Origin of the sequence: Pseudomonas putida, from assembly GCF_001941965.1 — a bacterium.
In the GTDB taxonomy this organism is placed as follows: Bacteria; Pseudomonadota; Gammaproteobacteria; order Pseudomonadales; family Pseudomonadaceae; genus Aquipseudomonas; species Aquipseudomonas putida_L.
On the sequence record NZ_MKZO01000075.1, the window covers coordinates 1 to 55,701 of the forward strand.

The window sequence follows — 55,701 nt, forward strand, 5'->3', positions numbered from 1 at the left end:
CTGCTGTTCTGGCCGGAGCTGGCGGGGCAGGGGGCCAGTCATGAAACCTTGATGGGGTTGGGCCTGGGGCTGCTCGGGACCTTGTGCTTCTCGGCCGGGAACATGTTGTCCAGCGTGCAGCAGAAGTCCGGGCTGCGGCCGATGACCACCAATGCCTGGGGCATGCTGTATGGGGCGAGCATGCTCGGGGTGTATTGCCTGGTCAGCGGCGTGCCGTTCGGCATGGACTGGAGTGGGCAGTATGTGGGGTCGTTGCTGTACCTGGCGGTGCCGGGGTCGGTGATTGCTTTTACCGCGTACCTGACCCTGGTGGGCCGGATGGGGCCGGAGAGGGCGGCTTATTGCACCGTGCTGTTCCCGCTGGTGGCGCTGAATGTGTCGGCGGTGGTGGAAGGGTATCAGTGGACGGCGCCAGCGCTGGTGGGGCTGGTGCTGGTGATGATGGGGAATGTGCTGGTGTTCAGGAAGCCCAAGGCCAAGGTGGTGAATGCCGAGGCGGTGCTGAGGTAGATGGATTTCTGTTGGTCGTCAGGGCCTCATCGCTGGCAAGCCAGCTCCCACAGGGACCGCGTGCACCGCTGAACCTGTGGGAGCTGGCTTGTCGGACCGCCGCACCGCAGCGATAGGGCCCTGAAGGACTACTTCCAGACCTGCGGATTCACCAGGTCCCGAGGCCGCTCACCCAGCAGGGCAGCCCGCAGGTTGTCGATCGCCCGGTTGGCCATCGCCTCGCGGGTCTCGGCCGTAGCCGAGCCCACATGCGGCAAGGTCACCGCATTGCTCAGCGAGAACAGCGGCGACTCGCTCAGCGGTTCCTTCTCATACACATCCAGCCCGGCCCCGCGAATGGTACCGTTCTGCAGCGCTTCCACCAGCGCCGCCTCGTCCACCACCGGACCCCGGGAAATATTGATCAGGAACGCACTGCGCTTCATCAGCTTGAACTGCTCCGCACCGATCAGATGCTTGGTATGCGCACTCAACGGCACCACCAGGCAGACGAAATCGGCTTCCGCCAGCAACTGCTCCAGGCTCAGGTAACGCGCGCCCAGTTCCTGTTCCAGCTCCGGCTTGCGGCTGTTGCCGCTGTAGACGATCGGCATGTTGAAGCCGAAACGCCCGCGCCGCGCGACCGCCGCGCCGATATTGCCGAGGCCGACGATACCCAGGGTCTTGCCATGCACATCGGACCCGAAGTGCGACGGCGCCACCGTGGCCTTCCAGTTGCCGGCCTTGGTCCAGGCATCCAGCTCGGCGACGCGACGGGCGCTGCTCATGACCAGGCTGAACGCCAGGTCCGCCGTGCTTTCGGTCAGCACGTCCGGAGTGTTGGTCAGGGCGATGCCGCGTTCGGTCAGGTAGGCCACGTCGTAGTTGTCGTAACCCACCGAGACGCTGGACACCACTTCCAGCTTCAGCGCGCCGTCCAGCTGCGCGGCGCCCAGCTTGCGCCCGGCACCGATCAGGCCATGGGCCTCGGGCAGCGCTTCGTCGAACTGGGCGGCAATATCGCCGTTCTTGGGGTTGGGAACGATGACGTTGAAGTCCTGCTCCAGGCGCTCGGCCATGGGCGGGGTGATGCGGCTGAAGGCCAGTACCGTCTTTTTCATCGGGGCAAATCTCTGCTGGCGGGGGAGAATGGGTAGCAACCTATCATTCCCCGCCGCCGCTGTGCAGCAAGATTTCAGTTGGCCATGCGCAGTTCGTGGGTCTTCAGGTCGGCTTCATGGGCCGCGAGGATCTCCGGCAGCGAGTTGCGCAGGTACTCGACCCAGGTCTTGATCTTGGCGTCGAGGTACTGCCGCGACGGGTAGATCGCGTACAGGTTCAGTTCCTGCAGGCGGTACGCCGGCATCACCCGTACCAGGCTGCCGTCGCGCAAGCCGTCGATGGCCGAGTAGATCGGCAGCACGCCGACGCCCATGCCGCTGCGGATCGCCGCCTTCATGGCGTCGGCGGAGTTCACCTGGAACGGCGCCTGGGTGATGTTCACCACTTCCTGGCCTTCCGGGCCGTCGAACAGCCATTTCTCCAGCGGGATCACCGGGCTGACCATGCGCAGGCAGGCATGCTTGAGCAGGTCCGATGGCTTCTGCGCCACGCCGTGCTCGGCCACGTACTCAGGGGACGCGCAGACGATGCTGTAGGTGATGCCCAGGCGCTGCGAGACGAAGCCCGAGTCCGGCAGCTCGCTGGCGAGCACGATGGAGATGTCGTAGCCCTCGTCCAGCAGGTCCGGCACGCGGTTGGCCATGGTCAGGTCGAAGGTCACGTCGGGGTGGGTCTGGCGATAGCGGGCGATAGCGTCGATGACGAAGTGCTGGCCGACCCCGGTCATGGAGTGCACTTTCAGCTGCCCCGCCGGACGGGCGTGGGCGTCGCTGGCCTCGGCCTCGGCTTCCTCGACATAGGTGAGGATCTGCTCGCAGCGCATCAGGTAGCGCTTGCCCGCCTCGGTCAGCGCGATGCGCCGGGTAGTGCGGTTGAGCAGGCGGGTTTGCAGGTGCGCTTCAAGATTGGAAACCGCCCGCGAGACGTTCGCGGTGGTCGTATCCAGCTGCACGGCGGCGGCGGTAAAGCTGCCAACCTGGGCGACGCAGCTGAAAGCACGCATGTTTTGCAGGGTGTCCATGGGGCGCTCTCAAGGAAGACGACAGAATTGTGACATGAAGTAACTTGGCCGGTCTTCAGACTAAAGCCGGATTATCGCCGAATCGGTAACAAAGATTCACAGGAATGCGCGCTTATCGCCATCCCGGCGGCCTCATAGAATTGCGGCCTCTTGGCTTCATCCACCTACGTCGGGAATTTGCAGCAGTGCCGCGTCGCATCATCAGAGCGCTGAGTGCGCTCAGTGTCTGTGCCTTTTGCTTCACCTTGAGCGGCTGTATCGGAACCTGGGGCATTGCCCCGCAAAGCAAGACGCTGCAAGCCAATACTCTGACGACCGACGCGGCGATCGAAGCCGCCGCCCGCGATGCCCACTGGCCCGAACAGCAGTGGTGGCGGGCCTATGGCGACCCGCAACTGAACCGCTGGATGGACCTCGCCACGCACGGCAGTCCGACCCTGGCCATGGCCGCGGCGCGGGTGCGCGAGGCGAAGGCCATGGCCGGCGTGGTCGAGTCGGCGGAGAAGCTCCAGGTCAATGGCGACGCTACCCTGAAACGCCATAACTGGCCGGAAGACCAGTTCTACGGTCCCGGCGCCCTGTCCGGCGCCAACACCTGGGACAACAACGCCGCCCTGGGCTTTCGCTACGCCCTCGACCTCTGGGGCCGCGAGGAAAACGCCAGCGAACAGGCCGTAGACCGCGCCCATATGAGCGTGGCCCAGGCCCGCCAAGCCCAGCTCGAACTGCAGAACAACGTGGTGCGCGTGTATATCCAGTTGTCGCTGCACTTTGCCCAGCGTGATGTGGTCAAGGCCGAGCTGGCCCAGCAGGAGCAGATCCTCGGCCTCGCCGAACGGCGCCTGGCCGGCGGCATCGGCACCCATTTCGAAGTCAGCCAGGCGCAGGCGCCGCTGCCGGAAACCCATCGTCAGCTCGACGCGCTCAATGAAGAAATCGCCTTGGCCCGCAACCAGCTTGCCGCGCTCGCCGGCAAAGGTCCGGGGGAGGGCGCGCAGATCCAGCGTCCGCGACTGGCGCTTGGCGCACCACTGAAACTGCCGTCGGCGCTGCCGGCGGAACTGGTCGGGCAGCGTCCGGATGTGGTCGCCAGCCGCTGGCAGGTCGCGGCGCAGGCACGGGGGATCGATGTGGCCCATGCCGGCTTCTTCCCCAATGTCGATCTGGTCGGTGGCCTCGGCTTCATGGCTACCGGCGGCGGTCCGCTGGAATTCCTCACCGGACGCAAATTCAACTACAACGTCGGCCCGGCCATCAGCCTGCCGATCTTCGACGGCGGGCGCCTGCGCTCCGAGCTGGGCGTCGCTTCCGCCGGCTATGACATCGCCGTGGCGCACTACAACCAGACCGTGGTCGAGGCGCTCAAGGGCATCTCCGACCAACTGATCCGCCGCGAGTCGATGAAGGAACAGGCGCATTTCGCGGCCGAGTCCGTTGCTGCCGCGCAGAAGACCTACGACATCGCGACGATCGCCTTCCAGCGCGGCCTCACCGACTACCTCAATGTGCTCAATGCCCAGACCCTGTTGTTCAAGCAGCAGATGATCGAACAGCAGGTCCAGGCTGCGCGCCTGAGTGCCCATGCCGGGCTGGTCACCGCGCTCGGTGGCGGCCTCGGTGCTGGCGCCGATGTGCCCGATGCCGGGCGCGAGACGGCACCCGCGACCCCGAAAACCCTGGCGATCTTCGACAAACCCGGCCACGACCAATGAACGCACTGGCTTTGCCGTTCCGCTGGCTCGCCTCCCTGGAGTGGCGCCGCGGCTTTCTCGAGTGGGCGCGCACCGACGGGGTGACCTGGGTCTACATCTTCAAGGTCCTCACCGCCGCCTTCGTCACCCTGTGGCTGGCCATGCGCCTGGAACTGCCGCAGCCGCGCACGGCGATGATCACGGTGTTCATCGTGATGCAGCCGCAGAGCGGGCATGTGTTCGCCAAGAGCTTCTACCGGGTGCTCGGCACCCTGGCCGGCTCGGCAATGATGGTGGCGCTGATCGCGATCTTTCCGCAGAACACCGAGCTGTTCCTGCCCAGCCTGGCGCTGTGGGTCGGCCTGTGTTCGGCGGGGGCGATGCGTTATCGCACCTTCCGCGCCTATGGCTTCGTCCTCGCTGGCTATACGGCGGCGATGATCGGCCTGCCGGTGCTCGACCAGCCGCAGCAAGCCTTCATGGCGGCGGTATGGCGGGTGCTGGAGATCGGCCTGGGGATCTTCGTCTCCACCCTGGTCAGCGCCGCGATCCTCCCGCAATCGGCCAGTGCGGCGATGCGCAACGCCCTGTACCAGCGCTTCGGTGTATTCGCCGGGGTGGTGGTGGAAGGCCTGCGCGGCGACAGCCAGCGCGACCGCCTGGAAACCAGCAACGTGCGCTTTATCGCCGAGGCGGTGGGGCTGGAGAGCCTGCGCAGCGTCACCACCTTCGAAGACCCGCACATGCGCCGGCGCAGCGGGCGCTTGATGCGTATGAACAGCGAATTCATGGCCATTACCACGCGCTACAACGCCCTGCACCAGTTGCTCGAGCGCCTGCGCTTGCGCGGGCCGTTGCAGATCGTCAGCGCCATCGAACCGGGCCTGAAGACCCTCGCCGAATTGCTCGATCCCTATGTCGGTCGCGCCCTGACCGATGCCGACGCCTTGCGCCTGACCCTGGAACTTGCGGTCTACAAGGAAGGCTTGCCGGCGCAGGTCCGCGCCTTGCGTTCGGCTTACGAGGAAACCGGCCCGAGCGAATCCGACCTGCTGGATTTCCACACCGCCTACGAGCTGCTCTATCGCTTCGTCGACGATATGCACAACTACGCCGAGACCCACGCCTCCCTGGCCGCGCACAACCACGAGCGCGAGCAGTGGGACGAGCCCTATGTGGCGCAGACCAGCTGGGTGGTATCGGCGGCGGCCGGGGTGCGGGCGGCGGCGGTATTGCTGTTGCTGGGCAGCTACTGGCTGCTGAGCAACTGGCCCAGCGGCGGCATGATGACCCTGATCGCCACGGTCACCGTGGGCCTCTCGGCGGCCTCGCCGAATCCCAAGCGCATGTCCTTCCAGATGGCCTGCGGCACCTTGTTCGGCGCCTTCGTCGGCTTCTTCGAAACCTTCTTCGTCTTCCCCTGGATCGACGGCTTCCCGCTGCTGTGCCTGGTGCTGGCGCCGGTATTCGTGCTCGGCGCCTTCCTCGCTTCGCGCCCGGCCTATGCCGGTTACGGCCTGGGCTTGCTGGTGTTCTTCGCCATCGGCTCGGTGCCGAACAACCTCACCGTCTACAACCCCTACACCTTCATCAACGACTACATCGGCATGGTCATCGGCATGCTGGTGTGTGCCGCGGCCGGCGCGATCATCCTGCCGCCCAACAGCCGCTGGTTGTGGAGCCGCCTGGAGCAGGACCTGCGCGAGCAGGTGCTGTTCGCCATCAGCGGGCGTTTGCGCGGGCTGGGCTCGGGCTTCGAAAGCCGCACCCGCGACCTGCTGCACCAGGCCTATGGCCTGGCGGTCGGCCAGCCGCTGGTGCAAAGCCGCCTGCTGCGCTGGATGTTCGTGGTGCTGGAGGTCGGCCACGCGATCATCGAGCTGCGCAAGGAACAGGCAATCCTCCCGGTGCACCCGTCCTATGCCGAATCCCAGCCCTGGCGCCAGGCGATCCGCGTGATGGGCCGGGCGCTGGCGCGCTTGTTCCTGCAGCCGTCGGCGAGCAACCACGAGCGCGCCCTGGTGGCGGTGGAGCATGCGATCAGCCGCGTGCAGGCCACCGACGAACCGTTCGCCCGACACTTCGACACCTCGGCCTTGCGCCGGGTGCAGAGCTACCTGCACTTCATCCGTACTTCCCTGCTCGACCCTCAATCGCCGCTGGCCGCCCTCGGCCCGCAGCCAGGACAGCCGCATGCTTCGTGAAATCGCCTTCCATGGCCTGTACATGCCCACCGTGACCCTGATGTTCCTGTTCGCCGCGGGCCTGGCCTGGGGCCTGGACCGGTTTATCGCCAGCGTCGATGGCTACCGTTTTTTCTGGCACCCGGCCTTGCTGCGCCTGTGCCTGTTTCTTTGCCTGTTCGGCGCCATGGCGCTGACCGTCTACCGTTGAGAGCCCGTCGATGAAGAAGTTTTTCAGCCTGATCGCCACCTTGCTCGTACTGGCCGCCGCCGTGGCGATCGGCCGGCAGTTGTGGATCAACTACATGACCACGCCCTGGACCCGGGACGGCCGGGTGCGCGCCGACATCATCAACGTCGCCGCCGACGTGCCGGGTTATGTGGTGGACGTGCCGGTCAAGGACAACCAGTTGGTGAAGAAGGGTGATGTGCTGATGCGCATCGACCCCGAGCACTACGAGGTCGCGGTGCGCCAGGCGGAAGCGCTGGTGGCCTCGCGCAAGGCCACCTGGGAAATGCGCAAGGTCAACGCCAGCCGCCGCGCGGACATGGACAACCTGGTGATCTCGAAAGAGAACCGCGATGACGCCAGCAATATTGCCAACTCGGCGCAGGCGGATTACCAGCAGGCCCAGGCGCAACTGGCGGCGGCGCAGCTCGACCTGAAGCGCACCACCATTCTCGCGACGGTCGATGGCTACGTGACCAACCTCAATGTGCACCGGGGCGATTACGCGCGGACTGGCGAGGCGAAGATGGCGGTGGTCGACAAGGACTCGTTCTGGGTTTACGGCTTCTTCGAAGAGACCAAGCTGCCCCATGTGCGGGTGAGTGATCCTGCCGAACTGCAGATGATGAGCGGCGAGGTGTTGCAGGGGCATGTGGAGAGCATTTCCCGGGGCATCTATGACCGTGACAACCCTGAAAGCCGCGAGCTGATCGCCGATGTGAACCCGACTTTCAACTGGGTGCGGCTGGCGCAGCGGGTGCCGGTGCGGATTCATATCGATGACGTGCCGGACGGGTTTTTGCTGGCGGCGGGGACGACTTGTACGGTGATCGTGCGGCCTGAGAAGTGATCTGACAGACACTGCAAAACCCTGTGGGAGCTGGCTTGCCAGCGATTTGGCCATCAGTTGCACTGATGTTGTCCAGTCGGGCCTTATCGCTGGCAAGCCAGCTCCCACGGGTTTAGCGGTGCTTTTGGATCTGCTGTTATTGCCCGACCGCCACAGCCTCCACCTCAACCAGCATCCCCTCCAGCGCCAATCTTGGCACCGGAATCAAGGTACAGGCCGGCTTCATCCTATCCCCCCACACCTCATCCGCCACCTGCACCCAATCCCGCAGCCGCTCCGCCGAATGATCGACGATCAACAGCGTCAGCTTGAACACATCCCCGATCCCCGCCCCCCGCGCCGCTAGCGCCGTGCGCACATTCTCCAGCGCCTGCCGCGCCTGCTCGGCGAACACCGGCGAGAGGGCGCCGCCCAGGTCCTCGCCCCCTTGCCCGGCAAGAAACAGCAAGCGCGTCCCGGCCTTGACCTCGGCGATGTGGGAATAGGCATTGGCGCTTGGGTCGTAGAGGCCTTCGGGGTTGATCAGTTGGAAGGGGGCGGTCATGGGGGAGCTCCGTAGGACGAAAGAATCGAGGAGTTTCAGACCTCTAGTTAGGTTGAGGTCAAGCGGGTTATGCGGGCGACATATTCCGACTCGATTTGCCTGAGCGGAACTTGCTTTGGTGACCTAGATTTTTCTTTCCATCCATCAATACAAATAGTTTTTATGAGCAAAGACGAAACCAAGACTGACTGGGACCGACTCGCAAGCATGAAGGACGAGGACATCGATTTTTCCGACATCCCTGAATTGGATGATGATTTCTTTCGTAGTAGCCAACTCTTGCACCCGTGCATGGAAGCCCAGATCGCTTTGCAGGAAGAAAAAGAGCCTTCGAAATAATTCGCAAGGATGCCGCGGGGAGCAGTCCCGCGGTCCATTTCCTACAGCCCGTCAGCGCATCTCCCACATGACAATCCCGTCATGGATTCTCCCCGCCACTTCCCCTAATCTGACGCCCACCCCTTATCCCCGGCACCGGCTGCACATGATCCTCCACCTCGCCATCTTCCTCTGCACCCTGGTCGCCATGGAGTGTGTCGGTTTTCTTGCGCACAAGTACGTGATGCACGGGCCCGGCTGGTTCCTCCATCGTTCCCACCACGAGCCACACCTGGGCGTTGTCGAGACCAATGACGTCTACCTGCTGATCCTCGCCCTGGTCGCCATCACCCTGATCGTGCTGGGCAATGCCGGGCATGATCCGTTGCAGTGGGTGGGGGCGGGGGTGGCGGCGTTCGGGATCATCTATGTGTTTGTCCACGATGGCATCGTCCACCGCCACTGGCCGGTGCGACCGAAGCCGCGTCATCCCTATCTGCGCCGCCTGTACCAGGCGCATCTGATGCACCATGCGATAAAAGGGCGGCGCAATAGCGTGTCGTTCGGCTTCCTGTATGCGCCGCCTGTGCATGTGATCAAGCGGCAGTTGCGGGAGATGCGCGAGTCAGAAGCGCGGGTCGAGGATCGCCGGGAGGGTGATTTCCTTGACGAAGCTCGCGGCTGACAGGCTCAGGGCCATCCGTACCACCTGTACCACGTCGTGGACCGGGATGAGTTCGCCAGCGCCGCGTTGTTCGGCTTGTTCACGGGGCGTGGTCAAGGTGTCTTCGGTATTCAGGTAACCCAGATTCAGGCAGGTCACGCCAAGGCGCTGGTCGCGATAGCCCTCGCGCAGTGAGTCGGCGATGCCACGCAGGGCAAATTTGCTGGCGCCGAACGTCACTTCAGGTCGCCCGCTCTGTGGCAGGCCTGAGGTGGAGCCCGTGAGGATGATGCGGGGACGTTCGCTGCGCAGCAGGATCGGCAGCAGGCGCTTGATCAGCAGGATCGGTGCGGTGACGTTGCAATTGACGATGGCTTGTAATTGCTCGTCGCGATCTTCGAGGAAGTTGTAGGCGTCGTCGAAGGCCTGGTCTTCCCATATGCCGAGGTTGTAGATCAGCGTATCGAGGCCGGTTTCGCCGGCGCAGTGGGCGAGCAAGTCGGCGGCGTTTACCGGGTTTCCGAGGTCGGCTTCGATCCATTGCTGACTGACGCCTGGAAAGGGCTTCATCTCATGCGGGCGGGTGCGGGACACGCCGATCAACAGATCGCCGTTATTACCCAGACCTTCCATCAATGCTTTGCCCAGTCCCTTGCTGGCGCCGATCACCATCGTCTTCATCGCTGCACTCCTTGTGTGTGAAGAGGGCATGCAAGCAGATAGGGGAGGGTAGTAGCAAAGGGCTGGGTGTTTCTGGATGTGAATTGTATGATCTTCTCCCGCCAGCCTTTGGTGCTTCCCATGCACTTCATCAACATCCTCGACACATCCCTCGCCGTCCAGGCCCGGGTTCGCGACCTGCGCAACCACATTGATGTACGGCGGTTCATGTACAGCAGCCACGAGATCTCCATTGACGAGCATGGGCAGTGGCTGGCGTCGCTGGTGGGCAATCAGCGTCAGAGGGTCTTTGTCGTGATGCTCGACGATCAGGTCGCGGGCATCGTTTCGCTCAATGCCATCAATGCGGCGCACCGGACGGCGGACTGGGCGTTCTATCTCGATCCGGCGCTCCAGGGGCGCGGGGTGGGGAGCTTGGTGGAGTTCTGGCTGCTCGATCATGCGTTCAACGAAGCGGGGCTGGAAAAGCTCAACTGCGAAGTGCTGGAGAGCAACACGGCGGTGGTGAAGATGCACTGCAAGTTCGGTTTTTCTCAGGAAGGAGTCCGGCGCCAGAACATCCTGAAAGACGGTGCGCGTCTCGATGTCGTGTTGCTTGGCATCACTCGAGCGGAATGGCAGGCGCAGCGTCCAACGATGCGAGGCATAGTGGAGCGCTTGTCACGTAAATGAACCGGTGCCGAGAGCAGGCCTGCGGCACCCTAGTTGTTCGGTCTTGCCAGTGCGTCCTCCTCCTTACACCCTAGATTTTCTGAGCTGCCTACGCGGCAGTGAATGGGGGCTGATCGTGCTGCCGGATATCGAGGTTTTCTGAGCTGCCTTTACAGCAGTGAACGAACGGTGTCGGGATCAGCTGCATCCCCGATATTTCTGAGCTGCCTACACGGCAGTGAACATCGAGAAGCCAATCACGCCGACCAACATCCATTTCTGAGCTGCCTATACGGCAGTGAACAACCCGTGGCGTGCCGGACGGCTGGGTCGCCGTTTCTGAGCTGCCTATGCGGCAGTGAACTCTTCTCCAGCTTGGCAAGGATGTCGGTCATCTTTCTGAGCTGCCTATACGGCAGTGAACGTCACAAACGTACAGGACAAAACTCCCCTGCATTTCTGAGCTGCCTGTACGGCAGTGAACCGAATCGGCACGCTGGCGCCTGATTTTGCCCGTTTCTGAGCTGCCTATACGGCAGTGAACACCAGGATCAAGACCCTGACGCCGGAAGTGCATTTCTGAGCTGCCGTATAGGCAGCTCAGAAATACGTGGGTTACAAGGTATAGCCTCGCCCCGCTGTTCACTGCCGTATAGGCAGCCCAAAAACTAAAGATGGCACGGGGGTGAACGAATGAGCGGAAGCGTTGAAGAGCAGCGCAGTGCCGCGGGCGCGCCCGCGGCGAGATACCCTTTACTGCACAGGCACACTGAGTCCTGATTTCGCCCTAGCGACAGTCAACAATGTTCTGCTGATTTTCAGATTGACGATGGCACTGCTGATTTTCGTTTGGTCAGCGAGTAGCGGCTGTGAGGGCAACCGGGTCAGAGAGAAAAGGGCACTTTGGAGGTGCTTCTCAGCATTGTGTATTGCCTCCTCGGTGGACATGCCCGCGCGGATGCAGAGGACGGGTGGTGGATCGGGTACGAGTTTCTTCATGGCTACGCTCTGTGTTGTTTCAAGAGATCGCCACATTCCGCTGCTAGACGGAGGGTGGCGACTGTACGTGAGGTAGCAGACCGGCACACAGAGCAAACCCGGCGCACCCGAAGGTGCCCACACGCACAGCCGCCATTGACTGGTTGCTGGTGGTTGCTTCTGTGCGCGGACTGCTAATCCGATCGTTGATTTGGCAACGACCGGCGAAGCGTAGGCACGGTTTCCAGAGGACGCAACCGCCAGGTGGGGTGGGGGAGTATGCTTGGGAAATTGCCTACAAGAAAGTCGGAAATGGCAGGGTTTTCGTAGCTATATGCGACACCTTTTACTTCCCTCTTGAGCCGGTAGGATTTCCTGGGTGCCGGGAGCGAGCGTGTGCTGGAGCTGCTCCGCACGCTCATCGAGGAAAACCATGAATCGCGATCAAGACCTCAATCAGAGATGGCAGAACGCATCGCCTTGAGTCATGTTGGGGAGGGCGCTTGTCTGAATTGCTCAAGCTTAAACCGAATACTCTGGTGTCACACCCTGCTGGCGGGTTCAGTTTCGGCACGATTCCCGAGATGCCAAAGTTCGGTCTGCCCGGCGGCGAAGTTTATCTTCGTGTAGGGGCTCATCACCGGGTCAACAGCGGGTTTGGAGTGATTCATGTGTGGCAGGCGCACCAGGCTGATTTGCTTAGGCATGGTTGCATCAGCATTGATGGCGTCGCTGACCACATCGCCAAAATGATTGTGCCTGGGGCGCAGATCTATTGTGAGTTCAAGGAACAGCGAGGTGGCAACCGCATCGCAGTGCTTAGGACATCCACTGGCTGCCTGATTCTTGAGCCGCGCCACGAGCGGGCGTCAGGTTTTGGCTACTATGTCGTTACCTGGTATCCCCAGCGTCGAGCACACGGCACGCTGGTAGGACAAATTCCTCGACCACGAGCCGAGGAGGGGCCAGCAGATTTTGAGCGAGCTGAAAAATAAAAAAGGCGCCACATGGGCGCCTTTCAAATTTTTGAGGAGTAGTCGCAGCGATTCTTTAGCTCCCGGTCTCACGACCTTGGGTTCAGAATCCGACGGACAATGCCATCGTCACTACTTCAGAGAAACCAGCTTTCTCTGCTGCCAAAATTGCGGGGGGGGATGTTGCTGGTACCCAGTCCCGACGTATGCGCAGTTGCAGTCCTCAAATGCAAGGATATAGAAGGTGACACTCGTGTCAACCACATTGGATGAATGGGCCGGGGTTCCGGGGAGCCACAAGTCTATGTGGGGTGAGCCCTTCGCGAGCAAGCTCGCTCCCACAGAGAAAATGCAGCACCGCATCTCCAACTCCAAATCTCAGGCACAAAAAAGCCGACTAAAAAGTCGGCTTTCTCATCGATCTTGGTGCCCCGAGGGAGACTCGAACTCCCTCAAAATTACGCTTCAAACCAGTAGGGCCGCGTATTTAAAGGCTTACAGTGGCTTTGGCTAGAAATTTTGGATAGAATTTTGGGTAGAAATCACTAGCCAAGGGCTGCTGCTATGACCGATTTTTTAGTCCTGAAATCTGGCACCTACCACGTCCGTCTGGACGTTCCAGAAGCAGCACGGGAAGCCTTCGCCGGGCGTAAGGTTCTGACTAAAAGTCTTAAAACCGGCAACCGCTCGGAAGCTCACGTTCTCAAATTGAGGTGGTTGCACCAATGGAAGGCCGAAATTGAAAAAGCCCGAAGGGGTGAAATCGGTAATTTTCGTGATGATGTTCTTCAAATAGTTGAAAAGCACCAACGGGCTATAAATCTTGATAAAATTCAAGGAAAAGCTCCAACCAGTGAAGCAAAAATGGGTTTTGAAGTAATCCAGTATGCACATGATAAAAAATTAAGTATCGACCTTGTTAATGAAGCGATTGATATTGCTGCTGGTCGCTCGGATTATTCACCCAAGACTCCATTTTTTAAAAGTCGCCTTGATGCTTTTTATAGCTATGAATTAAATCAACGAAAGGTTGATTTGAATACCGTCGATAGACATATCAAGAGAATTAAGGCTCTTGATGCGTTTTTAAAGTCGGAAAATCTGCTTCTAGACTATGAAGCAGTAGCTTCATTCTTGATGTCAAAAAACCTTGAGCCGAAGACCAAGAAGCAATATTTGTTTTCGTTTAATGCTTTTTATAATTTCTTGATTAAGAAAGAGCCACCGTTCAAAGAGCATTATCCAATCAATCCTTTTAAAAGTCATGAATTGAGCCAAGTCAGACGTGGAACGCTCAAAGAGGACGAACGACGAGCGTTTACGGCTGATGAAGTCAATACCTTGCATAGTAAGGCAGTCGAGAAAGGTAAGCGTCAGCTAGCCGACTTGATTGAGATAGCAGCCTACACCGGGGCACGGATTGAAGAGATTTGCCGTTTGAAAACATCGTCAGTTGTTAAAGAAGATGGTGTTGATTGTTTTCATATCACAGAAGGTAAAACACAAGCATCTGTTCGTTTTGTTCCAATCCACCCGGCTCTTATGAAAACCGTAAACCGGCTTGTAAGTTCGTCGGACGATGGCTATTTGTTGAAAACAAGCAAAGGCGGCAAGTATGAAACAAAATCCAAGGGCTTAGGTAATCAGTTTTCGGTATTCAAAGCAGAGCTTGGATTTGATAAGCGATGTGTTTTCCATAGTATACGAAAGACTGTTATCACTACGCTAGAACGTGCTGACGTTAAGAACCTTGTCATCATATCTTTGGTTGGTCACAAAGCAGATGGGCTGCTAAGAATGACCTTTGATAGATACTCAGAAGGTCCGACGCCACCCGCCAAATTGAAAGCTGTTGAAAATTTGAAATACAAGTTTTCAGTCTAAATTTCACGCTGGAGTTAGAATCTTTCCTTGTGGTAGCATAGTGATGGCTTACCGATTTTCATTGAATGGCAAGGAAGAGAGATGAAGAAAACCATCGGATTTTATTTTTCATTAGTTCTGGCCGCATCATCCTTAGCATCTACCGTTCAGGCTTACGAAAGAGTAGAGCTTGACCACGATAGGACTAGCGTTGAATATTCCGGCCCTATTAAGTCAGTAGCTAAAGTCATTGAGGGCTACAAATGGCTTGGCCAGACCAAAGAAATGAATGGTGGCGTAGTCTTTGAAGCTTATGACAACAAATACTTTGGTAGAGCCGACACCTCTTTGGGCAACGCCATCATGGTTAAGGCCACTTTTTATACTTACGACAAAGTGAGTAAAGAAGCAGTCATGATTGCCAGACAGAGTGAGATTACCGGCTTTGTTGAACTCTATGGGATGGAAAGCCCCGAACTCCAGATTCATATCAAAACCGTAGGCGAAAACGAGTTTCAAGCTTTCTCTAGCAAATACGATGCGGATAGTCCCAAGAAGTTGATGACCTACAAGAAAGTCCAGCAGTTCAATAAAAGCCCTCACGGTGAACGTTTGAAGTCTGCCAGTGATAGCGGTATGGTTTTCTAATAAATCATTGGGCATATATAGGCATTATTCAGTCAGCTTGGTTTTGATTGCTATCAGTTGCTCAAAAGGCTACCTCATTGGGTGGCCTTTTTTATGCGGTCTAAAAATCAAACGCCAAAAAAGCACGCAAATAAGTCTAACCATCAAACGATTTAGAGGCTGCCCAAGTTATGGATGGCCTTTTTTTATGTTGTCTAAAAATCAAACGTTAGATAGCTCATCCTAAAGGTCTAACAATCAAACGGTTTATGTCGTACGTTTTGTCATACGTTTTCTAAAATGTCGGACGCTTTCTATGTCGTACAAAATTGTCGGACGATATTGAAAGCATTAAAATATATGATACAACATTTATATAGGTTGCTTTTAAATACAGGCAAGCAATGGAAACGTCCGACATTTTAACTTCGTTAAATTTGTCGGTCACAAAAAAACCTACGGTCTTTTTTGTTCCGTTTCCGCTTGATTTTCTGCACTTCGTTTGAAAATGGAGAAGCAAAAGCAAAGTCAAAAGCAAGCCTACTGTAACGCCTTCGGACGTTACAGAAAAAACCAATAATGAGCATGAGGAAAATTATGACAGACAAAAAAGACCAAGAAGAATTTGACGTTAGCAGTGAATTCGATTTTGAAGACAGCAATGATTTTGATTTTGGCGATGAAGTGAAAAGTGAACCCATACAAAAAACCGTTATCCACAAGAACGCCAGTATTGATGAAAAAGAAGTGGAAAGACGTGCTGCAGCTCGGGCCGTTTTCTTGAAAGAAATGGAAGCACGCAAAAAAGAAAAAGAAGATGAACGCCTAAAAGAATTAAAGCCAATAATAGATTTTGTCAGAGGCTATCACGAAAGAACAGGCCAAATTGATTGGTTTGAAAATGTAGTTATGAAAGACTTTCTAGATAGCTATCCAGACGGAAGCAAAAAACTAGGTGATATTATTTATCGACTTGCTGCCGACATACAATCAATTGCGTATAACGCCGCTGAAGACAACCATGATCATAAAATCCACGGGCAGGATATGCGAGACATCAAGACTTTTGCAATTTTCATCATAGAGCTTGCAGAAGGCAGATTGTAAACATGAGCAAAAGGCCCCGGCCTTTGTTCACCAAATAAAACACATCGATCAGGAGATACATGGCACAAGACAAAATATCAATAAGAGCTAGCAAAGAAGACATTGCAAAAATCAATAAACTCGCTTCTAGTCTTTCAATGACTAAAACAGCATTGATCAAAAAAATCGTCAATGATGGATTTGATCAAATCATCGAAATCAATAACCCTACCTTGCTCGCCTCTTTCGAGAAAATCGAAAAAATGCTTGGCTCAATCGGTAACAACCTTAACCAGATGGCTAGGAAGGTGAACGCCGGGGAGGCATTCACAGAGCAAGACATAAAAACCCTCGAACAAGTCATCACCAAGTTTGACGCTCTTGAAACCGTTGTGGTTGAAAAAAACACAAAAGCGGTGATTAAAAAGAGGGTTGCAAAATGATTAGGAAAGAATTAAGCAAATTACCTGATAGCGGCTCGATGGGTCGTGCGATGAATTATGCACTTGAAAAAGCTGCGTTGGTCGGCGGTAGCCAAGCGAAATTTGAAAAAACCAGCATTGCGGACTTCGTGAGGCTCGGCGTAAAAAAGTGCGATCAGGTCAACAACAAATATGAAAATAAATCAGGTAGAAAACAAGAAAATGTAGGCATGCACGAAATGATCAGCTTTGACGCTGCCGACAACATCACACCCGAGCAAGCCGCTGAATTAGCCTTGGGCGTGTGGCGTGACGTGCTCGACATAGACAACCACCAGCACCGCTGGGGCGTGCATACTGACACCGATCAAATCCACGTCCATTTGGTCTGGAACAAACGCGACAACGCCGGGAAAATCTACAACCAAAAAAACGACTACGAGCTATTTGAAAAAGCCCTGCACAAGACAGAAATGGCGAATGGCTTAAAGGTCGTTGAAAACAGAAAATTCCTAAAACCGGATATGCCGACAAATCCCCAATCGTCTAACGAATGGCGTTACGAGAAAAAAGGCAAAAAATCCGAAAAAACCTTGTTCAAGGAAGCCGTGGCCGCAGCTACTGACAAGGCTATGACCGCTGGCGAGTTCCTCGAATTCCTTGACCGCGATGGCTACACGTTGATCACCAACGGCAACAACGCCTATTCGCTGGAAAAGGACGGGAAGATCTTCAAGGCGTCCGATGTGGGTGGCTCCTACAAGGCCCTAAAAGCCCGTTTTGGCGACGATCCCCAGTTCAGTGACACCCTTGCACGTCTCGGCGTGAAAAAGGCCCCAGAACGCGAAATGGGCGGCATCAGCTTTGACATGTATGTCACCCAAGCAGACCTTGACCAGTACGAAGCTAAGAAAAAGAAATCCAACCGCGTTTTAGACACACGTTTCGATAGTCATGATGGGCATGAGTTCTACTTTAAGAACTCTACCAAGAAAGCCTTTGAATACGACGCTCAGCGTGGCCGTGTAGAGTTCAACAGCAATAGCCCGACCGCTATCAAAGCTGGCTTGCAAAAACTGATGGAAAACACCCACAAGCCTGACAATTTTAGGCTTGATGGTAGTGACTATGCGAAAAGTCAAATATGGCTTCAATTCCACCTAATGGGGTTGGATAAAAAAGGCCATACATTGTCAGGCTATTCACCGACGCAAGCTGATAAATTTAAGCTTGAACAAGAACAAAACAAGTTCAATCCAGATCTAACCAATGCTGAAAATACGTTGAGTAAAAATGCCCATCACGTTCATAAATCTACATCAGACATGAGAACAGAGAATAACAGTGCATTTAAGCTTGAAAGCTTCACACACTTCAAAGTTTCCGAAACACGAAGACAAGCAGAAACCCCAGCAGAAAGAGCAGCTAATAGCGGTGCGGCTGGAATTATTGAAGGATTTGTCACGGCTCTATGCGACATGACAAATAGCTTCACTGCAAATATGATTGAAGATAAATTTTCAGAAATGCGTGTTCTTGATAAAGAAATAAAAGACAAAAATGATGAAGCTGAAAGCCAGTACCATCAAAATAAAAAACGTAAAAAGAACATGCCAAAACCTCAATAAAAAAACGCCTTTTGGCGTTTTCTTGTTACTGACATGCCCCATAGTGTTCGAATGCAACCTCGTCAATACCTCGATCAAAAAGCTTATTCGACGCACTCAAAGTATATTCATTACTGCTTATACACTTAAACGATTTTGAAAACGGTGCATTCAAAACTATTCTGCAACCCATAATCATGGGTTCATCTTCAGGCATAGTCAATTTTTGATAAGCATGCGACATGTAATAAATGTCAGGATAGTTCATAGCTAAGAAATTGATCGTTGGTTGCACTCTGTCATCACACAATTCAGCCCCTGTTTTTTCTGCTGGTGTTTCTGATCCATCAGGGTTTTCCGCTGGATTTTCTGGCGTTGTTGGGGTTTCTGGATTAGACGGATTGGAAGGGTTTGAACCTGAATCACCCGGCTTTACGAAAGCAATGCTGCTGGCAGGTAACGAACCGCCCGCATTAGCTTCGAGCGGAATAGCGATTTTAAAGGCTGCGTTTGCAGTCATTGAAGCAAATAGAACGGTTAGTAAGAATAATGGCTTTTTCATTGTATTTCCTCGTTATTGTTTTTTTTGGTTTTCTCCTTGCGGATTATTGAGTTCATCAAGAAAAGATTGAAAATAGCAAATAATTCCAAACTGATTAGAAAAACCAGATTAGGATTTGAAATTGCTTCTGGATATTGAACGGCGACAGAAATTAGAAACGCACACGACGCTATGACAGCGAGTGTTGAAATAAAAAATAATCTTGATTGGTGCATGGCGTAAAATGATGTTGTTAATATTATTATATATAATAATATTAAAAAATCAAATCACGCGAAAATAGCCGTCACTTTGTTACTTCTTTAGCTTTTTCTTGCTCTTGTAGTTTGCGAACTCTATCAACGTGTTTTTCTGTAACTGGCTTTAACGCCGCTCTATATTTTTTATCAATTGCGGTTGTCCAAGCTGGTGTATACATCACATCTGCAAAATCCTTTGTAGCTTCCCATTTTTCCTTTTCAAATCTGCATTCTTCTTCACCATAAACCCCCGGCGTAAATTTTGCGATACCAGACAATGCGGCTAAGTTGTCGCAAGCTTTCCCATCAGGATAAAACTGTTTAACAGTAAATACGCATTTATCAATGGTTTCACCAATGCTTACAGAAATATGTTCTCTCGCATCATCACCTAAAATAGCCGTGGCTTTTTCATAAGTCCCAGCTACACACGTCCAATAGGGCGGCTTTGCAACGTATTTGGCTTTGGGCAAGGCGTCAGCTCGGGCCTGTGCTTCGTTGTGCTCTTTGAGCCATTCCTCATACATTAAACGCTCTGTTTCCTCGGCTTCACGAATTATTTGCTCAGTGGATTTATAGTTTGCTTTGTTGAACGCTTTGATCTGATCGATTGTGCAACCATTGGCACAAGGATTCTCAAAAGCAAAAGCCCCCGCTGGTGATAAAAGCGTTAAAAGCATGATCATTTTTTTCATAAATTCTCCGTAGTTTTTTAAAAGTTAATTCCTATCCTTTCCAACGTATCAATGGCCATCTGAGCAGTGTGCGGAATATCCACAATCAATGCAGATGCAAACATGGTGATTATGGGTTTACCGTAGCCATTTTCTTTTGATGATCCATTGGCGACCTGTGCTAATCCATACGCTCCAATCGCAAAATAAATGAACCCGATGATCTGGAAAATACCGATAATTATTTGAATATTTTGCATGAATTGTTTAGCAGTGCTACCACTCGACAGCTTTTCAACCCTGCTTTGGAGTTCCCCGGTAAGACCTGATACCTCTGTATTCATACAAGCGTTATCTATTGATCCTTCTGCGACAACAAAACAGAAATCCCCGGCCTTGAATAATGTGTTGCCAAAAACGCTGATAGACGTTGTAAGGCTCATAAGAATGGTGCCAACAAGGATATAGACAAGGGGCACGCTTTTGCCCATTTTTCCACCCTGCTCTGTAAGCAATATGAGCTTGTACCCACCTGAGACAAAGGTGATAAAACCGATAAGAAATACCACGAGTTTAATCAAGCCAATATTAGCTGAAATTAGCTCGACGCGGGCTTGCGTAGCGTCATCAGCGAATGCGATGACTGGAAGGAAAAGCAGCGTTAAAAATGTGATGAAATTTCTTACATTCATTGTTCTCCTGATCGATGTTCAATTATTTCTTTTATTTTTACATGAAACACGCAATGTTCTTGAAGACGTTGATCGCGTCCCTTCTCAAACTTACAAAAACTTTCTGGCGAAAAATAGTTGAATACAATTTTTTCTGTAACGCCGGGGCTGATTAATAGAAGCAGACCAACGGCCATCAAGATCCAAGTAATTTTAATTTCTTTTGATGTGAAATTGTTTTTGCTTTCGGATTCAATTAATAAATGCACGGAAACAAGAAGGCAGCAAATACCTAAAACTACAGCGACCGGGATCAGATCATGTAGCACATAAAACACAGAAAATTCGTCGCTCATTGGTCTCCTGATTGTTGTGGGTTGTTAGGTTTTTGCGTTGCCTTTGGCGGTGTTTTTTCTTTAACTTCTTTCATGACCTTGATCACTGAATCAACAGCAGGAATGACGTTTAACTCACTCATGATCTCACCAGTTATGGGATTAAATTCAAGATCATTGGTCGCTATCTTGTGCTCTATCAGCTTACTTTTTTCTATGGCTGTAACCGCCAATAGAAGGATCTGACGCAGCAATTTTTCATTCCCCCCCTGAGATATAGCGGCACCTAATCTAGCGGCTATGACCTGCCTAACGATGTCGCTCGGGATCTTACTCAATATGCTTTCAATGTGTTGAATTAAAGCAGTAGCAGCAACACTGACGTGCTTCAAGTCGATTTCTCTAATTTCTTTTATATCCATTCTTCGTCTCCATCATCTGTTTTTATTTGTTTAGGTTCTTCTTTTTCTTCTTCAATATCCACGTTCTTTGTATCCTTAAAACCCTTTATCAAGGCTGATAACTCACGCAATTTGCTGATCTTTGGATACAAAGTCTTGTAGGTATAATCAACGTCAAATTGAACCGTTGGTTGACGTGGATTGTCATTTTTTCCTTCTTTGTCTAATGCTTTGATTTCTTTAAAGCCGATAATCAAACCAAGGTCTTGCAAATCTTTGTTCGTGTCTCTAATTTTTTTGATGAATTGCTTATCTGGCATTTTATCGCTGTTGATGTTAAATCTTTCTTTCAATCTATCTACACTGAAATAATTGGTTGTGCTCATTCTGTTACACACGTATAGGACGTATAAGATCCTCTGGTACTTATTCAAAACGCCTAAAATTTCTGGATTGATCTCATACAGTTCTTTTAGGTTTCCGAAAAATTCAATAAAGAATTTTGAAACCTCAATTGTGCCTTTGGATTTAGTCAATCTACCTTCAATGAAATTGAAGAATGTGTGTTGCCATTCGCCATTGACTTTTTCCTCATACTCAACATGGATATTGCTCAGTCTTTTTACTGACTTGATAAAAGTCTTTAAATACTGTGCTCGGCTTACTTTTTCGATGTTTAGTTCGTCCATCATTTCTGATGTTGAAAATTCTATTGATGTGCTGTTGCTACGAAAAACCTTTCTGAGGATAAACAAAAACACATCAAAATCATTTTCGATGGTCAATTGTGCGTTCTTTATCTCTATATTTCGCGTGTTTTGATGTTTAGGTACTATGATAGGTTCATCACGGTTTTCGCTGCCGTTTATGATGTTAAATAGCGGCAATATCAAAAAGAGCCTTGGCACTGATGTGAATGTTTTTAATGATCTGACTTTTCTTGGATTCCCCTTATTGTCTTTTATTTCTCTTAAATTGTATTGCACGGTTATTTTTTCCTTGTTCTTTCTTATATTGAACCATTAAAAAAAGAAATTACAAGGATAAAACAGGAAAAAGTTAATAAACTGCGTTAACCATACTTTAATGCTATTAGGAAAACCCAATATTCAAAGCATAAACCGCACAAAAAAAATAAAATGCGTTAACCGAAAACTCAAAAAACGAGCGTTTTAGACGTTAAAAAATAAAATGCTATAACCGAGATTTTTAAATTTCCCTTGTTTTGGCGGGCTTTTTTAATTGTTCTATGACGGTACAAGATATTTACTACGTAAATGTTTTTTATTTATATAATATGTAAGCGAAGGTCAAAAGCCATTCTGGTGAGGCTAAAAATCAAAACCCTAAAATCTTTGACCTTGGCGGTTTATTTTGACAAATCTACACACTGATTTTAAGATCCTGATTTTGTCCATAGGTAGGCTAGAAAATCTTGATCCTTGAAAAGCTAGTCGTTAATCAATCAATTATTTTAGAAACGCTGCACAACCAATGGGCGAGAGATCCTAGGGACGGTAAAGCGTTGGATTGCCTCCATTTCGATGAATATTGTGTCGAAGTGCTAGACGTTAAGTCGGGCGTTGATGTGGGTTTATTTGGCGTTGAAATAGCCTTAAAATCAGCATTAAAACCGTTCGCCCTTTATGTCATACTTTACACCCTAGGCTATCGACAATCAGAAGTCGAAAGCCAAGAAAATCTTGAAAATGTAAAAGAAACAATTTCAAAAATCGTTGATGATAATTGGCCCGAGTTTTACGCCAAGATTAAAAAAAGCTACTCCCCATTCCTACATGATCTCAATAAGGATCGTTGAAAATGTCGAAATTGCTTGACCTACTGGCACAGCAAAAAGCCATTGTTGAACAAATCAAAAAGCTCGAAGCAGATGAAAATGAAGCCAAGGTGCTTAAATTTGTTGAAGAGCTTGAAGCCTTACGTGAAAAGCATGGCTATAACGTGGCCGATTTTCTCGACGTGGTGCATTCCCTTCACAACGTTAAAACCCCCGCCAAAACACCTAAAAGCGTGAGCGTGAGGGCACCAAGGGCGAAAGCCACTAAATACAAAGTCATGATCAATGGCGTTGAAACGGTCCTGCAAAGCAAGAAAGCCGGGGCGGTTGATGGAAAGATTAAAGCACTAGGCTTCACGACATATGCTGATTATCTCAATGACTTGATCAAGAAAAACAAGGTGTCGGATTTCGATGCTTTGATCAAGAAACTGGGAGGCGTACCCGCATGACTTTCAGTCAATCTAAATACGATGATTTTTACGAAGATTATGAGCATTGCGACAAAGAAGGTTTTGGCCTGTTGATCGATGATATCGACTTCGACAATGTGTCACAGGTCGCCGCCGCAAGTGCCTTAATCCTTCATATTTTGACTGACTGTCGTTTCAACGTTACTGTCGTTGAAGAAGAAGATGACCTTTATTTTTACGTTGCTGACGTAAAAATTTCGTATGAAGCAGCAAAGCGAAACCTTGAAGATCGCCGTGGCGTTGGGTACGTTTTTGATTGCTACGTCTCTGACAGGTCGTTGAATACAGCTTTAAACTGGTAAATCACCATAATCATTAAGCCCCTTAACCGGGGCTTTTTTGTGCCTGTTGTTTTCTTGGCGGTTTATTTTGACAAATTATTTTTCATGAAAAACACGGCGAAATATTTTCAAGGAATTTTCGATTTTTTCGTGTTTTGTGATTTTTCCAACCCCTAGTTTTTGGCTTTCATAAGCCATAAAACTCTTGTCAATAGCAGGTTGAAAATATATTTAAGGTTCGACGTTAACTTTAAATAGGGTTCAACCATACCATTTCAACCATTAAAAAGTTTGGCGGTTTAATTTGACAAACAATTAACATATGTTCTAATGGAAGTAACAAAACAAAAAGGAGACTTATGCTAAACATCATTGCTACTAAACCGAAAAAATTTAACGTTAGAGAGTTGGCCTATGACGCATTTCGTTCATCAGCTCTTTTAGGTGTAGACGACACCTACACAAATACAAGATCGAGTAAATATTTTATTGTTAGCAATTCATTAAATGGATTGAATATAGTTAACGCTGTATTTAGAGATTATTTCAAATCAGATGAATACACAGAAGCCAGATCAAAGAAAATACACATCATTGATCTGGATGAACATGATTATGATTTTGCTGCGATAAAATTTTGCATTGAAAAGACCTATAAATCCGTGTCGTCTTTATCGCAGATGCAAAGATATACAAAGCTAATTGAAGCGGGGGAATTGAAGCCAAAAAATGGCATTCCATTTGTCCCAGCGGTGCTAGAAGTTTTTCACGATAACGCAGAGGTTGACTTTTTCAAATTTCAAGAAGTTAGAAAAGAATATGTTGTCAGGATTTCGCTAGTAAAAAATGGCAAAGTCTTCAAGAAGATAAAATGCAATATTGGCCATTTTACGTTGATCGCTGGTAGCAAACCATATGACTATGAAAGAGTAGAAAGCACGCCTAAAAAAGCCACAAGGCCCGCGTTATTTCACCCTTGCTTTGAAGTCGATGGCGTAGAGTTTTTGGCGGTATTCAATGAACAAAACAAGCATTACAAAACGCTTGTCGATATGGTCGGTTACTAAAAACGCAGTAGAAAACAGAAGCCCAAAAAAAGGGCTTTTTTTGTGTCCGGTGTAAATTTTCCGTTCTTATCCCATACGGAAATTTATTAACACCTTGGCGGTTTTTCCCGCCGACTATGGTTGTTTTTCAAAGCGAAGCGACCACCAGAATAGGCGAGCCGCTGCACGCCTTGATTTAGTAGCGGTTGCAAATAGTTTGTGTGCCGATCTGGTTGCAATATGTGGTTTTATTCTGTTCCTGCTGTTGTTGCAGGTTTTGCCACGCTTGTGCTTCCTGTGCCGCCTGTTGATTTTGAGCGTCAATCTGATTTTTTGTCTGCACAATATTCATCGACAACATATTGCAGTCGCCTTGGGATGGATTGACTGAATTGCCAATCTGCTGTGCTCTGCTCATAAAATAATTTTTGTCATATTGCCATGTATTCAAATTTGCCATTGAATACTGCTGACCGCGTGCCCCAACATCGGGCGTCATATATCCGCTGTTGACACACTTCATGATGCCGATCAATTGGGTAGCGAATGCGGTGTATTGACCATCCGAAAGCGGCGGTTTCTGAGTGGCACAGCCGCTCAGCAGTGATCCAGCAATCAGCACAAGACTTAATCTTTTCATTCGCCATCCTTAGAAATCGTTGAGTAGTGGCCCACCAGTGGCACCGCTCGATGATTCTACCCAACCATAGGGATGCACTGCCATACAACGCTTAACCGGCGATTTGCTGCACGGGTACAAGTCCCCGCACATCAAACCACCCTGATCAAAGACCCGTCGTCCAAGGGGGCTGCCTTGAAGGAGCGAGCAACGTCATTGCAGAGAAAGGCAGGGATGGGCTTTTTCGCGTCATTCGCTCGCGTGCTTGCATAGCGAGACGAACCGCCGTAGGTGGGCTTTTAGGCTCTGAAATGAGCAAAGAAGGGTAGATTTTTTGGATAGAAAAAGGGGTAGAAATTTCTTTCTACCCCTTCTCTAAGTCCTTGATTTACAAGGAAAATGATGGTGCCCCGAGGGAGACTCGAACTCCCACTCCTTTCGAAAACGGATTTTGAATCCGCCGCGTCTACCAATTCCGCCATCAGGGCATGTGGCGGCGGAGTATAAAGAGCCCCCTACCGTTGGTCAATCAGCTTTCATGGTCAATTTTTCCGCTTTCGGCTAAACTTCCCGGCCCTGTCGAACCCGTACCCCACTGCCATGCGCGTCGCCGATTTTTCTTTCGAACTCCCCGATTCCCTGATCGCCCGCCATCCGCTGGCCGAACGCCGGGCGAGCCGGCTGCTGGTCCTCGATGGCCCGAGCGGCGCGCTGGCCCATCGGCATTTCGCCGATCTGCTGGAATACCTGCGCCCCGGCGACCTGATGGTGTTCAACAACACCCGCGTCATCCCGGCCCGGCTGTTCGGCCAGAAAGCCTCCGGCGGCAAGCTGGAGATCCTCGTCGAACGCGTGCTGGACAGCCATCGCGTCCTCGCCCATGTGCGCGCCAGCAAGGCGCCCAAGCCAGGCACGCAGATCCTTATCGACGGCGGCGGTGAGGCGGAAATGGTTGCGCGCCACGACACCCTGTTCGAACTGCGCTTCGCCGAGGACGTGCTGCCCCTGCTGGACCGCGTCGGCCATATGCCGTTGCCTCCATATATAGACCGCCCCGACGAAGGCGCCGATCGCGAGCGCTACCAGACCGTGTACGCCGAGCGCGCCGGTGCCGTGGCCGCGCCAACCGCCGGCCTGCATTTCGACGAGGACCTGCTGGCGAAGATCGCCGAGAAAGGCGTCGAGACCGCCTTCGTGACCCTGCACGTCGGTGCCGGGACATTCCAGCCGGTGCGCGTCGAGCGCATCGAAGACCACCATATGCATAAAGAGTGGCTGGAAGTCGGCCAGGATGTGGTGGATGCCGTGGCCGCCTGCCGCGCCCGTGGTGGCCGGGTGGTGGCGGTGGGCACCACCAGCGTGCGCTCGCTGGAGAGCGCGGCGCGTGATGGCGTGCTCAAGCCGTTCAGCGGCGATACCGATATCTTCATCTTCCCCGGCCGACCCTTCCATGTGGTCGATGCCCTGGTCACCAACTTCCATTTGCCCGAGTCCACGCTGCTGATGCTGGTTTCGGCCTTCGCCGGTTACCCGGAAACCATGGCGGCCTACGCGGCGGCCGTGAGCAACGAGTACCGCTTCTTCAGTTACGGTGATGCCATGTTCATCACCCGCAATCCGGCGCCACGCGGCCCCGAGGATCAAGCATGAGTCGCACCTGTCGTATGTCCTTCGAGTTGCTGGCCACCGACGGCAAGGCCCGTCGCGGCCGCCTGACCTTCCCCCGTGGCACCGTGGAAACCCCGGCCTTCATGCCGGTGGGCACCTACGGCACGGTCAAGGGCATGCTGCCTCGGGACATCGAGGCCATCGGCGCCGAGATGATCCTCGGCAATACCTTCCACCTGTGGCTGCGCCCAGGCACCGAGGTGATCAAGGCCCACGGCGACCTGCACGATTTCATGCAGTGGAAAGGCCCGATCCTTACCGACTCCGGCGGTTTCCAGGTGTTCAGCCTGGGCGCAATGCGCAAGATCAAGGAGGAGGGCGTGACCTTCGCCTCCCCGGTCGACGGTTCGAAAGTCTTCATGGGCCCGGAAGAGTCGATGCAGGTCCAGCGCGACCTGGGCTCCGACGTGGTGATGATCTTCGACGAGTGCACCCCGTACCCGGCCGACGAAGACGTGGCGCGGGTGTCCATGGAGCTGTCGCTGCGCTGGGCCCAGCGCTCGAAGAACGCCCACGGCGATAACACCGCAGCACTCTTCGGCATCGTCCAGGGCGGCATGCACCAGGACCTGCGCATGCGCTCCCTGGAAGGCCTGGACAAGATCGGCTTCGATGGCCTGGCCATCGGCGGTCTGTCGGTGGGCGAGCCGAAGCACGAGATGATCAAGGTGCTCGACTACCTGCCGGGCCAGATGCCCGCTGACAAACCTCGTTACCTTATGGGTGTTGGCAAGCCGGAGGATCTTGTGGAGGGTGTGCGCCGCGGCGTCGACATGTTCGATTGCGTGATGCCTACCCGCAATGCGCGGAACGGTCATCTGTTTATCGATACCGGCGTGCTGAAAATCCGCAACGCGTTCCATCGTCATGATGATTCGCCCCTGGATCCGACCTGCGACTGCTACACCTGCCAGAACTTCTCCCGCGCCTATCTGCATCACCTGGATAAATGCGGCGAAATGCTCGGCGCCATGTTGAATACAATCCATAACTTGCGTCATTACCAGCGCTTGATGGCTGGTTTGCGCGAGGCTATTCAACAAGGTACATTGGCCGCCTTTGTCGACGCCTTTTACGCCAAGCGCGGGCTTCCCGTACCGCCTTTGGATTGATGTATTTGCCATCCTGACAAAAACCAACTTCTGCAACTGGAGTGCTAAATGAGCTTTCTGATTCCTGCCGCTTACGCGGACGCCGCAGCCCCTGCCGCTGCTGCCGGCCCGGCCGGTACCGGCTTCGAGTGGATCTTCCTGGTCGGCTTCCTGGTCATCTTCTACCTGATGATCTGGCGCCCACAGGCCAAACGTGCCAAAGAGCAGAAGAACCTGCTGAGCGCCCTGCAAAAGGGTGACGAAGTGGTCACCAACGGCGGTATCGCCGGCAAGATCGTCAAGGTCAGCGATGACTTCGTGGTGCTCGAAGTGTCCGACTCGGTCGAACTGAAGTTCCAGAAGGGCGCCATCGCGGCCACCCTGCCGAAAGGTACGCTGAAAGCGATCTGATTAGTTTTTATCCAATCGACGGGGCGCGCAAGGCGCCCCGCGTCTTGAACGGGCGGCGTGATGCTGAACAAAACTCCTCTATGGAAGTACGTACTGATCCTGGCGGTATTGGCGATCGGTTTTATTTATTCCGCTCCCAACCTCTATCCTGACGATCCGGCTGTACAGGTCAGTGGCGCAAGCACTGCGCTGCAGGTGACCCAGGCCGATCTGGACCGGGTCAGCAAGGCTTTGGCCGACGCAGGGATTGCAGTGAAGGGCGCCAGCCTGGGCGAAAACGGCAAGGGTGCACTGGTGCGCCTGTCCCGGCAGGAAGACCAGCTTCCGGCCAAGGATGTCGTGCGCAAGGCTCTGGGCGATGATTACGTGGTGGCGCTGAACCTGGCCCCGACCACGCCGCAATGGCTGCGCAGCATCGGGGCTCACCCGATGAAGCTGGGTCTCGACCTGTCCGGTGGTGTGCACTTCCTGCTCGAAGTGGACATGGACAAGGCCATGGCCGCGCGCCTGAAAGTCTACGAGGGCGAAGTCAAAAGCCTTCTGCGCAAAGAGAAAGTCCGCTACCGCAGCCTGCCGCAGCAGGATGGTGGCATCCAGCTGGGCTTCTCCGACGATGCGACCCGCGAACAGGCCCGTAACCTGATCCGCAAGAATTTCAACGATTTCGACCTGACCACCACCGAGCGTAACGATCTCTCGGTCCTGCGTCTGGCGATCTCGCCGGCGAAGATCACGGAAATCCGTGAATACGCCATCAAGCAGAACCTGACTACCGTGCGCAACCGGGTCAACGAGCTGGGCGTCGCCGAGCCGCTGGTACAGCGCCAGGGTGCCAACCGCATCGTGGTCGAGCTGCCGGGCGTGCAGGACACTGCCGAAGCCAAGCGTATCCTCGGCAAGACCGCCAACCTGGAGTTCCGCCTGGGCGCCGAGCCTGGTGCGTCGAAAGCCACTACCGAGGTCTTCGAGTTCCGTGAAGGCGGGCGTTCCGCGCCGGTCGAGCGCGGCCTGATCATCACCGGTGACCAGGTTACCGATGCCCAGGCCAGCTACGACGAGCATGGCCGTCCGCAGGTGAACATCCGTCTCGACGGCCACGGCGGCGAGCTGATGAGCCGCGCGACCCGCAGCAACGTCGGTCGCAGCATGGCGGTGATCTTCATCGAGCAGCGTCCGGTCACCCGTTACGAGAAGCAGGTGGTCGACGGCGTTGAAAAAGACGTGGCGATCCAGACCTTCCAGGAAGACAAGAAGATCATCAGCCTGGCGACCATCCAGTCGCCGCTGGGTAGCCAGTTCCGCATCACCGGCCTGAACGGCCAGGGCGAATCGTCCGAACTGGCCCTGCTGCTGCGTGCTGGTGGCCTGGCCGCACCGATGTACTTCGCTGAAGAGCGCACCATCGGCCCGAGCCTGGGTGCCGACAACATCACCAAGGGTATCGATGCATCCCTGTGGGGCATGCTGTTCGTCTCCCTGTTCATCATGGCCATCTACCGCTTCTTCGGTCTGATCGCCACCGTCGCCCTGGCGGGCAACATGGTCCTGCTGCTGGCGCTGATGTCGCTGCTCGGCGCGACCCTGACCCTGCCTGGTATCGCCGGTATCGTGTTGACCATGGGTATGGCGGTCGACGCCAACGTGCTGATCTTCTCGCGTATCCGCGAGGAGCTGGCCAATGGCATGTCGGCGCAACGCGCCATCCACGAAGGTTTCGACCGTGCCTACACGGCGATTCTCGACGCCAACCTGACCACCCTGCTGGTCGGCGGCATCCTCTTCGCCATGGGCACCGGCCCGGTCAAGGGCTTCGCGGTCACCATGTCGCTGGGTATCTTCACCTCGATGTTCACTGCCATTCTGGTTACCCGTGCGATCGTCAACGGGATCTATGGCGGCCGCGACATCAAGAAGCTGTGGGTTTAAGGGGCTGCCATGCTACGTACGATCAACTTCATGGGCGTGCGCAATGTTGCGTTCGCCGTCACCATGCTCCTCACAGTGGTGGCTCTGTTCAGCTGGTTCCACAAGGGCCTGAACTTCGGTCTGGACTTCACCGGGGGTACGCTCATCGAGCTGACCTACGAGCGTCCGGCCGATCTCGGCAAGGTTCGCGAGGAGCTGGTCAATTCCGGCTTCCACGAAGCCGTGGTGCAGAGCTTCGGTGCAACCACCGACCTGCTGGTGCGCATGCCTGGCGATGATCCTCAGTTGGGCAACAAGGTTGCCGACGCGCTGAAGAAAATCGGCGGCGACAACCCGGCAACGGTCAAGCGCGTCGAGTTCGTCGGCCCGCAGGTGGGTGAGGAGCTGCGCGACCAGGGCGGCCTCGGCATGCTCATGGCGCTGGGCGGCATCCTGATCTACCTGGCCTTCCGCTTCCAGTGGAAGTTCGCCGTGGGCGCGATCCTCTCGCTGGTCCACGACGTCGTGGTGACCATGGGTATCCTGTCGTTCTTCCAGATCACCTTCGACCTGACGGTGCTGGCGGCGGTCCTGGCGATCATCGGCTACTCGCTCAACGACACCATCGTCGTGTTCGACCGGGTTCGCGAGAACTTCCGCGTGCTGCGCAAGGCGACGCTGATCGAGAACATCAACATCTCGACCACCCAGACCCTGCTACGTACCGTGGCCACCTCGGTGTCGACCCTGCTGGCCATCGCCGCCCTGCTGATCTTCGGTGGCGACAACCTCTGGGGCTTCTCGGTGGCGCTGCTGGTCGGTGTTCTGGCGGGTACCTACTCGTCGATCTACATCGCCAACGTGGTGCTGATCTGGCTGAACCTGACCACTGAAGACCTGATTCCTCCGGCCAAAACCGAAGGCGTGGACGACCGTCCATAAGGATTCTTCCTACGCCGTTTGGCGGAAGAGAAGGGCGCGAGTGTTGAACTCGCGCCCTTTTTTTTGCTCCAAGGCTGGGAGAAGCGCGGATTGAGGTCCGCAGGTAAATCAGGAGGTTCACGTGAACAAGTCGATGCTCGTGGGTGCGGTACTGGGTGCTGTCGGTGTGACTGCCGGAGGTGCTGTCGCGACCTACAGCCTGGTCAACAACGGGCCGGAATACGCTCAGGTAACGGGCGTGCAACCGGTCAAGACGACCGTCAAGACGCCACGCGAAGTCTGCAAGGACGTCACGGTCACCCGCCAGAAACCGGTGCAGGACCAGCACCAGATCGCGGGTACCGTGGTCGGTGCACTGGCCGGCGGCCTGCTCGGCAACCAGATTGGTGGCGGCACCGGCAAGAAGATCGCCACCGTGGCCGGTGCGGTCGGCGGCGGTTATGCCGGCAACAAGGTGCAGGAGCACATGCAGAACAGCGATACCTACACCACCACCCAGACCCGCTGCAACACGGTGAATGATGTCAGCGAGAAGGTTGTCGGGTATGACGTGAAGTACACCATCGGCGACAAGGCCGGACAGGTGCGTATGGACCGGGATCCGGGGTCGCAGATTCCGCTGGATAAGCAGGGCAACCTGGTGTTGGGGCAGGCTCAGCCGGCTCAGTAATCCTGTCTGAAGGCTGACACCTAACCTGTGGGAGCTGGCTTGCCAGCGATTGCTGTAGTGAATCCACCATAGCTATCGCTGGCAAGCCAGCTCCCACAGGGTACGCGGCGGCCTTGAAATCCGGGCACAAAAAAAGCACCTCGAAAGGTGCTTTTTTCATTTCAGGCGAAACTCAGCGCTTGACCGAAGGCGGCAGGTGCGGCTGGATCGCCGTCAGTACCGCCTTGAAGCACTTGATGTTGCCCGCGACCACGTGGCCCTTCTCGAGGAAGTCATGGCCACCGGTGAAGTCGCTGACCAGGCCGCCCGCTTCCTGGATCAGCAGCGCGCCCGCAGCCATGTCCCACTCGGACAGGCCCGACTCCCAGAATGCATCGAAACGACCTGCAGCCACATAAGCCAGGTCCAGGCTCGCCGAACCCGCGCGACGAATGCCGGCAGTCTGGCCAACCAGGGCGCGGAACATGCCCAGGTAGTTGTCCAGGTATTCCATCTGGTTGTCACGGAACGGGAAGCCGGTGCCGAGCAGGGCGCCTTCCAGGCTGGTGCGCGAGCTGACGCGCAGGCGGCGGCCATTGAGCTGGGCGCCACGGCCACGGCTGGCGGTGAATTCTTCCTGGCGAACCGGGTCGAGGACCACGGCATGCTCCAGGCGACCACGGTATTTGCAGGCGATGCTGACCGCGAAGTGAGGAACGCCACGCAGGAAGTTGGTGGTGCCGTCCAGCGGATCGATGATCCACAGGTAGTCTTCACCTTCGCCGCTGCCGGCATGCAGACCGGTCTCTTCGCCCTGGATGGCGTGGTTCGGATACGCTTTGCGCAGCGCATCGATGATGACCTTCTCGGCTGCGCGGTCGACCTCGGACACGTAGTCCTTGGCGTCCTTCTCATCAACCTTGATGGTATCCAGGCGTTCGATTGAGCGGAAAATCAGTTCGCTGGCGCTGCGGGCGGCGCGCAGCGCGATATTCAGCATGGGCTGCATGGACGTTTCACCTGAGTTTTAAAGAAATGAAAGCCGCACAGTCTATCAGAAAAGTTCCGGCTGGGTGGGGCAACATTTGCTTACGTAGCGTTGCGGCGGTCCCTTCTGTAAGATTTGCTCCCCCTGATTCCATGTCTGTGAGCGCCTGACGTGCTGCAAAATATTCGTGTCGTCCTGGTCTGTACCAGTCACCCCGGCAATATCGGCGGAGCTGCGCGTGCCATGAAGAACATGGGACTGTCGCGCCTCGTGCTGGTCAATCCGGCGGATTTCCCTTCTCCCGAGGCCAGTGCCCGGGCTTCCGGCGCCGATGATGTGCTGGCGTCCGCGCAAGTGGTCGGCTCCCTTGAGGACGCCCTGGTCGGCTGCACCCTGGTGGTCGGCACCAGCGCCCGCAGCCGTAGCCTGCCATGGCCAATGCTCGATCCCCGCGAATGCGGGAGCGAATCCATCGGACGAGCGGCTCAAGGCGAGGAGGTCGCCCTGGTCTTCGGTCGTGAACACGCCGGCCTGACCAATGAAGAGCTGCAGCGATGTCACTACCACGTGCATATCCCCTCCAACCCGGACTTCAGCTCGCTGAACCTGGCGGCGGCGGTGCAGGTGCTGAGCTATGAGGTTCGGACTGCCTGGCTGGCCCGTGAGCCGCAGGTGGTGAAGACGGACAAGGACGAAGTGGTCGAGGAACTGGCCACCATGGACGAGATGGAGCGGTTCTACGGACACCTGGAAAGCACCCTGGTGCAGATCGGGTTCCTCGATCCGGCCAAGCCCAAGCACCTGATGCCGCGTCTGCGTCGCCTGTTCGGGCGCAGTGCGGTGAATCGTTCGGAAATGAGTATTTTGCGCGGCATCCTCACCGAAACCCAGAAAGCGGCCCGGGGCGATGCGCACAAGCGGAAGGATCAGTAAATGTTCGAGCGTCTGCGTGAAGATATCCAAAGCGTTTTCCACCGTGACCCGGCGGCACGCAATGCCTTCGAGGTGCTGACCTGCTATCCGGGCATGCACGCGATCTGGCTGCACCGCGCGGCGCACTGCCTGTGGAAGAAGGACTGGAAATGGCTGGCCCGCCTGGTGTCCAACTTCGGGCGCTGGCTGACCGGCATCGAGATTCACCCGGGGGCCAAGGTTGGCCGACGCTTCTTCATCGACCATGGCATGGGCATCGTCATCGGCGAAACCGCCGAGATCGGCGATGACGTCACCCTCTACCAGGGCGTGACCCTGGGTGGCACCAGCTGGAACAAGGGCAAGCGCCACCCGACTCTGGAAAACGGCGTGGTGGTGGGGGCGGGCGCCAAGGTGCTCGGTCCGTTCACTGTCGGTGCCGGGGCCAAGATCGGCTCCAATGCGGTGGTGACCAAGGCGGTGCCGGCCGGCGCCACGGCGGTGGGCATTCCCGGGCGGATCATCGTCAAGACCGATGTCGAGCAGGAAGCCCGGCGCAAGGCCATGGCCGAGAAGATCGGCTTCGATGCCTACGGCGTCAGCGAAGACATGCCGGACCCGGTCGCCCGTGCCATCGGCCAGTTGCTCGACCACCTGCAGGCGGTCGACGGTCGCCTCGAAGGCATGTGCGGTGCCCTGACCAAGCTGGGCAGCGACTACTGCGCCAAGGAACTGCCACCGCTGCACGAAGAAGACTTCGCCTGCGTCAAGGGCGAGGTGCGCAGCGACGCGCCGACGCATTGACAGCCCGCCGGTAAATCGGGGCGTGTGATCGCGCCCCGACTTTGCTATGATCTGCGCCGCCGTTCAGGCGCAATCCCGACTAAAGCACTAGGTCTTATAGTTGACTTAAATGCTCGGGAATCGCATACTCGCACACATCCCGTAACTCCCGTGGTATCAAATAGCCATGCGACTGACTACTAAAGGCCGATACGCCGTGACTGCCATGCTCGACCTGGCACTGCACGCGCAGAACGGGCCGGTCTCCCTGGCCGACATCTCCGAGCGCCAAGGCATCTCCCTCTCCTATCTGGAGCAGCTGTTCGCCAAGCTGCGCCGCAGCAACCTGGTTTCCAGCGTGCGCGGCCCGGGTGGCGGCTACCAGCTCTCGCGGGTGATGGAAAGCATCCAGGTGGCCCAGGTGATCGATGCGGTCAACGAATCGGTCGATGCCACCCGTTGCCAGGGGCTCGGCGATTGCCACGCCGGTGACACCTGCCTGACCCACCACTTGTGGTGCGACCTCAGCGCCCGGATCCATGAATTCCTCAGCGGAATCAGCCTGGCCGACCTCGTGACCCGCCGTGAGGTCCAGGAAGTCGCCCTGCGTCAGGATCAGCGCCGCGTAGCCGGCCGCGCCCCACTGGACAAGATTGAAACGTCCGCCGTCGATTGACCGTGTCGAACGAGCGACGTGCCTGCCTGATAGGAGATATTCAATGAAGTTGCCGATCTACCTCGATTATTCCGCGACCACTCCGGTCGACCCACGCGTCGCCCAGAAGATGAGCGAATGCCTGCTGGTCGACGGGAACTTCGGTAACCCGGCCTCGCGCTCCCACGTCTTCGGCTGGAAAGCTGAAGAGGCGGTCGAGAACGCTCGCCGCCAGGTCGCCGACCTGGTCAACGCCGATCCGCGCGAAATCGTCTGGACCAGCGGTGCCACCGAATCCGACAACCTGGCGCTGAAGGGCGTTGCGCACTTCTACGGCTCCAAGGGCAAGCACATCATCACCTCCAAGATCGAGCACAAGGCGGTCCTGGACAGCACTCGCCAGCTCGAGCGCGAAGGCTTCGAGGTCACTTACCTCGAACCAGGCGAAGACGGCCTGATCACTCCGGCCCTGGTCGAAGCCGCGCTGCGTGAAGACACCATCCTGGTTTCGGTCATGCACGTGAACAACGAGATCGGCACCATCAACGACATCGCCGCCATCGGTGAGCTGACCCGCTCCCGCGGCGTCATGTTCCACGTCGACGCAGCCCAGTCCACCGGCAAGGTCGAGATCGACCTGCAGAAGCTGAAAGTCGACCTGATGTCCTTCTCCGCCCACAAGACCTACGGCCCTAAAGGCATCGGCGCGCTGTACGTCAGCCGCAAGCCTCGCGTGCGTCTGGAAGCGGCGATGCACGGCGGTGGTCACGAGCGCGGCATGCGTTCCGGCACCCTGGCCACCCACCAGATCGTCGGCATGGGCGAAGCCTTCGCCGTGGCCAAAGAGCTGATGGCCAGCGAGAACGTACGCATCAAGGCCCTGAGCGACCGCTTCTTCAAGCAGGTCCAGGGCCTGGAAGAGCTGTACGTCAACGGCAGCCTGACCGCGCGTATCCCGCACAACCTGAACCTGAGCTTCAACTACGTCGAAGGCGAGTCGCTGATCATGGCGCTCAAGGACCTGGCCGTTTCGTCCGGTTCCGCTTGTACTTCGGCATCCCTCGAGCCGTCCTACGTCCTGCGCGCCCTGGGCCGCAACGACGAGCTGGCGCACAGCTCGATCCGTTTCACGTTCGGTCGCTTCACCACCGAAGAAGAAATCGACTACGCCGCGCAGAAAGTCTGCGAGGCCGTCACCAAGCTGCGTGAACTCTCGCCGCTGTGGGACATGTTCAAAGACGGCGTCGACATCTCCAAGATCGAGTGGGCTGCGCACTAAGTAGTCGCCAGCAAGAGCGGCTCCCTGATGAGGAAGGAATTGCACCATGGCATACAGTGAAAAGGTCATCGACCATTACGAAAACCCGCGTAACGTCGGCAAGATGAATGCCGAGGACCCGGATGTCGGCACCGGCATGGTCGGCGCCCCGGCGTGCGGCGACGTGATGCGCCTGCAGATCAAGGTCAACGAGCAGGGCGTCATCGAAGACGCCAAGTTCAAGACCTACGGCTGCGGTTCGGCCATCGCCTCCAGCTCCCTCGCCACCGAGTGGATGAAGGGCAAGACCCTGGACGAAGCCGAAACCATCAAGAACACCCAACTGGCCGAAGAACTGGCCCTGCCGCCGGTGAAGATCCACTGCTCGGTACTCGCCGAAGACGCCATCAAGGCGGCCGTTCGCGATTACAAGCAGAAGAAAGGTTTGATCTAACCCGCCTGTCGCAGGTCAAGGAGTTTCCGATGGCTATCAGCATGACAGAAGCCGCCGCCAACCATGTGCGGCGCTCCCTCGACGGACGTGGCAAAGGTGACGGTATTCGCCTGGGCGTCCGTACCACCGGCTGCTCGGGCCTGGCCTATGTGCTGGAGTTCGTCGACGAGCCGAATGACGAAGACCAGGTCTTCGAGAGCCATGGCATGAAGGTCATCATCGACCCGAAAAGCCTGGTCTACCTCGACGGCACCGAACTGGACTTCGTCAAGGAAGGGTTGAACGAAGGCTTCAAGTTCAACAACCCCAACGTGCGCGGTGAGTGTGGCTGCGGCGAAAGCTTCAACGTCTGAGGCTGCGCGTGGGTACTCCTTGTCATTTCGCCCTGTTTGACCTGCAACCGGACTTCCGTCTGGACCTGGACCAGTTGGCCACCCGCTATCGCGAGCTGGCCCGCGCGGTGCACCCGGATCGCTTCGCCGACGCCAGCGAGCGCGAACAGCGCCTGGCGCTGGAGCGCTCCGCCGGCCTCAACGAGGCCTACCAGACCCTCAAGAGCGCACCCCGCCGGGCGCGTTACCTGTTGGCGATCGGCGGTCATGAAGTGCCGCAGGAAGTCACCGTCCACGACCCCGAGTTCCTCTTCCAGCAAATGCAATGGCGCGAAGAGCTCGAGGACCTGCAGGACAGTGCCGACCTCGATGGCGTTGCCGCGTTCAAGCGCCGCTTGAAAGTCGCCCAGGAAGCCCTCAACGAGGAGTTCGCCGCGTGCTGGAACGACGCTGCGCAGCGTGAACAGGCCGAACGCCTGATGCGCCGCATGCAGTTCCTCGACAAGCTCGCCTACGAAGTGCGCCAGCTGGAAGAGCGCCTCGACGATTAACCCGGTGTCGCCCCTGGCGGCACCTTTGGTATTCAGATAAGCATGGCCCTACTGCAGATCGCCGAACCCGGTCAGAGCCCTCAACCCCACCAGCGCCGCCTGGCCGTGGGTATTGACCTTGGCACCACCAATTCGCTGGTCGCTGCCCTGCGCAGTGGTCTCTCCGCTCCGTTGCCCGATGCCGAAGGCCGGGTGATCCTGCCGTCCGCGGTGCGCTACCACGCCGATCACATCGACGTCGGTCATGGCGCCCGCGAGGCCGCGTCGACCGACCCGCTGAACACCATCCTCTCGGTCAAGCGCCTGATGGGCCGCGGCCTGGCGGACGTCAAGCAACTGGGCGAGCAACTGCCGTACCGCTTCGTCGGCGGCGAGTCGCACATGCCGTTCATCGAGACCGTCCAGGGGCCGAAAAGCCCGGTGGAAGTCTCGGCCGATATCCTCAAGGTCCTGCGCCAGCGTGCCGAAGCGACCCTCGGTGGCGAGCTGGTGGGAGCGGTGATCACCGTCCCGGCCTACTTCGACGACGCCCAGCGCCAGGCCACCAAGGACGCCGCGCGTCTGGCCGGCCTCAACGTGCTGCGCCTGCTCAACGAGCCGACCGCTGCGGCCGTGGCCTACGGTCTGGACCAGAACGCCGAAGGCGTGGTGGCCATCTATGACCTGGGCGGCGGGACCTTCGATATTTCCATCCTGCGCCTGACCGGCGGTGTCTTCGAAGTGCTGGCCACCGGTGGTGATACCGCCCTGGGCGGCGATGATTTCGACTACGCCATCGCCACCTGGATCATGCAGTCCGCCGGCCTATCCTCCGACCTCGACCCGAGCGCCCAGCGCCGCCTCCTGGAGACCGCCTGCGCGGCCAAGGAAGCGCTGACCGATGCCGAAGCCGTGACCGTGAGCTACGGCGACTGGCAGGCCGAGCTGACCCGCGCCGCCTTCGACGCGCTGATCGAGCCGATGATCGCCCGTAGCCTCAAGGCCTGCCGCCGGGCCGTGCGCGACAGCGGTGTCGAGCTGGACGAAGTCAGTGCCGTGGTCATGGTCGGCGGTTCGACCCGTGTGCCGCGCGTGCGCAGTGCCGTTGGCGAGCTGTTCGGCCGCCAGCCGCTGACCGATATCGACCCGGACCAGGTGGTCGCCATCGGCGCCGCGATCCAGGCCGATACCCTGGCCGGCAACCAGCGTGAAGGCGGCGAACTGCTGCTGCTGGACGTGATTCCGCTGTCCCTGGGTCTGGAGACCATGGGCGGGCTGATGGAGAAGGTGATTCCGCGCAACACCACCATTCCCGTCGCCCGTGCCCAGGAGTTCACCACCTACAAGGACGGCCAGAGCGCGATGATGATCCACGTGCTCCAGGGCGAGCGCGAGTTGATCAGCGACTGCCGTTCCCTGGCGCGCTTCGAGCTGCGCGGCATCCCGGCCATGGTCGCCGGTGCGGCGAAGATCCGCGTGACCTTCCAGGTCGACGCCGACGGCCTGCTCAGCGTCTCGGCGCGGGAGCTGGGTTCGGGCGTGGAATCGAGCATCCAGGTCAAGCCGTCCTACGGCCTGACCGACGGCGAGATCGCGCGCATGCTCAAGGACTCCTTCGAACATGCCGGCAATGACAAGGCCGCGCGCCAGTTGCGCGAGCACCAGGTTGACGCCGAGCGTCTGCTCGAAGCGGTGCAGGGCGCCCTCGAGGCCGATGGCGAGCGCCTGCTGGACGCCGAGGAGCGCGCCGCGATCGAGCAACAGATGCAAGACTTGCGTGATTTGATGAACGGCACCGATGGCCCGGCCATCGAGCAGCAGACCAAGCGTCTGTCGCAGGTGACCGATGCCTTTGCCGCCCGACGCCTTGATTCGACGGTCAAAGCCGCACTGGCCGGGCGCAACCTGAATGAGATCGAGGACAACTGATGCCGCAGGTAACCTTTCTGCCCCACGAGAAGTTCTGCCCGGACGGCCTGACCGTCGAGGCAGCACCGGGGACTTCCATTCTCGAACTGGCCCATGACCACCACATCGAGATCGAAAGCGCCTGTGGCGGCGTGTGCGCCTGCACCACCTGCCACTGCATCGTGCGCAAGGGCTTCGACTCGGTCGAGGAAGCCGACGAGCTGGAAGAAGACATGCTGGACAAGGCCTGGGGCCTGGAAGCGCAGTCGCGCCTGGCCTGCCAGGTGAAGGTCGGTGACGAAGACCTGACCATCGAGATTCCGAAATATTCGCTCAACCACGCCGCCGAAGCGCCGCATTGATCCTGGAGCCGACCATGAGCCTGAAATGGATTGATGTACTTGAAATTGCTATCCAGCTTGCCGAAAGCAAGCCGGAAGTCGATCCTCGTTACGTGAATTTCGTCGATCTGCAGCGCTGGGTGCTGGCATTGCCAGACTTCAGCGACGATCCGGCACGCGGTGGCGAGAAGGTCCTGGAAGCCATCCAGGCCGCCTGGATCGAAGAAGCCGACTGAGCGCACTCGGCAGGTTAGGCAATCCCCCGGAACCCGCGTATAATTCGCGGGTTTAATTTTTCGCATCACTTACTGTTTCTGGAGTTACACCATGGCTGTTCAACGTACTTTCTCCATCATCAAGCCTGACGCCGTTGCCAAGAACGTGATCGGCAAGATCACCACCCGTTTCGAAGACGCCGGCCTGAAAATCGTCGCTTCGAAAATCAAGCAACTGTCCAAGGCCGAAGCCGAAGGCTTCTACGCCGAGCACAAAGAGCGCGGTTTCTTCGGTGACCTGGTTGCCTTCATGACTTCCGGTCCGGTTGTCGTCCAGGTGCTGGAAGGCGAAAACGCCATCGCTCGCAACCGTGAGCTGATGGGCGCTACCAACCCTAAAGAAGCTGCTGCCGGCACCATCCGTGCTGACTTCGCCGAGTCCATCGACGCCAACGCCGTCCACGGTTCGGACTCCGAAGCCGCTGCCGCTCGCGAAATCGCTTACTTCTTCGCTGCTACCGAGGTAACCACTCGCTAAGCCACGGCTTTCGAGTGAAGGTGAATCCATGACTACATCTACTGGCAAAACTAACCTGTTGGGGCTGACCCAGCCGGAAATGGAAAAGTTCTTCGACTCGATAGGGGAGAAGCGCTTCCGTGCCGGTCAGGTCATGAAATGGATTCACCATTTTGGCGTCGATGATTTCGACGCCATGACCAACGTCGGCAAGGCCCTGCGCGAAAAGCTCAAGAGCTGCGCCGAGATTCGCGGCCCTGAAGTGGTCAGCGAGGACATCTCCTCGGACGGCACCCGCAAGTGGGTCGTGCGCGTGGCTTCCGGCAGTTGCGTCGAAACCGTCTACATCCCCCAGGGCAAGCGCGGTACGTTGTGCGTATCGTCCCAGGCCGGTTGCGCCCTGGACTGCAGTTTCTGCTCCACCGGCAAGCAAGGATTCAACAGCAACCTCACCGCCGCCGAAGTCATCGGCCAGGTGTGGATTGCCAACAAGTCGTTCGGCTCCGTGCCGGCCACCATCGACCGCGCCATCACCAACGTGGTGATGATGGGCATGGGCGAGCCGCTGCTGAACTTCGACAACGTCGTCGCCGCCATGCACCTGATGATGGACGACCTCGGCTATGGCATCTCCAAGCGCCGGGTGACCCTGTCCACCTCCGGCGTGGTGCCGATGATCGATGAGCTGGCCAAGCACATCGACGTCTCCCTGGCCCTTTCGCTGCACGCGCCGAACGACGCGCTGCGCAACGAACTGGTGCCGATCAACAAGAAGTACCCGCTCAAGGTGGTCCTCGAGTCCTGCCAGCGCTACATGTCGGAACTCGGCGAGAAGCGCGTGCTGACCATCGAGTACACCCTGCTCAAGGACGTCAACGACAAGCTCGAACATGCGAAGGAAATGGCCGAGCTGTTGAAGGACGTGCCGTGCAAGATCAACCTGATCCCGTTCAACCCGTTCCCGCATTCCGGTTACGAGCGTCCGAGCAACAACGCGATCCGCCGTTTCCAGGACTACATGCACAACGCCGGCTTCAACGTGACCGTGCGCACCACCCGCGGCGAAGACATCGACGCAGCGTGTGGCCAGCTGGTCGGCCAGGTGATGGACCGTACCCGTCGCAGTGAGCGCTACATCGCCGTGCGGCAACTGAACGCCGACGCCGATTCCAGCGGCGTGGCGGGCAACTGAGACGAGGGCCGCCATGACCCTGCGCGCCGCGCTGCCGCTGGTCCTGCTGACGACGCTGCTGTGCGGCTGCGTCAGCTCCGGCAGTTCCGGTACGCAGGTCAGGCGCGATGAGGCCCGCCAGGCCTATGTCCAGCTCGGCCTGGGGTATTTGCAACAAGGTTATACCGAGCGCGCCAAGATTCCCCTGAAGAAAGCCCTCGACCTCGGTGGCAACGATGCCGCGGTCAACGCGGCGCTGGCCCTGGTGTTCCAGCGCGAAGGCGAGACGGCCCTGGCCGACACGCACTTCCGCCAGGCCCTCTCGGCCCAGCCCCACGACCCGCGGATCCGCAACAACTACGGCAGTTTTCTCTACGCCCAGGGCCAATATGCCAAGGCGCAGCAGATGTTTCGCCAAGCCTCGACCGATACCCTGTATCCTGAGCGGTCCCGGGTGTTCGAGAACCTCGGCTTGACGGCCCTGCGCATGGGCCAGCGCGACCAGGCGCGGGACTACCTGGAAAAGGCTCTACGTCTCAACCACCAGCAACCCCGTGCGTTGCTGGAAATGGCTGAGATGTCTTACGAAGACAGGCATTATGTGCCAGCTCGCGAGTTCTACGACCGGCACAGCCGCCTGAGTGAACCGAGCGCCCGCAGCCTGTTGCTCGGCAATCGCCTGGCGACGGTCTTCGAAGAACGCAACAAGGCCGACCAACTGGGCCTGCAATTACAACGACTTTATCCCGGTACGCCGGAATATCAGCAATACCTGTCGGAGCAATGATGAAAGCGGCGCATCCCGAAGCAGCAGCAGCGACTCGCGAAAATCCCGGTGAGATCCTGCGTCAGGCCCGTGAAAGCCGGGACTGGTCGCAGGCCGAAGTGGCCCGCAAGCTCAATCTGACCGTGAGTTCCCTGAACAACCTCGAAGCCGGCGCCTTCGACAAGCTGCCGGGGCATACCTTCGCCCGCGGCTATATCCGCGCCTACGCCAAATTGCTGGACATGGACCAGGCCGCCCTGGTGCAGTCCTTCGACCTCTGCACCGGCACCCATGCCCAGGGCAGCGACGTGCATGCCCTCGGCCGCATCGAAGAGCCGGTGCGCCTGTCCCATAACATCCTGCGTATCGTCAGCCTGCTGTTGCTGGTGGTCGTGGTCGGTGGCGGCTTCGTCTGGTGGAAAGACCAGAGCGCCAACGCCACCCGTGACCTGTTCAGTGCCGCGCCGGAACATATCGAAGTGGAAAGTGCCGACGGCACCACCCAGATCCATCCGCTGGACGAGCCGGAAGACCAGGCCGTGAGCGCAGGCCAGCAGCCTGAAGCGGCTGCCCCGGCTACCGAGCAGGCGCTTCCGCTTACCGAAAGCACTGTGCAGACCCCGGCCGCGCCAGCCGCGCCTGTGACCACCACGCCAGCAGTACCCGCCGCCAGCGCACCGGCGACTCCGGCACCTGCCGCGTCGGTTGCTCCGGCCGCGCCTGCGCCGGCCGTTCCTGCCGTGAGCGCAGCCGTCGTGGCCGCCACGCCAGCGCCGGCCGGCAGCAGCCAGGTCGCCATCCAGTTCAGTGCCGACTGCTGGACGTCGGTCACCGACGGCAATGGCAAGGTCCTGTACAGCGGTATCAAGCGCAAGGGTGAAAACCTCGAGCTGGCCGGCAAGCCACCCTTCGCCGTGCGCCTGGGCGTCGCCCGCGCCGCGCAGGTGAGCTACAACGGCCAGGCCGTGGATATCGCACCGTTCACCAGTGGCGAGACCGCTCGCCTGAAGTTGGGGCAGTAACTCATGCACGGCCACTCTCCGATCAAACGTCGCGAATCCCGGAAGATCTGGGTCGGTAACGTACCTGTCGGCGGCGATGCGCCCATCGCCGTCCAGAGCATGACCAACACCGATACCAACGACGTCGCCGCCACCGTGGCGCAGATCAACCGCCTGGTCGACGCCGGCGTGGACATCGTCCGCGTCTCGGTCCCGGACATGGACGCCGCCGAAGCCTTCGGCCGCATCAAGCAGCAGGTCAGCGTGCCGCTGGTCGCCGATATCCACTTCGACTACCGCATCGCCCTGCGCGTGGCCGAGCTGGGCGTCGATTGCCTGCGCATCAACCCGGGCAACATCGGTCGCGAAGACCGCGTGCGCGCCGTGGTCGATGCCGCCCGCGACCGTGGCATCCCGATCCGCATCGGCGTCAACGCCGGTTCCCTGGAAAAGGACCTGCAGAAGAAATACGGCGAACCGACCCCGGCGGCGCTGGTGGAGTCGGCATTGCGCCACGTCGAGCACCTCGAGCGTCTGAACTTCCAGGACTTCAAGGTCAGCGTGAAGGCCTCCGACGTGTTCATGGCCGTCGAAGCCTACCGCCTGCTGGCCAAGGAAATCGTCCAGCCGCTGCACCTGGGCATCACCGAAGCCGGTGGCCTGCGTTCGGGCACGGTGAAATCGGCGGTCGGCCTCGGTATGCTGCTCGCCGACGGGATTGGCGATACTATCCGCATCTCGCTGGCGGCCGACCCGGTCGAGGAAGTGAAGGTCGGCTACGACATCCTCAAGTCGCTGCACCTGCGTTCCCGCGGCATCAACTTCATCGCCTGCCCGAGCTGCTCGCGGCAGAACTTCGATGTGGTCAAGACCATGAACGAGCTCGAGGGCCGTCTGGAAGACCTGCTGGTGCCGATGGACGTCGCGGTGATCGGCTGCGTGGTCAACGGCCCCGGCGAAGCCAAGGAAGCCCATGTCGGGCTGACCGGCGGCACGCCGAACCTGATCTACATCGACGGCAAGCCGGCGCAGAAGCTGACCAATGACAACCTGGTGGACGACCTCGAGAAGCTCATCCGCCAGAAAGCGGCCGAAAAGGCCGAGGCCGACGCGGCACTGATTGCCCGCGGTTGACCGCTACAGATTTCGTTAAGGACCTTTCGTGAGCAAATCGCTGCAAGCCATCCGTGGCATGAACGACATCCTGCCCGAGCAGACGCCCCTGTGGCGCTACTTCGAAAGCACCGTGGCGGGCCTGCTGGATACCTATGGCTATCGCCAGATCCGCATGCCGATCGTCGAGTTCACCGAGCTGTTCAAGCGCTCCATCGGTGAAGTGACCGACATCGTCGAAAAAGAGATGTACACCTTCACCGACCGCAACGGCGATTCCCTGACCCTGCGCCCTGAAGGCACCGCGTCCTGCGTGCGTGCGGTGCTGGAGCACGGCATCACCGGCAACGGCGAAGTGCAGAAACTCTGGTACATCGGCCAGATGTTCCGCCACGAACGTCCGCAGAAAGGCCGTTACCGCCAGTTCAACCAGATCGGTATCGAGGTGTTCAACCTCGACGGTCCGGACATCGACGCCGAGCTGATCGCCCTGACCTGGCGCCTGTGGGGCCTGCTGGGCCTGCGCGACGCGGTCACCCTGGAGCTGAATAGCCTGGGCACCAGCGAGGCCCGCGCCCGCTATCGTGATGCCCTGGTGGAGTTCCTCTCGGCCCGTCTCGAGCAACTGGACGAAGACAGCCAGCGCCGCCTGAAGAGCAACCCGCTGCGCATCCTCGACAGCAAGGACGCCGGCACCCAGGCTGCCCTGGTCGGTGCGCCGAAGCTGGAAGACTACCTGGACGAAGAGTCCCGCGTGCACTTCGAGGGCCTGAAGACCCGCCTGAACGCTGCCGGCATTCCGTTCGTGATCAATACCAAGCTGGTGCGCGGCCTCGACTACTACAGCAAGACCGTGTTCGAGTGGGTTACCGACAAGCTCGGCGCCCAGGGCACCGTCTGCGCCGGCGGCCGCTATGACGGCCTGGTCGAGCAGATGGGCGGCAAGGCGACCACCGGCGTCGGTTTCGCCATGGGTATCGAACGCCTGATCCTGCTGCTGGAAACCCTGGAACTGGTTCCGGAGTCGATCTCCCGCCAGGTCGATGTCTACCTCTGCGCCTTTGGCGAGGCCGCCGAGCTGGCCGGTCTGCAACTGAGCGAGCGTCTGCGCGACCGGTTGCCGAACCTGCGCCTGCAGGTCAATGCCGGTGGCGGCAGCTTCAAGAGCCAGTTCAAGAAGGCCGACAAGAGCAATGCTCTGTACGCCTTGATCCTCGGAGAGGACGAAATGGCGCAACAAGTGGTAGGTTTCAAACCCCTGCGTGGTCAGGGCGAACAACAAAACATTGCCTGGGATGCTCTGGCTGAGCACCTGGAAGCTTCCCTCGCGCAGGCGTGAAGCGCTCACCGCCGAATTGTTGAAAGGAGTATTGGGGTGTCGAGTACCGATGATGAACAACTGGCCGCGTTCAAGGACTGGTGGGAGCGTAACGGCAAGCCACTGGTAACCGGCGGTCTGCTGGCTCTGGTGGCCGTCTTTGGCTGGCAGGCCTGGCACAAGTACCAGGCCAACCAGTCGCAAGGCGCCTCGAACCTTTATCAGGCTCTGCTGGAAACCACCCTGACGCCGACCGGCACGCCGGACACGGCCAAGGTCGCCGAGCTGTCGGGCAAGCTGAAAAGCGAGTTCGGTGGTACTGCGTACGCCCAGTACGGCAGCCTGTTCGTCGCCAAGGTGGCGGTGGACAGCGGCAAGCTGGACGACGCCGCTTCCGAGCTGAAGAGCGTCTACGACAAGCCGGCCGACGCGACCCTGGGCGAGATCGCCCGTCAGCGCCTGGCCCGCGTGCTGGCTGCGCAGAACAAGGCCGACGAAGCCCTGAAGCTGCTCGACGGCGACACCGACAAGGCATTCGTTGCCACCCGCGAGGAGCTGAAAGGCGACCTGCTGGTGCAACTGGGCCGTGCCGACGACGCCCATGCTGCATACGAAAAAGCCAAGGCCGCACTGTCCGATGACGACGCGGTAGGTGGCCTGCAACTCAAGCTCGACGACCTGGCCAAAGGGGATGCGTGACGTGATCGGTTGGAAACATGCAGCAGTGCTGACCCTGGCCATCCTGGCCGCGGGTTGCAGCAGCAACAGCAAGAAGGAACTGCCTCCGGCCGAGCTGACCAAGTTCACCGAAGAGGTGGTCTTGCAGAAGCAATGGAGCCGTTCGATCGGTGATGGTCAGGGCGAAACCTGGAACATGCTGGTTCCGGTGATCGAGAACGACCGCATCTTCGCCTCCGACGTGACCGGCGTGGTCATGTCGCTGAACCGCCAGAACGGTGACGTGATCTGGAAGAAAGACCTGGAAAAACCGGTCTCCGGCGCGGTTGGCGTAGGCTACGGCCTGGTCATGCTGGGCACCCTCAAGGGTGAAGTGATCGCCCTGGATGCCAGCACCGGCGAACAGAAATGGACGGCCCGCGTGACCAGCGAAGTGCTGGCCCCGCCCGCCACCAACGGTGACGTGGTGGTGGTGCAGACCCAGGACGACCGCCTGATCGGCCTCGACGCCGCCACTGGCGACCGTCGCTGGATCTACGACAGCACCCCTGCGGTCCTGACCCTGCGCGGTACCGGCGCACCGATCGTGACCAACCACCTGGCGGTGGCCGGTCTGTCCAGCGGCAAGGTCATTGCCCTGGATACCAGCAACGGCGTACCGGTGTGGGAACAGCGCGTCGCTGTCCCGCAAGGTCGTTCGGAGCTGGAGCGTGTGGTCGACATCGACGGCGGCCTGCTGCTGTCCGGTGGCACCCTGTACGTCGCCACCTACCAGGGCCGCGTCGCCGGCCTGGACCTGGAATCCGGCCGTGTGCTGTGGCAGCGTGATGCCTCCAGCTACACCGGTGTGGCCCAGGGCTTCGGCAACGTCTACGTGAGCGAAGCCTCGGGCACCGTCGAAGGGATCGACGAACGTTCGTCCTCGGCGCTGTGGAGCAACGACCAGCTGGCCCGCCGTCAACTGTCGGCGCCGGAAGTGTTCTCCAGCTACGTGGCGGTGGGTGACTTCGAAGGCTACCTGCACCTGCTGAGCCAGGTGGACGGTCGCTTCGTCGGTCGCGAGCGTGTCGACAGCGATGGCCTGCGTGCCCGTCCGCTGGTGGTTGGCGACACCATCTACGTGTACGGCAACAGCGGCGCCCTCGAGGCGTACAAGATCAAGTAAGACTATGCTTGGGGCCTCCGGGCCCCGGGCTGCACGTCGAGAGACGTTGCCCAAGACTCCGGCCGCTGCCCCGCAGCGGCCTTTGTATTTTTTGAATTTACCCAATGGAGAGCCGCATGGTTCCCGTAATTGCCCTGGTAGGTCGTCCGAACGTCGGCAAGTCCACCATGTTCAACCGCCTGACCAAGACCCGTGACGCCATCGTCGGCGACCTCTCGGGCCTGACCCGCGACCGCCAGTACGGTGAAGCCCACTGGCAGGGTCGTACCTTCATCCTGATCGACACCGGCGGTATCACCGGTGACGAGGCGGGCATGGACGAGAAGATGGCCGAGCAGTCGCTCATGGCCATCGAAGAAGCCGACTACGTGCTGTTCCTGGTGGACGCCCGCGCCGGCCTGACCGCCGCCGACCAGATGATCGCCGAGCACCTGCGCAAGCGGAACAAGCAGTCGTTCCTGGTGGCCAACAAGATCGACAACATCGATCCGGACACCGCCCGCGCCGAGTTCTCGCCTATGGGCATGGGCAACGCCATCCCGGTGGCCGGTTCCCAGGGCCGCGGCATCAACGCACTGATGGAAACCGTGCTGGGTGACGTGCCGCGCGACAAGGAAGAAGACGCGCTCGACGAAAACGTCGCCGAAGGCGAGGAAGCCACGCGCATCCCGGGCCCGAGCGAGAAGGATGGCATCAAGATCGCCATCATCGGCCGCCCGAACGTCGGCAAGTCGACCCTGGTCAACCGCATGCTCGGCGAAGAGCGCGTGGTGGTCTACGACCAGCCCGGCACCACCCGCGACAGTATCTACATTCCCTTCGAGCGCAACGAAGAGAAGTACACCCTGATCGACACTGCCGGTGTGCGCAAGCGCGGCAAGATCCACGAGGAAGTCGAGAAGTTCTCGGTGGTGAAGACCCTCCAGGCGATCAAGGACGCCAACGTGGTGATCTTCGTCATGGATGCCCGCGAAGGTGTGGTCGACCACGACCTCAACCTGCTGGGCTTCGCCCTCGAGGCCGGTCGCGCCATCGTCATCGCCCTGAACAAGTGGGACGGCATGCAGCCGAGCGAGCGCGACTACGTGAAGACCGAGCTGGAACGCCGGCTGTTCTTCGTCGACTTCGCCGATATCCACTTCATCTCGGCGCTGCACGGCACCGGCGTGGGCAACCTGTACCAGTCGGTGCAGAACTCGTTCAAGTCGGCGGTCACCCGCTGGCCGACCAGCCGCCTGACCCAGATCCTCGAAGACGCGGTCAGCGAGCATCAGCCGCCGATGGTCAACGGCCGCCGCATCAAGCTGCGCTATGCCCACCTTGGTGGTGCCAACCCGCCGATCATCGTGATCCACGGCAACCAGGTGGAGAAGGTCCCGCGTTCGTACTCGCGTTACCTGGAAAACACCTACCGCCGTGTGCTGAAGCTGGTCGGTACGCCGATCCGCATCGAGTACAAGGGCAGCGACAACCCGTTCGAGGGCAACAAGAACACCCTCACCGACCGCCAGGTCAACAAGAAGCGCCGGTTGATGTCGCACCACAAGAAGGCCGAGAAGAAGCGCAAGGACAAGCGCAAGTAAGCTCGTTGCGGCGCAGGGGCAAACCCTGCGCCGCATCCCTTGTTGATCCCCGTCAGCGCCCTCCGCCGGCTACGTGTTACAAGCTTTTTCCTGACTGTCCGATCCGCTATGCTCGATGGCTTACCGCCCCCGGGCCGGGTCCGCAGGAAAGAGGGCTTCATGATCAGCAGCAAGCTGCCGAATGTCGGCACGACCATCTTCACCACCATGTCCCAGCTCGCCGTGCAAACCGGTGCGTTGAACCTGTCCCAGGGTTTCCCCGACTTCAATGGCCCGCAGGCCCTGCTCGATGCGGTGGGCCGGCATGTCAGCGCCGGGCATAACCAGTATTCGCCGATGACCGGCTTGCCCGCGTTGCGCCAGCAGGTGGCGGCGAAGATCGCCCGGCACTATGGCGTCAGCGTCGATGCCGACCATGAAGTGACCATCGTGCCCGGTGCCACCGAAGGGATCTTCTGCGCCATTCAGGCGGTGATTCGCAGTGGTGATGAAGTCATCGTCTTCGACCCCAGTTACGACAGCTACGAGCCCTCGGTGGAGCTGGCCGGTGGCCGTTGCGTGCATGTGCAGCTGGACCCGGTGGACTTCAGCATCGACTGGCAGACATTCAGCGATGCCCTGAGCCCGAAAACCCGCATGGTCATCATCAACTCGCCGCACAACCCCAGCGGCGCGCTGATCACCCGGGCCGACCTCGACCAGTTGGCGGCTCTGATCGCCGACCGCGATATCTACCTGATCAGCGACGAAGTCTACGAGCACCTGGTGTTCGACGGCGTCGCCCATGCCAGCGTGCTGAGCCATGAAGCCCTGTACCAGCGCGCCTTCGTGGTCAGCTCGTTCGGCAAGACCTACCACGTCACCGGCTGGAAGACCGGCTACGTGATTGCACCGCCGGCACTGAGTGCCGAACTGCGCAAGGTCCACCAGTACGTCAACTTCTGCGGCGTGACCCCGCTGCAATGGGCCCTGGCCGACTTCATGGCCGAGCATCCCGAGCATATCGACGAATTGCCGGCCTTCTACCAGGCCAAGCGCGACCTGTTCTGCGACCTGCTCGAACCGTCGCGTTTCAGCTTCACGCGGTCGGCGGGCACCTATTTCCAGTTGGTGGATTACTCGGCCATTCGGCCTGACCTGAACGATGTCGACATGGCCCTGTGGCTGACCCGCGAGCATGGCGTGGCGACCATTCCGGTGTCGGTGTTCTACCAGCAACCCATTCCCGAGCAGCGCCTGGTGCGCCTGTGTTTCGCCAAACGCGAGGAGACGCTGCGCGAGGCAGCGGAAAAACTATGCGCGATCTGAGCAACCTGCCCAACCTGAGCATTGCCCTGGTCCAGACCAGCCTGGTCTGGCAGGACCGCCAGGGCAACTACGAGCATTTCGAAGCCTTGTTGGACCAGGCCAGGGGCGCTGACCTGGTGATCCTGCCGGAGATGTTCACTACCGGCTTCTCCATGGAGTCCGAGCGTCTCGCCGAGCCGGAGAACGGCCCAACGTATGCCTGGCTCAAGGCCCAGGCCAAGCGCATCGATGCAGTGATCACCGGCAGCGTGATCATCCAGGCTGCCGATGGCAGCCACCGCAACCGCCTGCTCTGGGCGCGGCCGGATGGCGAGATCCTGCATTACGACAAGCGCCATCTGTTCCGCATGGCCGGTGAGCACAAGCACTACACCCCGGGCGAGCGCCAGGTGCAGTTCGAGCTCAAGGGCTGGCGGATTCGCCCGCTGATCTGCTACGACCTGCGTTTCCCGGTGTGGAGCCGCGATGCCCAGGACACCGATCTGCTGCTGTACACCGCCAACTGGCCGGCGGCGCGGCGCCAGCACTGGAACCGGCTGCTGCCGGCGCGGGGCATCGAGAACCTGTGCTATGTGGCGGCGGTGAACCGGGTGGGGACGGATGGCAAGGGCTTTGCCTATACCGGCGACAGCCAGGTCCTGGACTTCCAGGGTGAAAGCCTGCTGAGCGCGGGGGAGGCGGATGGGGTGTTTACCGTGGAGCTGAGTTCGGCGGATCTCGCGGCTTACCGGACGCGGTTCCCGGCGAACCTGGATGCCGATACCTTCGAGCTTCACTGAGTTCTTGAGAGCCCTATCGCTGGCAAGCCAGCTCCCACAGGTTCAGCGGTGCACGCGATCCCTGTGGGAGCTGGCTTGCCAGCGATGAGGCCCTCAAATACTCAGTAGACGTCCCGGCGATATCGCCCCAGCTCGATCAACTCTTCCACAGCCGCCTCACCGAGCAACCCGTTGAGCGCCGCATCCACCCCGCCAGCCATCCCCTGCAAGCTACCGCAGATATAGATCGCCGCCCCATCCTCCAGCCAGCGCTTCACCTCCTCGCCACGCTGCAGCAACAGGTCCTGCACATACACCTTCTCCGCCTGGTCCCGCGAAAACGCCAGGTCCAGTCGTGCCAGGTCGCCACTGGCCAGCCAGCCTTGCAGCTCGTCCCGGCAGTGGAAGTCATGGGCTTCATTGCGCTCGCCGAACAACAGCCAGTTACGCTGCTCGCCCGCCGCGATCCGCGCCTTGAGCAAGCTGCGCAACCCCGCCAGCCCGGTGCCGTTGCCGATCAGGATCATCGGCGCAGCCTCCGCTGGCAGATGGAAACCGCTGTTGCGGCGCAGGCGCAGGCTGACAGTGCTGCCCGGCGCCATATGCTCGGTCAGCCATCCGGAACCCAGCCCAAGACTGCCATCGGCATGCCGCTCCTGACGCACGATCAGCTCCAGCACACCATCCACCGCAATCGACGCGATGGAATACTCCCGCGCATCGATCGGAATCAGCGCATCCACCAGCGCCTGAGCATGCAGCCCGACCAGGTGCTCGCGGCTGACCGGCAGTTGCCGGCCGGCGAGGGCGGCGGACAGTGATTCGTTCAGGCCAGCCAGTTGCACCTGGGTGTTGCCGTCCAGCCCGAGGCCCTGAAGGAAACGCTCCACGCTAGCCGGTGCCTGACGCGGCATGATTTCCACCAGATCGCCCGCTTCCCATTGCGAAGGCGTCGGCGGAGTCAGACCCAGCAGGAACACCGGCAAGCCCTGGCTGCCCGGGTTCAGCAGCTCGCGACGGTTCAAGGTCCATGGCGCAAATTCCGGCGCCTGCCAGGCCGGCATCACGGCGCTGCCGCTCAGTTCCGCCAGTTGCTGCTGCCAGCGTTGCAGGGCCAGCGGGTCGGCGCTGTCCACTTCCACCGGGGCGAAGCGGGCATGGGCACCACGTTCACCCAGCCAGGCATGCAGGCGCCGGGCGAAGCCGCAGAAGTGCGGGTACTGCCGGTCGCCGAGGGCCAGCAGCGAATAGTTCAGGCCCTCCAGCGCCAGCGCCTGGCCGAGCACCTTGCGCTCGAAGCCACGGGCGCTGTCCGGCGCTTCGCCGTCGCCGAAGGTACTGACCACGAACAGCGCGCGTCCGGCCTGGCGCAGGTCCGCTTCGCTCAACGAAGCCAGCGATTGCACCCGCACCGGCAAACCGGCCGCTTGCAACTGCCCGGCACTCTGCCAGGCCAGTTGCTCGGCGAAACCGCTCTGGCTGGCAAAGCCCACCAGCCAGCTGTCGCCCTGGCCGTCATCCTGGGTCATGCCTCCGCGAGCGGCGCGGATCTGGCGCTTCTTGCGTCGGCGATCGAGGTACAGCAGCCAGCCGGTGACGAAGAACAGCGGCATGGTCACGCTGGCCAGGGTCACGATGATCCGCCCCGGCAGGCCCCAGTAGCTGCCCACGTGCAGGGCATACACGCTGGTCAGCAGTTGCGCCTTGAACGACTTGTCGTTGTAGATCTCCTGGCGCTTCACCTCGCCGGTGGCCGGATCGATCGTCAGGCTGTTGATGGCGCGCTCGTGGGCGGCATCGTCCAGTAGATAGAAGATCATCGCCGGCTGCCCGCCTACCGGCGGCAGGCGCAGGTTGTAGGCGGTCATGCCGGGGCCGGCGGCCTTTTGCAGGCTGGCCCAGATGGCGTCGTAGTCCACCACCAGCGCCGGTGCGTTGGCATCCGGCTTGGGCGGGCCGCCGTGACCACCGCGCCCTTCGCCGCGTTTCTGCTGTTGCTGGCCGGCCGGCGGTTTGTCCGCCAGCAGCTTGTTCAGCCCTTCGCGGTACCACTCGTAGGACCAGAACAGGCCGGTGAGGGCAAACAGGAGATAGAACAGCAGGCACCAGGTGCCGAACACCGCATGCAGGTCCCAGTTGAACGCACGGCCTTTCTTCGCCCAGTCGAGGGTCAGCCAGGTGCGCCAGTTCAGCGCCTGGCGCGGCCAGCGCAGGTACAGGCCGGAGAGGCAGAAGAACACCAGGATCAGGGTGCAGGCGCCGGTGATCTGCCGGCCGGTGTCGCCGATGGTCAGGAAGCGGTGCAGGTTGAGCATCAGGTTGAAGAAGTCCTGGCCCACCACATCGCCCTGGAAGGCGCCGGTGTAAGGGTCGACATAGCGCAGCTGGCCACGGCGTTCCCCCGGCGGTGGCATGAAGAAGATCCGCGCTGCGGCATCGCTTTTGGTATCGACCCAGATCATCGAGACCTTCTTGCCCTCGGTCTCCTCGACCCGCCGCACCAGCTCGGCCGGCGCCAGCACGCCGCCTTCGCGGACCTGGACCTTGAGCACCTGCGGGTTCATGGCCCGGAGGATTTCATCCTGGAACGAGTACGCTGCGCCGGTGATGCCCATCAGCGCGAGCACCAGCCCGGCCGTGATGCCGAAGAACCAGTGCAGTTGGAACAGTGTCTTTTTCAGCACATCGACCACCTGGAATGTTTCTGGGAATGCGAATTAGTCGCGCATTATGCCTTGATACACAAAAGCCCCGCTCATCTGAATGAGCGGGGCGGGGTGAAAACAGCGACCTTAGAAGTGGACGCTGGTGGTCAGCAGGGCGGTACGGCCCGCCGCCTGGTTGGCGAAGTGGGTGGAGAACGCCTTGTCGTAGTAGACCTCGTTGGTCAGGTTCTGCACGTTCAGTTGCAGGTCGACGTTCTTGGTCAGCTTGTAGGCGGCCATGGCGTCATAGCGCACGTAGCTGTCGACCTTGGTGGTGTTGGCCACGCTGCCGAACACTTCGTCGGTGTAGAAGGCGCCGCCACCGATGGTGAACTTCGGCGTGATCTGGTAGGTGGTCCACAGGCTGGCCGAGTTGTTCGGCAGGTTCGGCAACTGGTTGCCGTCGTTGGCCTTGCCCAGCGGGCCGCCGTCGATCTGCCGACCTTCCATGTAGGCGTAGCCGGCGAAGACCTGCCATTTCTCGGTGATCTTGCCGCTGGCCGACAGCTCGATACCGTCAACGCGGGTGGTACCGACGTTCTCGTAGGTGTTGGTGTTGACCTGGACGCGGGCGTTGTCCTTCTCGGTGCGGAAGATCGCGCCGGTCAGGGACAGGCGGCTGTCCAGCAGGTCCCACTTGGTGCCGATTTCGTAGTTGGTGGTTTCTTCCGGCTCCATGTCGCTGCCGAGCAGGACGCCGTTACGGTCGGTGCTATTGGGCAGGACGTTGCCTTCCATGCCTTCACCCAGCATTGCGCCCGGTGGGGTCGCTGCGGTGGCGTAGGAAACATAGACGCTGCCGTTGTCGGCTGGTTTCCACACCAGGCCCAGCTGGCCAGTAACGAACTCGCTGGTGTCCTTGCCCTCGGCGCGCACGCCGGTCTTGCTGACGGTGGTGGCACCGTTGGCGCCGTAGGTGCGGTACTCGGTATCGAAGTGGTCGTAACGCAGGCCCATGTTGACCAGCCATTGCGGAGTCAGCTCAAGGGTGTCGAAGACGTAGATCGCGCGGGTCTTGCCCTTGGTGGTGGTGCCGGCGTAGTTGCGCGAGATCGAGCCGTTCCACGGATCGTCCGGGTTCGGGTTGCTCAGCGAGGTGCAGTTGTAGCCGCTAGAGACGATCATGGCCGGGGTGCAGTTGGTGCTGGACGGCACGGTCGGCGTGATCGGCGTCGCTGGGGTGGTGTCGGTGTTGACGTCGTAGGTCGAACGCTCGCTCTCTTCACGGCTCAACTCGATACCGGTGGAGAAGCTGTTCTTGAAGCCGGCGATATAGATGTCGCCGAACAGGTCGGTCTGGTTGGTGGTGGTGGCGGTGTTGCCCACCCGGGTGTTGGCCCGGCGCCAGACGCTGCCGTTGTTGACGTTGCCCTTGGAGTCGTCGGGCTGGGTCAGGATGTAGTCCTGCATCGAGTTGCCGTGGCGCAGGGTGTTCTTGATGGTCAGCGCGTCGGTCAGGTCGTGCTCGATGGCAATG

At 58.1% G+C, this 55,701-nt stretch carries 60 protein-coding genes and 1 tRNA gene (1 of these 61 only partly in view); 45 read left to right on the forward strand and 16 right to left on the reverse strand.

Annotated features, from left to right (window positions below):
* On the forward strand, positions 1–510 hold a 510-nt coding region (locus PSEMO_RS30150), incomplete at its 5' end, for a DMT family transporter (protein ID WP_144443648.1).
* A 128-nt stretch (positions 511–638) separates the two neighbouring features.
* Here the strand turns inward: PSEMO_RS30150 and PSEMO_RS30155 are convergent.
* Positions 639–1,610, reverse strand: coding sequence for a 2-hydroxyacid dehydrogenase (locus tag PSEMO_RS30155; protein ID WP_075806521.1), 972 nt, complete (start codon positions 1,608–1,610; stop codon positions 639–641).
* 74 nt (positions 1,611–1,684) lie between these two features.
* The gene (locus PSEMO_RS30160) at positions 1,685–2,632 is read right to left on the reverse strand and encodes a LysR family transcriptional regulator (RefSeq protein WP_075806522.1); all 948 of its coding nucleotides are present in this window, start codon (positions 2,630–2,632) and stop codon (positions 1,685–1,687) included.
* 185 nt (positions 2,633–2,817) lie between these two features.
* On the opposite strand from PSEMO_RS30160, the gene PSEMO_RS30165 reads away from it, so the two are divergent.
* Genes PSEMO_RS30165 through PSEMO_RS30180 form a run of 4 tightly spaced genes read left to right on the forward strand, consistent with a single transcriptional unit; the run spans position 2,818 to position 7,585 of the window.
* Complete coding sequence (locus PSEMO_RS30165; RefSeq protein WP_075806523.1) at positions 2,818–4,344, forward strand: efflux transporter outer membrane subunit; 1,527 nt, start codon at positions 2,818–2,820, stop codon at positions 4,342–4,344.
* The gene (locus PSEMO_RS30170) at positions 4,341–6,527 is read left to right on the forward strand and encodes an FUSC family protein (RefSeq protein WP_075806524.1); all 2,187 of its coding nucleotides are present in this window, start codon (positions 4,341–4,343) and stop codon (positions 6,525–6,527) included. Before PSEMO_RS30165 ends, PSEMO_RS30170 begins: the two co-directional genes overlap by 4 nt.
* A complete protein-coding gene (locus PSEMO_RS30175) occupies positions 6,517–6,717 on the forward strand; it encodes a DUF1656 domain-containing protein (protein WP_064302741.1) in 201 nt (66 codons plus the stop codon). The genes PSEMO_RS30170 and PSEMO_RS30175 overlap by 11 nt, the downstream gene beginning before the upstream one ends.
* A gap of 10 nt (positions 6,718–6,727) precedes the next feature.
* Complete coding sequence (locus PSEMO_RS30180; protein WP_075806525.1) at positions 6,728–7,585, forward strand: efflux RND transporter periplasmic adaptor subunit; 858 nt, start codon at positions 6,728–6,730, stop codon at positions 7,583–7,585.
* Positions 7,586–7,721: 136 nt separating this feature from the next.
* Here the strand turns inward: PSEMO_RS30180 and PSEMO_RS30185 are convergent, their stop codons facing one another.
* Positions 7,722–8,129, reverse strand: a complete 408-nt coding sequence (locus tag PSEMO_RS30185) for a RidA family protein (protein WP_075806526.1) — start codon at positions 8,127–8,129, stop codon at positions 7,722–7,724.
* Positions 8,130–8,291: 162 nt separating this feature from the next.
* Here PSEMO_RS30185 and PSEMO_RS33650 point away from each other — a divergent pair, with 162 nt between their 5' ends.
* Both PSEMO_RS33650 and PSEMO_RS30190 read left to right on the forward strand, forming a co-directional pair.
* Positions 8,292–8,468, forward strand: a complete 177-nt coding sequence (locus PSEMO_RS33650) for a hypothetical protein (protein ID WP_178392083.1) — start codon at positions 8,292–8,294, stop codon at positions 8,466–8,468.
* A gap of 145 nt (positions 8,469–8,613) precedes the next feature.
* On the forward strand, positions 8,614–9,132 hold the full coding sequence (locus tag PSEMO_RS30190; protein ID WP_075806527.1) for a sterol desaturase family protein: 519 nt from the start codon (positions 8,614–8,616) through the stop codon (positions 9,130–9,132).
* On the opposite strand, the gene PSEMO_RS30195 is transcribed toward PSEMO_RS30190, so the two are convergent.
* Positions 9,073–9,792: an SDR family NAD(P)-dependent oxidoreductase gene (locus PSEMO_RS30195; RefSeq protein WP_075806528.1), complete on the reverse strand. Its 720-nt coding sequence runs from the start codon at positions 9,790–9,792 to the stop codon at positions 9,073–9,075. The genes PSEMO_RS30190 and PSEMO_RS30195 overlap by 60 nt on opposite strands.
* Positions 9,793–9,912: 120 nt before the next feature.
* Here PSEMO_RS30195 and pseH point away from each other — a divergent pair, with 120 nt between their 5' ends.
* A complete protein-coding gene (gene pseH / locus PSEMO_RS30200; protein ID WP_075806715.1) occupies positions 9,913–10,464 on the forward strand; it encodes a UDP-4-amino-4,6-dideoxy-N-acetyl-beta-L-altrosamine N-acetyltransferase in 552 nt (183 codons plus the stop codon).
* 732 nt (positions 10,465–11,196) lie between these two features.
* Here the strand turns inward: pseH and PSEMO_RS30210 are convergent.
* Positions 11,197–11,442, reverse strand: coding sequence for a hypothetical protein (locus PSEMO_RS30210; RefSeq protein ID WP_075806529.1), 246 nt, complete (start codon positions 11,440–11,442; stop codon positions 11,197–11,199).
* 482 nt (positions 11,443–11,924) lie between these two features.
* On the opposite strand from PSEMO_RS30210, the gene PSEMO_RS30215 reads away from it, so the two are divergent.
* The 6 genes from PSEMO_RS30215 to PSEMO_RS30245 all read left to right on the forward strand — a co-directional run bounded on the left by PSEMO_RS30215 (position 11,925) and on the right by PSEMO_RS30245 (position 18,021).
* On the forward strand, positions 11,925–12,416 hold the full coding sequence (locus tag PSEMO_RS30215; RefSeq protein ID WP_075806530.1) for a hypothetical protein: 492 nt from the start codon (positions 11,925–11,927) through the stop codon (positions 12,414–12,416).
* A 543-nt stretch (positions 12,417–12,959) separates the two neighbouring features.
* Positions 12,960–14,279, forward strand: a complete 1,320-nt coding sequence (locus PSEMO_RS32470; protein WP_081430367.1) for a tyrosine-type recombinase/integrase — start codon at positions 12,960–12,962, stop codon at positions 14,277–14,279.
* 81 nt (positions 14,280–14,360) lie between these two features.
* Positions 14,361–14,906: a hypothetical protein gene (locus PSEMO_RS30230; RefSeq protein ID WP_075806533.1), complete on the forward strand. Its 546-nt coding sequence runs from the start codon at positions 14,361–14,363 to the stop codon at positions 14,904–14,906.
* 576 nt (positions 14,907–15,482) lie between these two features.
* Positions 15,483–15,992, forward strand: a complete 510-nt coding sequence (locus tag PSEMO_RS30235; protein ID WP_144443649.1) for a hypothetical protein — start codon at positions 15,483–15,485, stop codon at positions 15,990–15,992.
* Positions 15,993–16,051: 59 nt separating this feature from the next.
* The gene (gene mobC / locus PSEMO_RS30240; RefSeq protein WP_075806535.1) at positions 16,052–16,414 is read left to right on the forward strand and encodes a plasmid mobilization relaxosome protein MobC; all 363 of its coding nucleotides are present in this window, start codon (positions 16,052–16,054) and stop codon (positions 16,412–16,414) included.
* Complete coding sequence (locus PSEMO_RS30245; protein ID WP_075806536.1) at positions 16,411–18,021, forward strand: relaxase/mobilization nuclease domain-containing protein; 1,611 nt, start codon at positions 16,411–16,413, stop codon at positions 18,019–18,021. The genes mobC and PSEMO_RS30245 overlap by 4 nt, the downstream gene beginning before the upstream one ends.
* Before the next feature lie 25 nt (positions 18,022–18,046).
* Here PSEMO_RS30245 and PSEMO_RS33335 read toward each other — a convergent pair whose 3' ends face one another.
* From PSEMO_RS33335 to PSEMO_RS30260, 6 genes are all read right to left on the reverse strand, one after another.
* Entirely contained in the window at positions 18,047–18,562 is a 516-nt protein-coding gene (locus PSEMO_RS33335) for a hypothetical protein (RefSeq protein WP_144443650.1), read from the reverse strand.
* A 286-nt stretch (positions 18,563–18,848) separates the two neighbouring features.
* Entirely contained in the window at positions 18,849–19,496 is a 648-nt protein-coding gene (locus tag PSEMO_RS33340) for a hypothetical protein (protein ID WP_144443651.1), read from the reverse strand.
* A gap of 17 nt (positions 19,497–19,513) precedes the next feature.
* Positions 19,514–20,167 carry a hypothetical protein gene (locus tag PSEMO_RS30250; RefSeq protein ID WP_075806537.1) on the reverse strand — a complete coding sequence of 218 codons (654 nt, stop codon included), beginning with the start codon at positions 20,165–20,167 and terminating at the stop codon, positions 19,514–19,516.
* Positions 20,164–20,502 carry a hypothetical protein gene (locus tag PSEMO_RS33345; RefSeq protein ID WP_144443652.1) on the reverse strand — a complete coding sequence of 113 codons (339 nt, stop codon included), beginning with the start codon at positions 20,500–20,502 and terminating at the stop codon, positions 20,164–20,166. Before PSEMO_RS33345 ends, PSEMO_RS30250 begins: the two co-directional genes overlap by 4 nt.
* A complete protein-coding gene (locus PSEMO_RS30255; RefSeq protein ID WP_075806538.1) occupies positions 20,499–20,903 on the reverse strand; it encodes a hypothetical protein in 405 nt (134 codons plus the stop codon). The genes PSEMO_RS33345 and PSEMO_RS30255 overlap by 4 nt, the downstream gene beginning before the upstream one ends.
* Complete coding sequence (locus PSEMO_RS30260) at positions 20,894–21,868, reverse strand: replication initiation protein (protein ID WP_178392084.1); 975 nt, start codon at positions 21,866–21,868, stop codon at positions 20,894–20,896. The genes PSEMO_RS30255 and PSEMO_RS30260 overlap by 10 nt, the downstream gene beginning before the upstream one ends.
* Positions 21,869–22,317: 449 nt before the next feature.
* Here PSEMO_RS30260 and PSEMO_RS33350 point away from each other — a divergent pair, with 449 nt between their 5' ends.
* The 4 genes from PSEMO_RS33350 to PSEMO_RS33355 all read left to right on the forward strand — a co-directional run bounded on the left by PSEMO_RS33350 (position 22,318) and on the right by PSEMO_RS33355 (position 24,501).
* On the forward strand, positions 22,318–22,701 hold the full coding sequence (locus PSEMO_RS33350) for a hypothetical protein (protein ID WP_144443653.1): 384 nt from the start codon (positions 22,318–22,320) through the stop codon (positions 22,699–22,701).
* Between the two features lie 2 nt (positions 22,702–22,703).
* Positions 22,704–23,132 (forward strand): hypothetical protein, encoded by a 429-nt coding sequence (locus PSEMO_RS30265; protein WP_042939616.1) that lies wholly within the window; start codon positions 22,704–22,706, stop codon positions 23,130–23,132.
* On the forward strand, positions 23,129–23,455 hold the full coding sequence (locus PSEMO_RS30270) for a hypothetical protein (protein ID WP_042939617.1): 327 nt from the start codon (positions 23,129–23,131) through the stop codon (positions 23,453–23,455). Before PSEMO_RS30265 ends, PSEMO_RS30270 begins: the two co-directional genes overlap by 4 nt.
* 338 nt (positions 23,456–23,793) lie before the next feature.
* Positions 23,794–24,501 carry a hypothetical protein gene (locus PSEMO_RS33355; protein WP_075806539.1) on the forward strand — a complete coding sequence of 236 codons (708 nt, stop codon included), beginning with the start codon at positions 23,794–23,796 and terminating at the stop codon, positions 24,499–24,501.
* A gap of 175 nt (positions 24,502–24,676) precedes the next feature.
* Here the strand turns inward: PSEMO_RS33355 and PSEMO_RS30280 are convergent, their stop codons facing one another.
* Together PSEMO_RS30280 and PSEMO_RS30285 are read right to left on the reverse strand one after the other, a co-directional pair.
* Positions 24,677–25,120, reverse strand: coding sequence for a hypothetical protein (locus tag PSEMO_RS30280; RefSeq protein WP_075806540.1), 444 nt, complete (start codon positions 25,118–25,120; stop codon positions 24,677–24,679).
* Between the two features lie 382 nt (positions 25,121–25,502).
* A tRNA-Leu gene (locus tag PSEMO_RS30285) sits at positions 25,503–25,587 on the reverse strand.
* Between the two features lie 112 nt (positions 25,588–25,699).
* On the opposite strand from PSEMO_RS30285, the gene queA reads away from it, so the two are divergent.
* From queA to PSEMO_RS30315, 6 genes are all read left to right on the forward strand, one after another.
* Entirely contained in the window at positions 25,700–26,749 is a 1,050-nt protein-coding gene (gene queA / locus PSEMO_RS30290) for a tRNA preQ1(34) S-adenosylmethionine ribosyltransferase-isomerase QueA (protein ID WP_075806541.1), read from the forward strand.
* A gap of 14 nt (positions 26,750–26,763) precedes the next feature.
* Positions 26,764–27,879 (forward strand): tRNA guanosine(34) transglycosylase Tgt, encoded by a 1,116-nt coding sequence (tgt, locus tag PSEMO_RS30295; protein ID WP_178392087.1) that lies wholly within the window; start codon positions 26,764–26,766, stop codon positions 27,877–27,879.
* A gap of 48 nt (positions 27,880–27,927) precedes the next feature.
* The gene (yajC, locus tag PSEMO_RS30300) at positions 27,928–28,269 is read left to right on the forward strand and encodes a preprotein translocase subunit YajC (protein ID WP_075806543.1); all 342 of its coding nucleotides are present in this window, start codon (positions 27,928–27,930) and stop codon (positions 28,267–28,269) included.
* A gap of 60 nt (positions 28,270–28,329) precedes the next feature.
* Entirely contained in the window at positions 28,330–30,195 is a 1,866-nt protein-coding gene (secD, locus tag PSEMO_RS30305; protein WP_075806544.1) for a protein translocase subunit SecD, read from the forward strand.
* Positions 30,196–30,204: 9 nt separating this feature from the next.
* Positions 30,205–31,116: a protein translocase subunit SecF gene (gene secF, locus PSEMO_RS30310; protein ID WP_075806545.1), complete on the forward strand. Its 912-nt coding sequence runs from the start codon at positions 30,205–30,207 to the stop codon at positions 31,114–31,116.
* Between the two features lie 121 nt (positions 31,117–31,237).
* Positions 31,238–31,786, forward strand: coding sequence for a glycine zipper 2TM domain-containing protein (locus PSEMO_RS30315; RefSeq protein ID WP_075806546.1), 549 nt, complete (start codon positions 31,238–31,240; stop codon positions 31,784–31,786).
* A 172-nt stretch (positions 31,787–31,958) separates the two neighbouring features.
* On the opposite strand, the gene suhB is transcribed toward PSEMO_RS30315, so the two are convergent.
* On the reverse strand, positions 31,959–32,774 hold the full coding sequence (gene suhB / locus PSEMO_RS30320) for a type III secretion system regulator SuhB (protein ID WP_075806547.1): 816 nt from the start codon (positions 32,772–32,774) through the stop codon (positions 31,959–31,961).
* A 150-nt stretch (positions 32,775–32,924) separates the two neighbouring features.
* Between suhB and trmJ the strand changes: the two genes are divergently transcribed.
* The 21 genes from trmJ to PSEMO_RS30425 all read left to right on the forward strand — a co-directional run bounded on the left by trmJ (position 32,925) and on the right by PSEMO_RS30425 (position 51,540).
* A complete protein-coding gene (gene trmJ / locus PSEMO_RS30325) occupies positions 32,925–33,686 on the forward strand; it encodes a tRNA (cytosine(32)/uridine(32)-2'-O)-methyltransferase TrmJ (RefSeq protein ID WP_075806548.1) in 762 nt (253 codons plus the stop codon).
* Positions 33,687–34,469 carry a serine O-acetyltransferase gene (gene cysE / locus PSEMO_RS30330; protein ID WP_075806549.1) on the forward strand — a complete coding sequence of 261 codons (783 nt, stop codon included), beginning with the start codon at positions 33,687–33,689 and terminating at the stop codon, positions 34,467–34,469.
* A gap of 166 nt (positions 34,470–34,635) precedes the next feature.
* Positions 34,636–35,124: a Fe-S cluster assembly transcriptional regulator IscR gene (gene iscR, locus PSEMO_RS30335; protein WP_009398503.1), complete on the forward strand. Its 489-nt coding sequence runs from the start codon at positions 34,636–34,638 to the stop codon at positions 35,122–35,124.
* Between the two features lie 43 nt (positions 35,125–35,167).
* A complete protein-coding gene (locus tag PSEMO_RS30340) occupies positions 35,168–36,382 on the forward strand; it encodes an IscS subfamily cysteine desulfurase (RefSeq protein WP_075806550.1) in 1,215 nt (404 codons plus the stop codon).
* A 46-nt stretch (positions 36,383–36,428) separates the two neighbouring features.
* Complete coding sequence (gene iscU, locus PSEMO_RS30345; RefSeq protein WP_003248539.1) at positions 36,429–36,815, forward strand: Fe-S cluster assembly scaffold IscU; 387 nt, start codon at positions 36,429–36,431, stop codon at positions 36,813–36,815.
* A 29-nt stretch (positions 36,816–36,844) separates the two neighbouring features.
* Positions 36,845–37,168, forward strand: a complete 324-nt coding sequence (iscA, locus tag PSEMO_RS30350) for an iron-sulfur cluster assembly protein IscA (RefSeq protein ID WP_075806551.1) — start codon at positions 36,845–36,847, stop codon at positions 37,166–37,168.
* Between the two features lie 8 nt (positions 37,169–37,176).
* On the forward strand, positions 37,177–37,698 hold the full coding sequence (hscB, locus tag PSEMO_RS30355) for a co-chaperone HscB (protein WP_075806552.1): 522 nt from the start codon (positions 37,177–37,179) through the stop codon (positions 37,696–37,698).
* A gap of 42 nt (positions 37,699–37,740) precedes the next feature.
* The gene (gene hscA / locus PSEMO_RS30360) at positions 37,741–39,606 is read left to right on the forward strand and encodes a Fe-S protein assembly chaperone HscA (protein WP_075806553.1); all 1,866 of its coding nucleotides are present in this window, start codon (positions 37,741–37,743) and stop codon (positions 39,604–39,606) included.
* Positions 39,606–39,947, forward strand: coding sequence for an ISC system 2Fe-2S type ferredoxin (gene fdx, locus PSEMO_RS30365; protein ID WP_042120838.1), 342 nt, complete (start codon positions 39,606–39,608; stop codon positions 39,945–39,947). Before hscA ends, fdx begins: the two co-directional genes overlap by 1 nt.
* A gap of 14 nt (positions 39,948–39,961) precedes the next feature.
* Positions 39,962–40,162 (forward strand): Fe-S cluster assembly protein IscX, encoded by a 201-nt coding sequence (gene iscX / locus PSEMO_RS30370; protein WP_075806554.1) that lies wholly within the window; start codon positions 39,962–39,964, stop codon positions 40,160–40,162.
* A gap of 91 nt (positions 40,163–40,253) precedes the next feature.
* Positions 40,254–40,679, forward strand: a complete 426-nt coding sequence (gene ndk, locus PSEMO_RS30375) for a nucleoside-diphosphate kinase (RefSeq protein WP_075806555.1) — start codon at positions 40,254–40,256, stop codon at positions 40,677–40,679.
* 28 nt (positions 40,680–40,707) lie between these two features.
* Positions 40,708–41,850: a 23S rRNA (adenine(2503)-C(2))-methyltransferase RlmN gene (gene rlmN, locus PSEMO_RS30380; protein ID WP_075806556.1), complete on the forward strand. Its 1,143-nt coding sequence runs from the start codon at positions 40,708–40,710 to the stop codon at positions 41,848–41,850.
* 13 nt (positions 41,851–41,863) lie between these two features.
* Positions 41,864–42,616 (forward strand): type IV pilus biogenesis/stability protein PilW, encoded by a 753-nt coding sequence (gene pilW, locus PSEMO_RS30385; protein WP_075806557.1) that lies wholly within the window; start codon positions 41,864–41,866, stop codon positions 42,614–42,616.
* Positions 42,616–43,617, forward strand: a complete 1,002-nt coding sequence (locus PSEMO_RS30390; RefSeq protein WP_075806558.1) for a RodZ domain-containing protein — start codon at positions 42,616–42,618, stop codon at positions 43,615–43,617. Before pilW ends, PSEMO_RS30390 begins: the two co-directional genes overlap by 1 nt.
* Positions 43,618–43,620: 3 nt before the next feature.
* Positions 43,621–44,730, forward strand: coding sequence for a flavodoxin-dependent (E)-4-hydroxy-3-methylbut-2-enyl-diphosphate synthase (ispG, locus tag PSEMO_RS30395; protein WP_075806559.1), 1,110 nt, complete (start codon positions 43,621–43,623; stop codon positions 44,728–44,730).
* Between the two features lie 28 nt (positions 44,731–44,758).
* On the forward strand, positions 44,759–46,048 hold the full coding sequence (gene hisS / locus PSEMO_RS30400) for a histidine--tRNA ligase (RefSeq protein ID WP_075806560.1): 1,290 nt from the start codon (positions 44,759–44,761) through the stop codon (positions 46,046–46,048).
* Between the two features lie 36 nt (positions 46,049–46,084).
* The gene (locus tag PSEMO_RS30405) at positions 46,085–46,726 is read left to right on the forward strand and encodes a YfgM family protein (protein ID WP_075806561.1); all 642 of its coding nucleotides are present in this window, start codon (positions 46,085–46,087) and stop codon (positions 46,724–46,726) included.
* Positions 46,719–47,870, forward strand: coding sequence for an outer membrane protein assembly factor BamB (gene bamB, locus PSEMO_RS30410; protein ID WP_075806562.1), 1,152 nt, complete (start codon positions 46,719–46,721; stop codon positions 47,868–47,870). The genes PSEMO_RS30405 and bamB overlap by 8 nt, the downstream gene beginning before the upstream one ends.
* A 116-nt stretch (positions 47,871–47,986) precedes the next feature.
* Positions 47,987–49,453, forward strand: a complete 1,467-nt coding sequence (gene der / locus PSEMO_RS30415; protein ID WP_075806563.1) for a ribosome biogenesis GTPase Der — start codon at positions 47,987–47,989, stop codon at positions 49,451–49,453.
* A 159-nt stretch (positions 49,454–49,612) separates the two neighbouring features.
* The gene (locus PSEMO_RS30420) at positions 49,613–50,761 is read left to right on the forward strand and encodes a pyridoxal phosphate-dependent aminotransferase (protein ID WP_075806564.1); all 1,149 of its coding nucleotides are present in this window, start codon (positions 49,613–49,615) and stop codon (positions 50,759–50,761) included.
* The gene (locus PSEMO_RS30425; protein WP_075806565.1) at positions 50,749–51,540 is read left to right on the forward strand and encodes an amidohydrolase; all 792 of its coding nucleotides are present in this window, start codon (positions 50,749–50,751) and stop codon (positions 51,538–51,540) included. Before PSEMO_RS30420 ends, PSEMO_RS30425 begins: the two co-directional genes overlap by 13 nt.
* A gap of 101 nt (positions 51,541–51,641) precedes the next feature.
* On the opposite strand, the gene PSEMO_RS30430 is transcribed toward PSEMO_RS30425, so the two are convergent.
* Positions 51,642–54,203, reverse strand: coding sequence for a PepSY domain-containing protein (locus tag PSEMO_RS30430; RefSeq protein WP_075806718.1), 2,562 nt, complete (start codon positions 54,201–54,203; stop codon positions 51,642–51,644).
* 108 nt (positions 54,204–54,311) lie between these two features.
* Positions 54,312–55,701, reverse strand: partial view of a TonB-dependent receptor gene (locus PSEMO_RS30435; protein WP_075806566.1) — the 3' portion only. 956 nt of this gene lie beyond the right edge of the window; the window shows 1,390 of its 2,346 coding nt (coding positions 957–2,346); its start codon lies beyond the right edge, outside the window; its stop codon occupies positions 54,312–54,314.

Coding starts and splice junctions, on each gene's coding strand:
- PSEMO_RS30155 (WP_075806521.1), bottom strand. CDS start 1,610: ATGAAAAAGACGGTACTGGCCTTCAGCCGCATCACCCCGCCCATGGCC.
- PSEMO_RS30160 (WP_075806522.1), bottom strand. CDS start 2,632: ATGGACACCCTGCAAAACATGCGTGCTTTCAGCTGCGTCGCCCAGGTT.
- PSEMO_RS30170 (WP_075806524.1), top strand. CDS start 4,341: ATGAACGCACTGGCTTTGCCGTTCCGCTGGCTCGCCTCCCTGGAGTGG.
- PSEMO_RS30175 (WP_064302741.1), top strand. CDS start 6,517: ATGCTTCGTGAAATCGCCTTCCATGGCCTGTACATGCCCACCGTGACC.
- PSEMO_RS30180 (WP_075806525.1), top strand. CDS start 6,728: ATGAAGAAGTTTTTCAGCCTGATCGCCACCTTGCTCGTACTGGCCGCC.
- PSEMO_RS30185 (WP_075806526.1), bottom strand. CDS start 8,129: ATGACCGCCCCCTTCCAACTGATCAACCCCGAAGGCCTCTACGACCCA.
- PSEMO_RS33650 (WP_178392083.1), top strand. CDS start 8,292: ATGAGCAAAGACGAAACCAAGACTGACTGGGACCGACTCGCAAGCATG.
- PSEMO_RS30190 (WP_075806527.1), top strand. CDS start 8,614: ATGATCCTCCACCTCGCCATCTTCCTCTGCACCCTGGTCGCCATGGAG.
- PSEMO_RS30195 (WP_075806528.1), bottom strand. CDS start 9,792: ATGAAGACGATGGTGATCGGCGCCAGCAAGGGACTGGGCAAAGCATTG.
- pseH (WP_075806715.1), top strand. CDS start 9,913: ATGCACTTCATCAACATCCTCGACACATCCCTCGCCGTCCAGGCCCGG.
- PSEMO_RS30210 (WP_075806529.1), bottom strand. CDS start 11,442: ATGAAGAAACTCGTACCCGATCCACCACCCGTCCTCTGCATCCGCGCG.
- PSEMO_RS32470 (WP_081430367.1), top strand. CDS start 12,960: ATGACCGATTTTTTAGTCCTGAAATCTGGCACCTACCACGTCCGTCTG.
- PSEMO_RS30230 (WP_075806533.1), top strand. CDS start 14,361: ATGAAGAAAACCATCGGATTTTATTTTTCATTAGTTCTGGCCGCATCA.
- PSEMO_RS30235 (WP_144443649.1), top strand. CDS start 15,483: ATGACAGACAAAAAAGACCAAGAAGAATTTGACGTTAGCAGTGAATTC.
- mobC (WP_075806535.1), top strand. CDS start 16,052: ATGGCACAAGACAAAATATCAATAAGAGCTAGCAAAGAAGACATTGCA.
- PSEMO_RS30245 (WP_075806536.1), top strand. CDS start 16,411: ATGATTAGGAAAGAATTAAGCAAATTACCTGATAGCGGCTCGATGGGT.
- PSEMO_RS33335 (WP_144443650.1), bottom strand. CDS start 18,562: ATGAAAAAGCCATTATTCTTACTAACCGTTCTATTTGCTTCAATGACT.
- PSEMO_RS33340 (WP_144443651.1), bottom strand. CDS start 19,496: ATGAAAAAAATGATCATGCTTTTAACGCTTTTATCACCAGCGGGGGCT.
- PSEMO_RS30250 (WP_075806537.1), bottom strand. CDS start 20,167: ATGAATGTAAGAAATTTCATCACATTTTTAACGCTGCTTTTCCTTCCA.
- PSEMO_RS33345 (WP_144443652.1), bottom strand. CDS start 20,502: ATGAGCGACGAATTTTCTGTGTTTTATGTGCTACATGATCTGATCCCG.
- PSEMO_RS30255 (WP_075806538.1), bottom strand. CDS start 20,903: ATGGATATAAAAGAAATTAGAGAAATCGACTTGAAGCACGTCAGTGTT.
- PSEMO_RS30265 (WP_042939616.1), top strand. CDS start 22,704: ATGTCGAAATTGCTTGACCTACTGGCACAGCAAAAAGCCATTGTTGAA.
- PSEMO_RS30270 (WP_042939617.1), top strand. CDS start 23,129: ATGACTTTCAGTCAATCTAAATACGATGATTTTTACGAAGATTATGAG.
- PSEMO_RS33355 (WP_075806539.1), top strand. CDS start 23,794: ATGCTAAACATCATTGCTACTAAACCGAAAAAATTTAACGTTAGAGAG.
- PSEMO_RS30280 (WP_075806540.1), bottom strand. CDS start 25,120: ATGAAAAGATTAAGTCTTGTGCTGATTGCTGGATCACTGCTGAGCGGC.
- queA (WP_075806541.1), top strand. CDS start 25,700: ATGCGCGTCGCCGATTTTTCTTTCGAACTCCCCGATTCCCTGATCGCC.
- tgt (WP_178392087.1), top strand. CDS start 26,764: ATGTCCTTCGAGTTGCTGGCCACCGACGGCAAGGCCCGTCGCGGCCGC.
- yajC (WP_075806543.1), top strand. CDS start 27,928: ATGAGCTTTCTGATTCCTGCCGCTTACGCGGACGCCGCAGCCCCTGCC.
- secD (WP_075806544.1), top strand. CDS start 28,330: ATGCTGAACAAAACTCCTCTATGGAAGTACGTACTGATCCTGGCGGTA.
- secF (WP_075806545.1), top strand. CDS start 30,205: ATGCTACGTACGATCAACTTCATGGGCGTGCGCAATGTTGCGTTCGCC.
- suhB (WP_075806547.1), bottom strand. CDS start 32,774: ATGCAGCCCATGCTGAATATCGCGCTGCGCGCCGCCCGCAGCGCCAGC.
- cysE (WP_075806549.1), top strand. CDS start 33,687: ATGTTCGAGCGTCTGCGTGAAGATATCCAAAGCGTTTTCCACCGTGAC.
- iscR (WP_009398503.1), top strand. CDS start 34,636: ATGCGACTGACTACTAAAGGCCGATACGCCGTGACTGCCATGCTCGAC.
- PSEMO_RS30340 (WP_075806550.1), top strand. CDS start 35,168: ATGAAGTTGCCGATCTACCTCGATTATTCCGCGACCACTCCGGTCGAC.
- iscU (WP_003248539.1), top strand. CDS start 36,429: ATGGCATACAGTGAAAAGGTCATCGACCATTACGAAAACCCGCGTAAC.
- iscA (WP_075806551.1), top strand. CDS start 36,845: ATGGCTATCAGCATGACAGAAGCCGCCGCCAACCATGTGCGGCGCTCC.
- hscA (WP_075806553.1), top strand. CDS start 37,741: ATGGCCCTACTGCAGATCGCCGAACCCGGTCAGAGCCCTCAACCCCAC.
- fdx (WP_042120838.1), top strand. CDS start 39,606: ATGCCGCAGGTAACCTTTCTGCCCCACGAGAAGTTCTGCCCGGACGGC.
- iscX (WP_075806554.1), top strand. CDS start 39,962: ATGAGCCTGAAATGGATTGATGTACTTGAAATTGCTATCCAGCTTGCC.
- ndk (WP_075806555.1), top strand. CDS start 40,254: ATGGCTGTTCAACGTACTTTCTCCATCATCAAGCCTGACGCCGTTGCC.
- rlmN (WP_075806556.1), top strand. CDS start 40,708: ATGACTACATCTACTGGCAAAACTAACCTGTTGGGGCTGACCCAGCCG.
- pilW (WP_075806557.1), top strand. CDS start 41,864: ATGACCCTGCGCGCCGCGCTGCCGCTGGTCCTGCTGACGACGCTGCTG.
- PSEMO_RS30390 (WP_075806558.1), top strand. CDS start 42,616: ATGAAAGCGGCGCATCCCGAAGCAGCAGCAGCGACTCGCGAAAATCCC.
- ispG (WP_075806559.1), top strand. CDS start 43,621: ATGCACGGCCACTCTCCGATCAAACGTCGCGAATCCCGGAAGATCTGG.
- bamB (WP_075806562.1), top strand. CDS start 46,719: ATGCGTGACGTGATCGGTTGGAAACATGCAGCAGTGCTGACCCTGGCC.
- der (WP_075806563.1), top strand. CDS start 47,987: ATGGTTCCCGTAATTGCCCTGGTAGGTCGTCCGAACGTCGGCAAGTCC.
- PSEMO_RS30420 (WP_075806564.1), top strand. CDS start 49,613: ATGATCAGCAGCAAGCTGCCGAATGTCGGCACGACCATCTTCACCACC.
- PSEMO_RS30425 (WP_075806565.1), top strand. CDS start 50,749: ATGCGCGATCTGAGCAACCTGCCCAACCTGAGCATTGCCCTGGTCCAG.